44 protein-coding genes, 1 pseudogene and 1 riboswitch (2 of these 46 only partly in view) are annotated in these 57,671 nt (G+C 35.7%); of the genes and pseudogenes, 29 read left to right on the top strand and 16 right to left on the bottom strand.

Annotated features, from left to right (window positions below; translation table 11 throughout):
• The 10 genes from LG296_RS14680 to LG296_RS14635 all read left to right on the top strand — a co-directional run.
• Nucleotides 1-1,569: the 3' portion of a 3-hydroxyacyl-CoA dehydrogenase NAD-binding domain-containing protein gene (locus LG296_RS14680; protein ID WP_404427081.1), read on the top strand. It extends 816 nt beyond the left edge of the window; the window shows 1,569 of its 2,385 coding nt (coding positions 817-2,385); its start codon lies off the left edge, out of view; the stop codon is at nt 1,567-1,569.
• A gap of 68 nt (nt 1,570-1,637) precedes the next feature.
• A complete protein-coding gene (locus LG296_RS14675; protein ID WP_107935077.1) occupies nt 1,638-2,810 on the top strand; it encodes an acetyl-CoA C-acetyltransferase in 1,173 nt (390 codons plus the stop codon).
• A 162-nt stretch (nt 2,811-2,972) separates the two neighbouring features.
• Nucleotides 2,973-4,754, top strand: a complete 1,782-nt coding sequence (locus LG296_RS14670) for an acyl-CoA dehydrogenase family protein (protein ID WP_404427080.1) — start codon at nt 2,973-2,975, stop codon at nt 4,752-4,754.
• Nucleotides 4,755-4,954: 200 nt separating this feature from the next.
• Nucleotides 4,955-5,311, top strand: coding sequence for an arsenate reductase family protein (locus LG296_RS14665; protein ID WP_107935076.1), 357 nt, complete (start codon nt 4,955-4,957; stop codon nt 5,309-5,311).
• Between the two features lie 81 nt (nt 5,312-5,392).
• Nucleotides 5,393-5,773 carry a glycine cleavage system protein GcvH gene (gcvH, locus tag LG296_RS14660; RefSeq protein WP_107935075.1) on the top strand — a complete coding sequence of 127 codons (381 nt, stop codon included), beginning with the start codon at nt 5,393-5,395 and terminating at the stop codon, nt 5,771-5,773.
• A gap of 149 nt (nt 5,774-5,922) precedes the next feature.
• Nucleotides 5,923-6,366 carry a toprim domain-containing protein gene (locus LG296_RS14655; RefSeq protein ID WP_404427079.1) on the top strand — a complete coding sequence of 148 codons (444 nt, stop codon included), beginning with the start codon at nt 5,923-5,925 and terminating at the stop codon, nt 6,364-6,366.
• A gap of 43 nt (nt 6,367-6,409) precedes the next feature.
• A complete protein-coding gene (locus LG296_RS14650) occupies nt 6,410-6,715 on the top strand; it encodes a thioredoxin family protein (protein WP_107935073.1) in 306 nt (101 codons plus the stop codon).
• Between the two features lie 57 nt (nt 6,716-6,772).
• Nucleotides 6,773-6,879: riboswitch (SAM riboswitch) on the top strand.
• Between the two features lie 176 nt (nt 6,880-7,055).
• Entirely contained in the window at nt 7,056-8,081 is a 1,026-nt protein-coding gene (locus tag LG296_RS14645) for a methionine ABC transporter ATP-binding protein (protein ID WP_107935072.1), read from the top strand.
• Nucleotides 8,074-8,742 carry a methionine ABC transporter permease gene (locus tag LG296_RS14640; protein ID WP_107935071.1) on the top strand — a complete coding sequence of 223 codons (669 nt, stop codon included), beginning with the start codon at nt 8,074-8,076 and terminating at the stop codon, nt 8,740-8,742. The genes LG296_RS14645 and LG296_RS14640 overlap by 8 nt, the downstream gene beginning before the upstream one ends.
• Before the next feature lie 78 nt (nt 8,743-8,820).
• A complete protein-coding gene (locus LG296_RS14635) occupies nt 8,821-9,690 on the top strand; it encodes a MetQ/NlpA family ABC transporter substrate-binding protein (RefSeq protein WP_107935070.1) in 870 nt (289 codons plus the stop codon).
• Nucleotides 9,691-10,031: 341 nt separating this feature from the next.
• On the opposite strand, the gene LG296_RS14630 is transcribed toward LG296_RS14635, so the two are convergent.
• Entirely contained in the window at nt 10,032-10,934 is a 903-nt protein-coding gene (locus LG296_RS14630; protein WP_107935068.1) for a LysR family transcriptional regulator, read from the bottom strand.
• A 119-nt stretch (nt 10,935-11,053) separates the two neighbouring features.
• Here LG296_RS14630 and gltB point away from each other — a divergent pair, with 119 nt between their 5' ends.
• The 7 genes from gltB to sufB all read left to right on the top strand — a co-directional run bounded on the left by gltB (nt 11,054) and on the right by sufB (nt 22,736).
• Nucleotides 11,054-15,574, top strand: a complete 4,521-nt coding sequence (gene gltB, locus LG296_RS14625) for a glutamate synthase large subunit (RefSeq protein WP_107935067.1) — start codon at nt 11,054-11,056, stop codon at nt 15,572-15,574.
• A 14-nt stretch (nt 15,575-15,588) separates the two neighbouring features.
• Nucleotides 15,589-17,067, top strand: coding sequence for a glutamate synthase subunit beta (locus tag LG296_RS14620; RefSeq protein WP_107935066.1), 1,479 nt, complete (start codon nt 15,589-15,591; stop codon nt 17,065-17,067).
• A gap of 490 nt (nt 17,068-17,557) precedes the next feature.
• Nucleotides 17,558-18,340 carry a Fe-S cluster assembly ATPase SufC gene (gene sufC / locus LG296_RS14615; protein ID WP_107935065.1) on the top strand — a complete coding sequence of 261 codons (783 nt, stop codon included), beginning with the start codon at nt 17,558-17,560 and terminating at the stop codon, nt 18,338-18,340.
• Between the two features lie 16 nt (nt 18,341-18,356).
• A complete protein-coding gene (sufD, locus tag LG296_RS14610) occupies nt 18,357-19,664 on the top strand; it encodes a Fe-S cluster assembly protein SufD (RefSeq protein ID WP_107935064.1) in 1,308 nt (435 codons plus the stop codon).
• Nucleotides 19,664-20,887 (top strand): cysteine desulfurase, encoded by a 1,224-nt coding sequence (locus LG296_RS14605; RefSeq protein ID WP_107935063.1) that lies wholly within the window; start codon nt 19,664-19,666, stop codon nt 20,885-20,887. Before sufD ends, LG296_RS14605 begins: the two co-directional genes overlap by 1 nt.
• A complete protein-coding gene (sufU, locus tag LG296_RS14600; RefSeq protein ID WP_107935062.1) occupies nt 20,877-21,314 on the top strand; it encodes a Fe-S cluster assembly sulfur transfer protein SufU in 438 nt (145 codons plus the stop codon). Before LG296_RS14605 ends, sufU begins: the two co-directional genes overlap by 11 nt.
• A gap of 24 nt (nt 21,315-21,338) precedes the next feature.
• Nucleotides 21,339-22,736: a Fe-S cluster assembly protein SufB gene (gene sufB, locus LG296_RS14595; protein WP_107935061.1), complete on the top strand. Its 1,398-nt coding sequence runs from the start codon at nt 21,339-21,341 to the stop codon at nt 22,734-22,736.
• Nucleotides 22,737-22,932: 196 nt separating this feature from the next.
• Here sufB and LG296_RS14590 read toward each other — a convergent pair whose 3' ends face one another.
• On the bottom strand, nt 22,933-23,526 hold the full coding sequence (locus tag LG296_RS14590) for a YdeI family protein (RefSeq protein ID WP_107935060.1): 594 nt from the start codon (nt 23,524-23,526) through the stop codon (nt 22,933-22,935).
• A 564-nt stretch (nt 23,527-24,090) separates the two neighbouring features.
• Here LG296_RS14590 and LG296_RS14585 point away from each other — a divergent pair.
• Together LG296_RS14585 and LG296_RS14580 are read left to right on the top strand one after the other, a co-directional pair.
• On the top strand, nt 24,091-25,437 hold the full coding sequence (locus LG296_RS14585) for a 3' terminal RNA ribose 2'-O-methyltransferase Hen1 (RefSeq protein ID WP_107935059.1): 1,347 nt from the start codon (nt 24,091-24,093) through the stop codon (nt 25,435-25,437).
• A gap of 3 nt (nt 25,438-25,440) precedes the next feature.
• Nucleotides 25,441-28,026 (top strand): polynucleotide kinase-phosphatase, encoded by a 2,586-nt coding sequence (locus tag LG296_RS14580; RefSeq protein ID WP_107935058.1) that lies wholly within the window; start codon nt 25,441-25,443, stop codon nt 28,024-28,026.
• A 256-nt stretch (nt 28,027-28,282) separates the two neighbouring features.
• Here LG296_RS14580 and LG296_RS14575 read toward each other — a convergent pair whose 3' ends face one another.
• From LG296_RS14575 to LG296_RS14550, 6 genes are all read right to left on the bottom strand, one after another.
• Entirely contained in the window at nt 28,283-29,542 is a 1,260-nt protein-coding gene (locus LG296_RS14575) for a Ger(x)C family spore germination protein (protein ID WP_107935057.1), read from the bottom strand.
• A complete protein-coding gene (locus tag LG296_RS14570) occupies nt 29,535-30,626 on the bottom strand; it encodes an endospore germination permease (RefSeq protein ID WP_181418023.1) in 1,092 nt (363 codons plus the stop codon). Before LG296_RS14570 ends, LG296_RS14575 begins: the two co-directional genes overlap by 8 nt.
• A 9-nt stretch (nt 30,627-30,635) precedes the next feature.
• A complete protein-coding gene (locus LG296_RS14565) occupies nt 30,636-32,111 on the bottom strand; it encodes a spore germination protein (RefSeq protein WP_107935055.1) in 1,476 nt (491 codons plus the stop codon).
• A 166-nt stretch (nt 32,112-32,277) separates the two neighbouring features.
• Nucleotides 32,278-32,874: an adenylyl-sulfate kinase gene (cysC, locus tag LG296_RS14560; RefSeq protein ID WP_107935054.1), complete on the bottom strand. Its 597-nt coding sequence runs from the start codon at nt 32,872-32,874 to the stop codon at nt 32,278-32,280.
• A gap of 18 nt (nt 32,875-32,892) precedes the next feature.
• The gene (gene sat, locus LG296_RS14555) at nt 32,893-34,032 is read right to left on the bottom strand and encodes a sulfate adenylyltransferase (protein ID WP_107935053.1); all 1,140 of its coding nucleotides are present in this window, start codon (nt 34,030-34,032) and stop codon (nt 32,893-32,895) included.
• A gap of 29 nt (nt 34,033-34,061) precedes the next feature.
• On the bottom strand, nt 34,062-34,763 hold the full coding sequence (locus LG296_RS14550; protein WP_107935052.1) for a phosphoadenylyl-sulfate reductase: 702 nt from the start codon (nt 34,761-34,763) through the stop codon (nt 34,062-34,064).
• Between the two features lie 395 nt (nt 34,764-35,158).
• On the opposite strand from LG296_RS14550, the gene LG296_RS14545 reads away from it, so the two are divergent.
• The 9 genes and pseudogenes from LG296_RS14545 to LG296_RS14505 all read left to right on the top strand — a co-directional run bounded on the left by LG296_RS14545 (nt 35,159) and on the right by LG296_RS14505 (nt 46,695).
• On the top strand, nt 35,159-36,184 hold the full coding sequence (locus LG296_RS14545; protein WP_107935051.1) for a sulfate ABC transporter substrate-binding protein: 1,026 nt from the start codon (nt 35,159-35,161) through the stop codon (nt 36,182-36,184).
• 99 nt (nt 36,185-36,283) lie between these two features.
• A complete protein-coding gene (gene cysT, locus LG296_RS14540) occupies nt 36,284-37,120 on the top strand; it encodes a sulfate ABC transporter permease subunit CysT (protein WP_107935050.1) in 837 nt (278 codons plus the stop codon).
• Nucleotides 37,121-37,132: 12 nt separating this feature from the next.
• On the top strand, nt 37,133-38,011 hold the full coding sequence (gene cysW, locus LG296_RS14535; RefSeq protein WP_107935049.1) for a sulfate ABC transporter permease subunit CysW: 879 nt from the start codon (nt 37,133-37,135) through the stop codon (nt 38,009-38,011).
• A gap of 12 nt (nt 38,012-38,023) precedes the next feature.
• Entirely contained in the window at nt 38,024-39,094 is a 1,071-nt protein-coding gene (locus LG296_RS14530; RefSeq protein ID WP_107935048.1) for a sulfate/molybdate ABC transporter ATP-binding protein, read from the top strand.
• Between the two features lie 192 nt (nt 39,095-39,286).
• Nucleotides 39,287-39,421: pseudogene (locus LG296_RS14525) on the top strand (DUF72 domain-containing protein); the annotation flags it as partial.
• A gap of 179 nt (nt 39,422-39,600) precedes the next feature.
• Nucleotides 39,601-40,914: a site-specific integrase gene (locus tag LG296_RS14520; protein WP_251399493.1), complete on the top strand. Its 1,314-nt coding sequence runs from the start codon at nt 39,601-39,603 to the stop codon at nt 40,912-40,914.
• Entirely contained in the window at nt 40,895-44,242 is a 3,348-nt protein-coding gene (locus LG296_RS14515) for a hypothetical protein (RefSeq protein WP_107935046.1), read from the top strand. The genes LG296_RS14520 and LG296_RS14515 overlap by 20 nt, the downstream gene beginning before the upstream one ends.
• Nucleotides 44,243-44,269: 27 nt before the next feature.
• Nucleotides 44,270-45,976: a site-specific integrase gene (locus LG296_RS14510; protein ID WP_107935045.1), complete on the top strand. Its 1,707-nt coding sequence runs from the start codon at nt 44,270-44,272 to the stop codon at nt 45,974-45,976.
• Nucleotides 45,977-45,978: 2 nt separating this feature from the next.
• Nucleotides 45,979-46,695 (top strand): hypothetical protein, encoded by a 717-nt coding sequence (locus LG296_RS14505; RefSeq protein WP_107935044.1) that lies wholly within the window; start codon nt 45,979-45,981, stop codon nt 46,693-46,695.
• Nucleotides 46,696-46,795: 100 nt separating this feature from the next.
• Here the strand turns inward: LG296_RS14505 and LG296_RS14500 are convergent, their stop codons facing one another.
• From LG296_RS14500 to LG296_RS14490, 3 genes are all read right to left on the bottom strand, one after another.
• Nucleotides 46,796-47,734 carry a hypothetical protein gene (locus LG296_RS14500; RefSeq protein ID WP_107935043.1) on the bottom strand — a complete coding sequence of 313 codons (939 nt, stop codon included), beginning with the start codon at nt 47,732-47,734 and terminating at the stop codon, nt 46,796-46,798.
• A gap of 83 nt (nt 47,735-47,817) precedes the next feature.
• Nucleotides 47,818-48,237, bottom strand: a complete 420-nt coding sequence (locus tag LG296_RS14495) for a universal stress protein (RefSeq protein WP_107935042.1) — start codon at nt 48,235-48,237, stop codon at nt 47,818-47,820.
• Between the two features lie 12 nt (nt 48,238-48,249).
• The gene (locus LG296_RS14490; RefSeq protein WP_285842486.1) at nt 48,250-49,683 is read right to left on the bottom strand and encodes a SulP family inorganic anion transporter; all 1,434 of its coding nucleotides are present in this window, start codon (nt 49,681-49,683) and stop codon (nt 48,250-48,252) included.
• A gap of 91 nt (nt 49,684-49,774) precedes the next feature.
• On the opposite strand from LG296_RS14490, the gene LG296_RS14485 reads away from it, so the two are divergent.
• On the top strand, nt 49,775-50,323 hold the full coding sequence (locus tag LG296_RS14485) for a recombinase family protein (RefSeq protein WP_107935040.1): 549 nt from the start codon (nt 49,775-49,777) through the stop codon (nt 50,321-50,323).
• A 209-nt stretch (nt 50,324-50,532) separates the two neighbouring features.
• Here LG296_RS14485 and LG296_RS14480 read toward each other — a convergent pair whose 3' ends face one another.
• The 5 genes from LG296_RS14480 to LG296_RS14460 form a co-directional block, all read right to left on the bottom strand.
• Nucleotides 50,533-52,467, bottom strand: coding sequence for an LTA synthase family protein (locus LG296_RS14480; RefSeq protein WP_107935039.1), 1,935 nt, complete (start codon nt 52,465-52,467; stop codon nt 50,533-50,535).
• A 678-nt stretch (nt 52,468-53,145) separates the two neighbouring features.
• A complete protein-coding gene (locus tag LG296_RS14475) occupies nt 53,146-54,138 on the bottom strand; it encodes a D-alanyl-D-alanine carboxypeptidase family protein (protein WP_248283774.1) in 993 nt (330 codons plus the stop codon).
• A 172-nt stretch (nt 54,139-54,310) separates the two neighbouring features.
• Nucleotides 54,311-55,981 carry a ribonuclease J1 gene (gene rnjA, locus LG296_RS14470; protein ID WP_107935038.1) on the bottom strand — a complete coding sequence of 557 codons (1,671 nt, stop codon included), beginning with the start codon at nt 55,979-55,981 and terminating at the stop codon, nt 54,311-54,313.
• A 164-nt stretch (nt 55,982-56,145) separates the two neighbouring features.
• Nucleotides 56,146-56,565: a universal stress protein gene (locus LG296_RS14465; protein WP_107935037.1), complete on the bottom strand. Its 420-nt coding sequence runs from the start codon at nt 56,563-56,565 to the stop codon at nt 56,146-56,148.
• Nucleotides 56,566-56,575: 10 nt separating this feature from the next.
• Nucleotides 56,576-57,671, bottom strand: the 3' portion of a protein-coding gene (locus LG296_RS14460; protein WP_285842490.1) for a SulP family inorganic anion transporter. Its footprint extends 338 nt past the window's final position; 1,096 of the gene's 1,434 nt are visible here — the last part of the coding sequence; its start codon lies off the right edge, out of view; its stop codon occupies nt 56,576-56,578.

Raw genomic sequence — 57,671 nt, 5'->3', positions numbered from 1 at the left:
ACAACTGATGAAGAGCAAAAAGTGTTTGAAGTACCAGAGCTAATGAAGAAATTAGTAGATAATGGTTGGTTAGGTGCGAAATCTGGTCAAGGCTTCTTCTTGAAAAAGGGCAAAGAAATCCTTGAGATTGACCCTTCAACTTTTGAATATGTACCCGCAAAGAAATTACAAACACCTTCTATAGAAATGGCAAAACAAACAAAGGGACTTCCAAATAAAGTGAAGACACTTGTTTATGCCAACGATCGTACGGGTGAATTATTATGGAACATCTTTGCTCCAACATTAATTTATTCTGCTGAAATGACAGGTGTTATTGCTGACAGTATCGTTGAAATTGATAATGCCATGAAGTGGGGCTTCGGTTGGTCGCAGGGTCCATTTGAAATGTGGGATTCTATCGGTGTTCAAAAATCAGTAGAAAAAATGGAGGCTGAAGATAGAGAAGTACCTGGCTTCGTGAAAGAGTTTTTATCTCAAGGCTTTGAATCCTTCTATACAGAGCTAGATGGTGACTTAGCTTATTACAATGGTTCAGAGTATGTAAAAGTACCGGTTAACGAAAAAGTAATTGATTTAAAGCGTTATAAGAAAAAGCAAGGGGTCATTAAATCAAATTCTGGTGCTAGTTTAATAGATTTAGGGGATGGAGTTGCTTTACTTGAATTCCATTCGAAATCAAATGCAATTGGCCTTGATATTATTCAAATGCTGAATTTTGCAATCGATGAGGTTGAAGCGAATTTCAAGGGGCTAGTCATCGGAAACCAAGGTAAAAACTTCTGTGTAGGTGCAAATCTTGGCATGATTCTAATGGAAGCTCAGGATGATAACATTTTTGAATTAGACTATACAATTCGTGCATTCCAAAAAGCGATGCGACGAGTGAAATACAGTAAAAAGCCTGTTGTCGCTGCACCATTTGGCATGACACTAGGTGGCGGTTCAGAGGTGTGTTTACCAGCTGCTCATATTCAAGCATCTAGCGAAACATATATGGGCTTAGTTGAAGTAGGTGTAGGTTTGATTCCAGGTGGTGGAGGTAACCTAGCACTTTATGAGAAGTACTTAAAAGGTCTACCAAACGGAGTAGAAATTGACTATCAAGCTATTGCTAACAAAGTATTTGAAACGATTGCCATGGCTAAGGTTTCAACATCAGGTGAAGAAGCACGCGATAATAACTTCTTAAGCTTTGCTGATGGAATTTCGGTTAATCCAGATCATTTAATCCATGATGCAAAACAGGCAGTACTTGCATTATCAGAAGCTGGTTATACAGCGCCGGCTCCGAAAAAAGTGAAGGTTGTTGGAGCGCCAGGCTATGCAACGTTATTACTCGGTGCACAAGGTATGTTCCAGTCTGGCTTCATCAGTGAGCATGATTTGAAAATTGCGAAAAAGCTTGCCTATGTTATTGCAGGGGGGCTTGTACCATACGGAACTGAAGTAACAGAAGACTATTTACTAAACTTAGAGCGCGAGGCATTTTTAAGCCTTGTAGCAGATCCGAAATCACAAGCAAGAATGCAGCACATGCTTATCAAGGGGAAACCATTACGTAACTAATTTGTGTTTTCTAGGATCAGAACGAAATCTAAAAGTGTCATATGCAATGAATAAGGGGGATACACAATATGCGTGAAGCCGTAATTGTAGCAGGTGCAAGAACGCCGATTGCTAAGGCAAAAAAAGGATCACTTGCAACCGTACGTCCTGATGATTTTGGGGCTGTGGTAGTAAAGGAAACATTAAAAAGAGCGGGATATGTTGGTCCAATCGATGATTTAATAATGGGCTGTGCAATGCCAGAAGCTGAACAAGGAATGAATGTTGCGCGTAATATTGGTGCATTAGCAGGTCTACCAGATTCTACACCAGCTATTACCATTAACCGTTTCTGTTCTTCTGGTCTTCAAGCAATAGCTTATGCAGCAGAACGAGTAATGCTAGGTCATTCAAAAGCAGTTCTTGCCGGCGGAGTAGAGTCGATGAGTATGATTCCGATGACAGGAAATACTGTTCGACTTAATCCGAAGCTAGCAGAAGAAGCACCTCAATATTATATGAGCATGGGTCATACTGCTGAGGAAGTTGCAAATCGTTATGAAGTTAGTAGAGAAGACCAAGATGCTTTTGCTGTACGTTCTCATGAATTAGCGGAAAAAGCTATTAAAGAGGGTAAATTTAAAGACGAAATTGTTCCTATTGAAGTAGTTCAACACTATGTTGACGATAATAATAAGCTTCAATCGAGAACATTTACGTTTGATACAGATGAAGGTGTTCGACCAGGTACTTCTATGGAGGGGCTTGGGAAATTACGTCCAGCCTTCAATGTAAAAGGCTCTGTAACAGCGGGGAACTCTTCTCAAACATCTGACGGAGCTGCGGCGGTTCTAGTAATGGATCGTGAAGAAGCTGAAAACCAAGGATTAAAGCCTATGGCGAAGTTTTTAGGCTTTGCAGTAGGTGGCGTTCCACCAGAAGTAATGGGAATCGGCCCAATCGAAGCTGTACCAAAAGCGTTAAAAATCGCTGGTCTTTCACTAGATGATATTGATTTATGGGAATTAAATGAAGCCTTTGGTTCTCAATCGATTCAAGTGGTTCGCCATTTAGGAATCGATATGGATAAAGTAAATGTAAATGGTGGAGCAATTGCTTTAGGGCATCCACTTGGTGCAACAGGTGCCATTCTAACATTAAAGCTAATCCATGAGCTAAAACGTCAAGGCAAGAAGTATGGCGTTATTACAATGTGTATCGGTGGCGGAATGGGCGCTGCTGGAGTAATTGAAGTTTTATAATTTGTGAATTTGTTGATTAGCTTTAGGCAATCGTGCTACTACCGTTGCCTCCGGGAAACGAGTGTCTAGAGCTTTTCTATATATGGTATTTGGATGGGAACATGTAGGAATTACTTATAAATGATTTTAATAACTTTATGGGATAAAGGGGAGGAAGTAAAAATGGTTCAAACAACAAACATTATCAAGGGTGGAAGTTTTTTAATTGAAGATGTGGAATTAGATCGTGTATTCACTCCTGAGGATTTTACAGACGAGCAAAAAATGATCGCTCAAACAACTACTGACTATATTGAAAATGAAGTAAAGCCAGTTATCGAAAATTTAGAGCATCATGAATTCGATCATTCAGTACGACTACTAAAAAAAGCAGGGGAGCTTGGTTTACTAGCTGCTGATGTACCTGAAGAATATGAGGGCTTAGAGTTAGATAAAATCTCATCTGCTTTAATCGCTGAAAAAATGTCTCCAGCTGGTGGTTTCTCTATTACTCATGGTGCACACGTAGGGATCGGTTCATTACCAATCGTATTATTCGGTAACCATGAGCAAAAATCAAAATACTTACCGAAGCTTGCTTCTGGTGAGTTGATCGCAGCATACGCTTTAACTGAACCAGGCTCAGGGTCTGATGCACTTGGTGCGAAAACGGTTGCTAAGCTAAATGAAGCTGGCACTCACTATGTACTAAACGGGGAAAAACAATGGATTACAAACGCAGGCTTTGCTGATGTATTCGTTGTTTACGCGAAAATCGATGGAGATAAATTCACTGCTTTTATCGTTGAACGCAACTACCCAGGTGTATCTGTAGGGGCAGAAGAGAAGAAAATGGGGATTAAATCTTCTTCAACTCGTACATTAATCTTAGAGGATGCTGAAGTTCCTGTTGAAAACTTACTTGGTGAAGTTGGGCGCGGTCACGTTATTGCCTTCAACATTTTAAATATTGGTCGTTATAAATTAGGTGTTGGTACAGTTGGTGGTTCAAAGCGTGCTTTAGAATTAGCGATTGCTTATACAAACCAACGTCAACAATTTAAAACACCACTTTCAAGCTTTAACCTAACAAAGGAAAAAATCGCGACGATGGCTTCTCAGCTATATGCTTCAGAATCATTGAACTATCGTACAGTTGGTTACTTCGAGGATCGTTTAAGCCAGCTTTCAGCAGAAGAGCAAAAAGATGGGAAAGCGATTGCTGGGGCAATTGCAGAGTACGCTATCGAATGTTCAATCGCGAAGGTTTTCGGTTCTGAAACTTTAGATTATATTGCAGATGAAGCAGTTCAGTTACATGGTGGATATGGTTTCATGGCAGAATATGAAGTAGAACGTATTTACCGTGATTCTCGTATTAACCGTATTTTTGAAGGTACAAACGAAATCAATCGCTTAATCGTACCAGGCACATTTATGAAAAAGGCATTAAAAGGTGAATTGCCACTACTTCAAGTTGCTCAAAAGCTACAAGAAGAACTATTAATGCTAATGCCTGAAGAAATCAGTGACGAGCCATTAGCACAAGAGAAATACTTAGTGAAAAACGCTAAGAAAATTGGTGTGTTAACTGCAGGTGTAGCAGCTCAGAGGTTTGGTGCAAAGCTAGAAGCTGAGCAAGAAGTGCTTGTTAACATTGCTAATATCGCGAACCAGCTTTATGCAATGGAGTCAGCTGTTATTCGTACAGCAAAAGCAATCGAGCGTGACGGTGTAGAGAAGTCGAAGCAAAAAATTCTTTATACTGAAATCTTCTGCCAAGAAGCCTTTGCAGAGATCGAAAAAGAAGCTAAAGAAACAATCTTAGCTTCAGTAGATGGAGATGCAGGTAAAATGACACTTTCTGCACTTCGTAAACTAACACGCAGTAACCCTTACAACCTAATCTTGAAAAAACGTGAAGCTTCACAAAAACTAATCGAAGCAGAAAAATTCATCGTATAGTACGCTTGACGGGCATCCTTAACACAGGATGCCCGTTTTTTGTGTATGGGAATTGTGTATGTACCAGGTACACACACAAATCTAAAACAATTCAAATTATTCTGAATTAAATGCGTACCAGGCACACAAACAATACAGACACAATGGTTGTCTGCTATACTTTTGTTAGGTGAAATTTAATATAGTGAAGGAGTTTCTGTATGGTACTTAAATTGATTCAATATCCGCGTTGTACGACTTGTAAGAAGGCTGAGAAATGGCTGAAGGATGAAGGGATTGCTTATGAGGCGATTCATATTGTGGAGCAGACGCCAACGAAAGCTGAGTTAAAGGCGATTTGGGAGAAAAGTGAGCTTCCTTTGAAGAAGTTCTTTAATACATCTGGCATGAAGTATAAAGAATTAGGCTTAAAGGACAAGTTAAGCTCTATGTCAGAGGATGAACAGCTAGAATTACTTGCTTCTGACGGTATGCTGATTAAAAGACCAATCGTTACAGATGGTGAAAAAGTTACTTTAGGATTTAAAGAAACTGACTTCACTGAATCTTGGAAATAAAGCATTACTCTATCTTGTTTTTAATTATAAAATATGTCAAACTTATTATGTATGAATTACATATATTTGGAGGGGTTTTGAGTGAGCACACCGAAAGATTTACGTTACTCTAAAGAACACGAATGGGTTAAAGTTGAAGATGGTAAAGTTCGCATTGGAATTACGCACTTTGCACAATCTGAGCTTGGCGATATTGTTTTCGTTGAACTACCACAGGTTGGCGACGAAGTTCAGTTAAACGCACCATTCGGTAGTGTTGAATCTGTAAAAACAGTTTCAGAACTATATGCACCAGTGTCAGGTAAGGTTGTTGAAATCAATAGTGAACTTGAAGATAGTCCAGAATTTGTAAATGAATCACCTTATGATCAGGCTTGGATGATTGTTATTGAGCCAACAGATCTTTCAGAAGTGGAAGCTTTATTAACTCCTGAGCAATATGATGAATTAATTGACGCATAATATGAATATGATATAGAAAGAAAAACGCCAGAAAATCACTGGCGTTTTTTTTACAATATAAATATAATAAGTAACCATACCTTTTATTTCACTGATATTTTTAAGACTTTCTTACAAATTCAGTGGGAAAAGACATCGGATTTCGCTTTATGAAAACCGTGCTTTTCAATCATTATCCTTATGCATATTTGAAGACGTTATTTAGCTGTGTAACTACAAATCGTGGGGTGAAGCAAATGATAGTTGATAAGTGTATAATTGTTGAAGGTCGATCGGATAAGTTAAACATCGCACCAATTTTTGCTGAGGATGTTAAAATTATTTGTACAAATGGAACAATTAGTGAGGATGCTCTCCTGGATCTTCTAGAGCCATTTGAAGAATGTAAACTCTATACGTTATTCGATGCGGATAATTCAGGTGAAAAGTTGAGAAAGCTAACGAAAAGAATCTATTCTGAGGCTGTTCATCTTTTCATACCTCGAACATATATCGAAGTGGCAAATGCGCCTAAGAAAGTTTTAGCTAATTTGTTAAGCGATGCTAAATTCTCTGTGCATAAGCAGTATTTATCTTCGACACTTGAAATGTAAATAGATGTTTTTATTACCTAAACAAAGAAGTAGGATGATGATTATGAGAGAATGGACAATTGAAAATTGGAAGCAACAAAAGGAGCAAAATGGCTTAGTTGCTTTTTATTTATATACGCCTATGTGTGGAACTTGTGCTGTTGCATCGAAAATGATGGATGTGATTGAAAATCTTTTACCAGACTTGCCGTTAGGAAAAGCCAATATTAATTTCTTAGAAAACTTAGCGATGGATTATCAAATTGAAAGTGTACCATGCTTACTAATTAGCGAAAATGGGAATGTCGAAAAATTGTATGCTTTCCAATCTGTACCATTCCTATATGATAAGTTGAAAAAAAGTAGTTGACTAGAAACAATCTAACATGGTAAAGTAACATCCATAATCTAAAACTTAATATCGTAACTCTTATAAAGAGCGGTGGAGGGAAGTGCCCTATGAAGCCCGGCAACCATCACAGTAATGTGAAAAGGTGCCAAGTCACGCGAAGTGGATACTTTGGAAGATAAGAGAACGGTAACGTAAATATATATTTACGTCCCCTTCTACTTGTCTGTGTAGAAGGGGATTTTTGTTTTTTTATAAATTACTAGATTCACATCTCACACTTGCCAAATGGGGACAATTGAAGCACTTAAACTCACTAATAAGAATACATAGTTACGATTCGCTATAAGGAGTCTCGCATATGATTGAACTAAAAGATATATCGAAAATATATAAAACAAAAAATGGAGAAATAACAGCTGTTAAAGATGTTAATTTAACCATTAACAAAGGTGAAATATACGGAATTATTGGTTATAGTGGTGCCGGTAAAAGTACGATGATTCGCTTGTTAAACGGCTTGGAGAAGCCTTCTACTGGTACGGTAGAAGTAGGTGGACATCAAATTTCATCGATTTCTGGTACAAAGCTGCGTCAAGCACGCCAAAAAATCAGTATGATCTTCCAGCATTTCAACCTTTTATGGTCTCGTACAGTTGCTGATAACATTTCTTTTCCTTTAGAGATTGCAGGTGTTTCAAAGGCTGAGCGTTCAAAAAGAGTAAAGGAATTAATCGACTTAGTTGGTTTGACAGGCAGAGAAAATGCTTACCCATCTCAGCTGTCTGGCGGTCAAAAGCAGCGCGTTGGAATTGCAAGAGCACTTGCTAATAACCCAGAAGTATTACTTTGCGATGAAGCAACAAGTGCACTAGATCCTGAAACAACGGACGCTATTTTAGAATTATTGCTTGATATAAATAAGCGTTTAGGTCTGACGATTGTTCTGATTACACATGAAATGCACGTTATTCGCAAAATCTGTCATCGCGTGGCAGTTATGGAAGCAGGACGAGTTGTAGAATCTGGCGATGTGCTTCACGTATTCCAAAATCCACAGGCTGAAATTACAAAGAATTTTGTAATGCAGGTTTCTGGAACGAAAGAATCAAAAGAATCAATCGAGCAAATTCTTGTCAATTATCCTACTGGGAAGATCGTTAAGCTAACGTTTATTGGCAACAAAACAGAGCAACCGGTAATCTCCCAAATCATTAAAGAATTTGATGTTGAAGTAAATATCGTGCACGGAAATATCACACAAACTACAAGTGGCCCATATGGAACATTAATTGTACAAATAGATGGTAAACCAAATCAGGTGGAAGAAGCATTTAAGCTTTTAGAAACAAGAGAAATCCAAGCGGAGGTGATTGACCATGTTTAATCAATTATTTCCGAATGTAGATTGGGTAAAAATGTGGGAGGCCACATACGAAACAATATATATGACGGTTATCTCAACAGGAGTAACCTTTATTCTAGGACTAGTAATAGGGATTTTACTATTCCTGACAAGCCCAAACCAAATTTGGGCAAATAAAGTGGTGAATTTTTTAACAGGATCACTTGTTAATATTTTTAGATCGATTCCATTTATCGTATTGATCATACTTTTAATTCCTTTCACGAAATTCCTTGTAGGAACAATTCGTGGAGTTGAAGCGGCTTTACCGGCATTAATTATTGGCGCAGCACCGTTTTACGCTCGCTTAGTGTTAATTGCTTTAAGAGAGATTGATAAAGGTGTAATTGAAGCAGCTCGTTCAATGGGAGCGAAAACTTCAACGATTATTTGGAAGGTATTAATACCTGAATCATTACCAGCATTACTTTCAGGTATTACAGTAACTGCTGTTGCATTAGTAGGCTATACAGCGATGGCTGGGATTATCGGTGCAGGCGGCTTAGGAAACCTGGCGTTTATTGATGGCTTCCAGCGTAGCCGTGATGATGTAGTTTTAATGGCGACAATCATAATTTTAGTAATTGTGTTTATCCTACAGTTTATTGGAGACTTTATAACAACAAAGACTGACAAACGATAATTAGATTTGTTTGGTAATTGGTGCTGACGGTTTAGCCGTTCACATATAGAGAGAAATAGAGAAAAGGAGAAAGACGACATGAAGAAATTTTTATCATTCTTATTACTATCAGTAGTCGTACTTGCATTAGCTGCATGTGGAACTGCTAAAGAGGAAGAAACAACTAATTCTACAAATGGTGCTGCAGATGAAGGCGCAACTGAAACGGCAAAATCAGATAAAATCGTGATTGGTGCATCAAATGGTTTACATGATTTAATTTTAGAGCAAGCAAAACCAATTTTAGCTGAAGAAGGTATCGAGTTAGATATCCAACCTTACCAAGATTATATAATGCCTAACCAAGATTTAGAGTCTGGTGATTTAGATGCGAACTATTTCCAACACATTCCTTATCTTGAAACGGAAATTGCTGAAAAAGGCTATGATTTTGTAAATGCTGGCGGAATTCACATTGAGCCAATGGGTATTTACTCAACAAAGTATGATTCTTTAGATGAACTACCAGAAGGTGCTACTGTTATTATTTCAAATAACCCTGCTGAAGAAGGTCGTTTCTTATCTCTTTTAGAGGCTCAAGGTCTTATCAAGTTAAAAGAGGGTGTCGACAAAGCAGCTGCAACTTTAGATGATATTGTTGAAAATCCTAAAAAATTAGTAATCGATAACAAATCAGAACCAGGAATGCTAGTGACTTATTATGAAGAAGGCGAAGGCGATGTAGTTGTTATTAACTCTAACTTCGCAATCGACGCTGGCATCAACCCTCTTAAAGATTCAATTGCTATCGAAGGCTCAGAATCTCCATATGTAAATATTATTGCAGTTCGTGCAGAAGACAAAGATAACGAAGCAATCAAACGCTTAGTAGAAGTTCTACACTCTGATGCAATCCAACAATTCATCATGGATGAGTGGGGCGGCGCTGTAGTACCAGTAAACGAATAATTTGAAGTGGTGAGGGAACGAAATGTTCTCTCACCATTTTTGATTTTAAGGACAGTTGAGAGTGGAATCGGGTTCGGGGTGTGGTTCATGAGGAGGATGAAGATTGTTAGAGAGTGAAATGTGGGGCGGGATGCGGTTCATGGGGTGGATGAAGTGCATCCCAGAGTATAAAACAATCCGGGATGCAGTTCATAAAGAATGTGAAGTGCATCCGAAAGTGAAACTCAATCTACGAAGCAGTTCTCATGAGCCAATCCACCGCAAAACACCCCAGCTAATTTCAAAACAAAAGAAACGCCCAGAGCACAATCCCCTCGTGCTCCGCGCGTTTCTCGCATTCTCTATAAAAACTGATTCAATCTTGAAAAGAAATTATCGATAAATTTCAAGAAAACTTGTTCAGAAGGTCCGAGTTCGCGGTTGGTTGGATAAATGACGCCTACTGTTCGCGTAATCATAGGATTTTCGATAGCCATCTTTACGGTAAAACGTGGCGTGGAATCGTAAAGTGAGCTTTCAGGCAGTAGTGTAATCCCGATGCCGGCAGCTACTAGCCCCTTTAAAGCATCCATATCTTCACCAACCGAAGTAACGCTTGGTACAAAACCGGCAGCTTTGCATGCATCTACAACTACTTTATTTAATATAAAGCCTTCAGGAAAAAGAACGAAATTCTCATTTCTTAAATCACCAAGTACGATTTTTTCAGCATTGGCTAAATGATGGTTCGCAGGAAGTAATACATGAATTTTCTCGCTAAATAGTATTGATGAATGGATGCTTTCGTCGCTAGGTGGAACAGGACCTAAAAAGGCAAGGTTGAGTTCGCGGTTCTTTACGGCATCGATTAAATAGCGGTATGAGCCCTGACGTAAATGGAAGTGAACATCCGGGAACTCTTTTTTAAAGGCGGAAATGACAGTTGGTAATACGTAACTTGCAAGACTTGTAGGGAAGCCGATTTTGATGGTTCCCTTTGCTGGATCTAAATACTCTTCGACTTGTTTAACAGCAAAATCAATTGCCTTCAATGCGGTAATGGTGTGTTCCAAAAAGATTTTACCAATTGGTGTAAGCTTTACATTTCGACCAACACGTTCAAAAAGTGGTGTGCCAAGCTCATCCTCAAGGTTTGCGATTTGTCGACTAACAGCTGACTGGGCGACATGTAAATGTTCGGCTGCTTCAGAAATATGTTCCCTTTCGGCTACCTCAACAAAGTATCGCAATTGCCGTAATTCCAACGTTTCCACCCCATTTATCTAAATATTAGATGAATTCAATCCAAAGTATATATTGTTTATATTATTCTAAAAACTTTACAATGTAAATAAGGTATTCACGAAGATTTGGGGGGATTTACATGACTTTTCATCAGTTTCCGAAGGCGCAAGGGCTTTATTCACCAAGTTTCGAACATGACGCTTGTGGAATCGGCTTTTACGCAAATATTAAGGGACACGCTTCACATGAGATTGTAAAAAACGGACTAGAGATGTTATGTCGCTTAGATCACCGAGCAGGACGAGGTGGCGATGGTAGAACTGGCGACGGAGCTGGATTAATGGTTCAGATTCCTGATGCATTTTTTAAACTAAACTGTCCAGACTTAAACTTACCAGCAAATGGTGAGTACGGTGTAGGGCAATTGTTTTTCACAGAGGATAATAGAGAGAGAGAGTCCATCGAAAACAAAATTAACGAGCTTATCGAGCAGGAAGGTCAAACATTAATTGGCTGGAGAACTGCTCCTACAAATAAAGAGATATTAAGTGATATTGCGAAATCAACAGCACCTGTTGTTCGCCAGGTTTTTATTAAGGGAGAAAATGCTGAAGATTCTTTAGCTTTTGAACGTAAATTATATTTAATTCGCAAGCAGGCTGAATTCTGGGCAAAAGAAAATGATATGAAATTTTACTGTCCAAGTATGTCTAGCCAAAAAATGGTCTTTAAAGGGTTATTAACACCAGAAGAGGTTAGTGAATTTTACATCGACCTTCAGGATGTAAGCTTTATTTCAGCGTTTGCTATTGTTCACTCAAGATACTCAACAAATACCTTCCCAAGCTGGGAACGTGCACATCCAAACCGCTATATTGTGCACAACGGGGAAATTAACACATTACGTGGCAATATCAACTGGATGACTGCCCGTGAACAACGTTTTGTTTCTGAGGCCTTTGGAGAGGATTTAAAGAAATTATTACCTATTATTGATAACTCAGGTTCTGACTCTTCTATGTTAGATAATGCGTTTGAATTCTTTGTGCTAGCAGGTCGTACACCAGCACATACAGCAATGATGCTTATTCCAGAGCCATGGACTGAAAATCCTCATATTTCAGAGGAGAAAAAAGCATTTTATGCTTACCATGCAAGTATGATGGAGCCTTGGGATGGTCCTACAGCGATTTGTTTCACAGATGGTAAGCAAATTGGTTCAATACTAGATCGTAATGGCTTACGTCCGGCACGCTACTATGTAACGAAGGATGATATGATCGTCTTTTCTTCGGAAGTAGGGGTTGTCGATATCGAGGAAGAAAACGTTTTATATAAAGAACGTTTAAGCCCAGGCCGCATGCTGTTAATCGATTTAGAGCAAGGGAAAATTGTTTCTGATGAAGAGCTGAAAAGCGAGATGGCACAGGCGCAACCATATGCGAAATGGCTAGAAGAAAATTTGCTAACAGTTGAAGCTGATGAGGAAACTCCTAAAGAAGTTGATGTGCTAGCAGTACGTCAAAAATCCTTTGGTTATACTTTTGAGGACATTCAAAAATATATTGTTCCAGTTGCAGAGAGCGGGAAAGATCCAATTGGTTCAATGGGGAACGATACACCTTTAGCAGTTCTATCGGATCGTCCGCAGTCTTTATTTAATTACTTTAAACAGTTATTTGCCCAAGTTACAAACCCACCGATCGATTCAATTCGTGAGCATATTGTAACTTCAACGATGACTCTGCTTGGAGCTGAAGGGAATCTATTGCATCCAAATGCTGAGAATGCACGCCGTATTTTCTTAGATACTCCGATTTTAACAAATGGCGAGTTGAGCGAGATTACGAATATGAAGAATGCACATTTCCAGCATGCAGTAATCACACTTCAGTATGAAAATACATTAGAGTCAGAATTACAGCGTTTATTCAATGAGGCAGATGCAGCAATCGAAAAAGGAATTTCTTTAATAATACTGTCAGATGAATTAGACGATGTGAATTCACCAACGATCCCAGTATTACTTGCTGTAAGTAGCTTACATCAATATTTAGTCCGTACAGGTAAACGTACTCTTGTAAGCATTATTGCAAATAGTGGAGAAGCTCGTGAAGTACATCATTTTGCAGCTTTAGTTGGATTTGGTGCAGATGCTATTAACCCATATCTTGTGTTTGCTTCTATCGAAGAGGCAATCGAGGCTGGCCATTTAACAATTAGCTACCAGGATGCCGTGAAAAAGTATCGTAAGGGAATCGCTGATGGTGTAGTAAAAGTAATGTCTAAAATGGGTATTTCAACTGTTCAATCTTACCGTGGTGCTCAAATTTTTGAAGCAGTAGGAATTAGTAAGGAAGTCGTTGATCGATACTTCACTGGAACTGCATCTCAAATTGATGGGATTGATTTAAAAACGATCGGCGAGGAAGCGAAGCGTCGCCACAAATTAGCGCTAGATTCTAGAAATGCTTTACTTGAATCGGGAAGTGATTTCCAATGGCGAGCTAATGGCGAACACCATGCATTTAACCCGAAAACAATCCATACGCTGCAAACGGCTACAAGAAGAAATGATTTTGGTTTATACAGAATGTATGCAGAAATGGCAAATGAAGAACAACTTGGGTTCTTACGTAATATGTTTGAGTTCAAATCTACTAATCAATCAATACCGTTAGAGGATGTAGAATCAGTAGACTCAATCGTAAAACGATTCAAAACAGGTGCAATGTCCTTCGGTTCGATTTCTAAAGAAGCGCATGAAACTTTAGCAATTGCCATGAACCGTATCGGTGGACGCTCAAACTCAGGTGAGGGCGGGGAAGACACTGCTCGTTTTGAAATCGATGAAAATGGAGATAACCGAAATAGTGCGATTAAACAAATTGCATCTGGTCGATTTGGTGTGAAATCTCATTATCTTGTAAATGCAAAAGAGCTACAAATTAAAATGGCTCAAGGAGCTAAACCTGGTGAAGGTGGTCAATTACCAGGTAACAAAGTCTATCCATGGGTTGCGGATGTTCGTGGTTCTACTCCAGGAGTTGGGTTAATTTCACCTCCACCACACCATGACATTTATTCAATCGAGGACTTAGCCGAGCTTATTTACGATTTGAAAAATGCTAACCGTAATGCTCGTATTTCTGTAAAACTAGTAGCAAAAGCTGGTGTGGGAACGATTGCAGCAGGTGTTGCTAAAGGTGGAGCAGATGTCATTGTAATCTCTGGATATGATGGAGGAACTGGCGCATCGCCAAAAACTTCTATCAAGCACACAGGTTTACCATGGGAGCTAGGCTTAGCTGAAGCACACCAAACATTAATGTTAAACGGCCTACGCGAGCGAGTAACATTAGAAACTGATGGAAAGCTAATGACAGGTAAGGACGTTGTTATGGCGGCTTTACTTGGAGCAGAGGAATATGGCTTTGCGACAGCTCCATTAATCGTACTAGGATGTATCATGATGCGTGCATGTCATTTAGATACATGTCCAGTAGGGGTAGCTACTCAAAATCCAGAATTGCGCGCCAAATTCATGGGGAACGCAGATCACATTGTAAACTTCATGTACTTTGTGGCTGAAGAAATGCGTGAATACATGGCGAAATTAGGATTCCATACTGTTGACGAAATGGTTGGACGCACAGATGTCCTACAAATTAGTGAACGTGCTAAATCACACTGGAAAGCAGGTCAGCTTGATCTATCAGCATTACTTTACCAGGTACAAGGTGCTCGCACGAAGCAAACTGACCAGAATTTACGTATTGACGAAACCTTTGATATTCGTGAGCTTCTACCAAAAGTTGAAAAGAGCATTAACGAAAAAGAATCAATCGAACTCGATTATTCGATTAAAAATACAGATCGTGTTGTAGGTACGATAATTGGAAGTGAAATTTCGAAAAAATACGGTGAAGTTGGGTTGAAAGATGAAACTATTAAACTGAACTTTACAGGTCATGCAGGTCAAAGCTTTGGTGCATTCGTACCGAGAGGAATGACGCTTTCATGTGTAGGAGATGTTAACGACTACTTCGGTAAAGGTCTATCTGGCGGTAAATTAGTAGCTATCGCACCGATCAAGGGTGCCCAAGAGAAAAATGTTATAGCAGGGAACGTTTGTCTATATGGAGCTACAAGTGGTACTGCATATATCAATGGTCGTGCTGGGGAACGCTTTGCTGTTCGTAACAGTGGAGCCAATGTTGTAGTTGAAGGTATTGGTGATCATGGTTGTGAGTACATGACTGGTGGTCGTGTTGTCATTCTAGGTGATGTAGGGAAAAACTTTGCTGCAGGTATGAGCGGTGGTATTGCCTATGTTTTACCAACAGATGAAGAAAAGTTCAAAGAAACCTGTAACACTGAAATGATTGAATTCGAGCGTTTAGAAGATAAAAATGAAATCGAAGCTTTACGTTCTATGATTATCAAACACTTAGAACACACTGAAAGTACAATTGCTTTAGATATTCTAGCAAAATGGGATAAATTCGTAACGAAGTTTGTAAAAGTTGTACCAACGGATTATAAAGCGATGATTGATAAAATCAGCTATCACAAATTCCAAGGTTTAACGGAAGAAACGGCTGCAATGCAAGCATTTGTTGAAGCAACTGGCGCTAAAGAATTAGCGATTTCCAAATAAGAGGGGGTTCTAGAATGGGGAAACCAACAGGATTTATGGAATATAAACGAACAAAAACGAAAGAGCAGCCTCCACTAGAGCGCATTTCGAATTGGAATGAATATGCTACTAGGCTGCCAGATGAAACCTTACAAGAGCAAGGTGCAAGATGTATGGATTGTGGCACACCGTTTTGTCATATGGGAGTTGAAATTCGAGGTGCTGCTGCAGGCTGTCCGATTCAGAATGTCATTCCAGAATGGAACGACTTAGTGTACAAAGGAAAGTGGAAGGAAGCATTAGATCGTCTACATATGACGAATAACTTCCCAGAATTCACAGGGCGTGTATGTCCAGCGCCTTGTGAAAGCTCTTGTACATTAGGAATTACAGATCCAGCAGTAGCCATCAAATCAATCGAACGTTCAATTATTGATAAAGGCTTTGAAAATAACTGGGTTCTTCCACGTATACCAAGAACGCGTACAGGTAAGAAAATTGCAGTGGTTGGTTCAGGTCCAGCAGGATTAGCTGCAGCAGACGACCTAAACCAGCTTGGGCATAGTGTAACTGTCTTTGAGCGTGCTGATCGTCCAGGTGGATTACTAATGTATGGTATTCCCAACATGAAGCTTGAAAAAGAAGTTATTGAACGCCGAGTGAACCTACTTCGCCAAGAAGGAATCGATTTTGTTTTAAGTACAGAAATCGGTAAGGATATTAATGCGGATGAATTAAGAGCACAGTATGATGCAGTAATTCTATGTATCGGTGCTCAAAAACAACGTGTCCTACATTTAGAAGGCAGTGATGCTAAAGGGGTACACTTAGCCATGGATTATTTAACAGGTGTAACTCAAAGCTTACTAGATTCTAATTTGAAAGACGGAAAAGCATTAAACGTTTCAGGTAAAGACGTCATCGTTATTGGTGGTGGTGATACTGGTGCTGACTGTGTAGCAACTGCTATTCGTCAAAAAGCACGCTCAGTACATCAATTTGGTAAGCATCCTGAGCTTCCAAAAACTCGTCAGGAGGACCGACCTTGGCCTCAAGATCCCAATGTATATAAACTTGATTATGCATATGAAGAAGTTGAGGCAGCAAAGGGACATGATCCCCGTGAGTATTGTATCCAAACAAAGAAAATTGTGAAGGACAAAATGGGTCGTGTAAAAGAACTTCATACGATTCAAATGGAGAAAATTTTAGGTGACGACGGCTTCTACTTCTTTAAAGAGATGCCAGGCACTGAAAAAGTATGGCCAGCACAAGCGGTATTCGTTGCAATTGGCTTTGAAGGAGTAGAAAAATCACTACCAGAGCAATTTGGGGTGACAATCTCGAACAATAAAATCCGTGCATCGATTAAAGATTTTGAAACAAATGTACCTGGCGTATTTACAGCAGGTGATGCAAGACGCGGTCAAAGCTTAGTGGTTTGGGCTATTAAAGAAGGGCGTTCTGTAGCAGCAAGTGTGGATGAATTTTTAGCTTTAGAAGTGAAGGCATAATTAAAGTGATTCCCGAGATTTTAGGAAAATCGGGAATCGCTTTTTATTTAGTAGAAAAGAATGTATAATACTTTCTTATTGTTTAAACTACCATAAAGCTAAGTGTTGAAAAATCGGGTAAATAGCGAAGTTTTAAATAGAAAATTTTTTTAATATAACTTCTTCTCACTATGTATAAGAAGTGAATACATATTGGCAAACTATTTGCGATACTTTTAACGTATTTGAAATTATATTGTCGAACATTATCGGTGAAATGAATTCTCAATTAGACTGTTTTTATTGAAAATGGATTATCCTACTTTTCCTCTAACTTACTTTTCTCCTAAACTATAAAAATGTGTAAAACATCAAGATCTTAATGGTTTTCGTTGAAATATAAGTTTTTCGAATAAATGTTTTGCATGGTTTCATGATTTCGGTTAAGATTAGAATGATAATAAATTAGAAATGGTTCTACCATTCAATGCACAACTACGGAGGTAATATAATGTCAACTTTAGTAATTAAAGATCTTCATGTATCAATCGAAGACAAGGAGATTTTAAAAGGTCTAAATCTTACAATTAATACAAACGAAATCCACGCTATCATGGGTCCAAACGGTACAGGTAAATCTACATTAGCTTCTGCTATTATGGGTCACCCTAAATACGAGGTTACTCAAGGTACAATTGAAATAGATGGTGAAAATGTGCTTGAAATGGAAGTTGATGAGCGTGCACAAGCTGGTCTTTTCTTAGCTATGCAATATCCATCAGAAATTTCAGGTGTAACAAATGCTGACTTCATTCGTTCTGCTATCAACGCACGTCGCGAAGAAGGCGATGAAATTTCATTAATGAAATTCATCCGTGAATTAGACAAATCTATGGATTTCCTAGAAATGGACCAAGAAATGGCTCAACGTTACTTAAACGAAGGTTTCTCTGGTGGGGAAAAGAAACGTAACGAAATCCTACAATTAATGATGATCAAGCCTAAGTTTGCAATCTTAGATGAAATCGATTCTGGTTTAGATATCGATGCATTAAAAGTAGTGGCAAAAGGTATTAACGAAATGCGCGGTGAAGGATTTGGCTGTATCGCAATCACTCACTACCAACGTTTACTAAACTACATCACTCCTGATCATGTACATGTTATGATGCAAGGTCGCGTTGTAAAATCTGGTGGTCCAGAATTAGCACAACGTTTAGAAGCAGAAGGTTATGACTGGATTAAACAAGAATTAGGAATCGAAGATACAGACGCGGTAACAGAAGAAGCATAAAGAGAGGACGAATAACATGACAGTTGAAACTAAATTGGCGTTATCAGCTACAGAAGTACGCTCGTTCTCACAAAACAACAATGAACCAGCTTGGTTTGGTTCTTTGCGTGCAGAAGCAATTGAAAAAGCTACTGAGCTTCCAATGCCAACACCAGACAAAACAAATATTACAAAGTGGAACTTCACAGAGTTCCCTCAACATACAGTAGAAAGTGCTACATTTAGCTCTCTAGATGAGCTTTCTGCAGAAGTTAAAGAAATTATCGATATTGAAGGCCAAGAAAACCTTTATATCCAACGTAACAACACAGCTGCATTCCTTAAAATCTCTGATGAGCTAAAAGCACAAGGTGTTATTTTCACAGATATTTTAACTGCAGTACGTGAACATAGTGACTTAGTTCAAAAATACTACATGACAGATGCTGTTAAAGTTGATGAGCATAAGTTAACTGCTTACCACGCAGCATTAGTAAACGGTGGGGTATTCTTATACGTGCCGAAAAATGTTGTTGTAGAAAAACCATTACAAGTGGTATTCCTACACGACAACGCTGATGCTTCATTATTCAACCACGTTTTAGTTGTTGCTGATTCTAATTCAGCTGTTACATATGTACAAACTTATGTATCAACTGTTGAACAATCAAATGGACAAGCAAATTTAATCGAAGAAGTAATCGCATTAGACAATGCACAGGTTACTTTTGGTTCAGTAGATGTTCTTGCAAAAGGCTTTACTACTTATGTAAACCGCCGTGGTCATGTTAAACGCGATGCTAAGGTTGACTGGGCATTAGGTTTAATGAATGATTCAGATACAATTTCCGAAAGCATTACTCATTTAGTTGGTGATGGTTCGCTTGCAAATACGAAAATTGTAGTAGTAGGACGCGGAGAACAAAAGCAAAACTTCACTACCGAAATTCGCCATTGGGGTAAAAATTCAGAAGGCTTTATCTTAAAGCATGGTGTTATGAAAGATTCTGCTCAAACTATTTTCAATGGTATCGGTAAAATCGAGCATGGTGCTAGTAAGTCAAATGCAGTGCAAGAATCACGTGTATTAATGCTTTCTGAAGGTGCTCGTGGAGATGCAAACCCGATTCTATTAATCGATGAAGACGATGTAATGGCAGGACATGCAGCATCAGTTGGTCGTGTTGACCCATTACAACTTTTCTACTTAATGAGTCGTGGTCTTTCAAAAGCAGAAGCAGAACGTTTAGTAATTCACGGTTTCTTAGCTCCTGTAGTAACAAATCTTCCTATCGAAAGCGTTAAAAATCAATTAACGAAGGTTATTGAAGGGAAAGTTCGCTAATGAATGAAATTCGCAAACAATTTCCTGTACTAAATCAAGAAGTAAACGGGCATCCGCTCGTTTACCTTGATAGTGCTGCTACATCCCAAAAGCCAGTGCAAGTATTAGAAGCTGTAAGAAATTATTACGAGTTAGACAATTCTAACGTACATCGTGGTGTACATACACTTGGAAATCGTGCGACAGATTCATATGAAGGAGCTCGCGAAAAAATCCGCAAGTTCATCAATGCGAAATCTACAAAAGAAATTATCTACACTCGTGGTACAACAACTTCTATAAATACTGTTGCTGGTGCTTATGGACGCATGAATGTAAATGAAGGCGACGAAATTGTTATTTCACATATGGAGCATCACTCGAACTTGATTCCATGGCAACAGCTTGCAAAAGAAAAAGGTGCTGTATTAAAGTACTTTGAACTTGAGCAAGATGGTACAATTACACTTGAAACTGTACGCAATACGATTACAGATAAAACAAAAATCGTTGCTATTACAATGGCTTCAAACGTGCTAGGAACGATTAATCCAATCAAAGAAATTACGAAAATTGCCCATGAAGCAGGGGCTGTCATTGTCGTAGATGCTGCTCAAGCTGCACCACATATGCCAATTGATGTACAAGATTTAGATTGTGATTTCTTAGCTTTTTCTGGTCATAAAATGTGTGGTCCAACGGGTACAGGTGTACTATATGGGAAACAAGCCCATCTAGAAAGCATGGAGCCAATAGAATTTGGTGGCGAAATGATTGATTTTGTAGATCTACATGATTCTACTTGGAAGGAGCTGCCTTGGAAATTTGAAGGCGGTACACCTAACATTGCTGGGGCTATCGGCTTAGGAGCTGCCATTGATTTCCTAACTGAAATTGGTTTAGAAAAAATTGCAGAGCACGAGCATAACCTAGTAGAATATGCACTGAATGAAATGGACAAAATTGAAGGTGTATCTATTTATGGACCTCGTGACCCACAAAAACGTTGCGGTTTAATCACTTTCAACATTGACGGTGTACATCCTCATGATTTAGCAACTGTTTTAGATATGAATGGTATTGCTGTCCGTGCTGGTCATCACTGTGCACAGCCATTAATGAAATGGCTACAATGTACAGCTACAGCTCGTGCAAGCTTCTATATCTATAATACAAAAGAAGATGTTGATCGACTTGTTGAAGGATTGCGCATAGCGAAGGAGTATTTTAACGATGTCTTTTAATAATAATTTAGATCAGCTCTACCGCTCAGTTATTATGGATCATTATAAAAAACCACGCAACAAGGGTTCTCTTGATGGTGACAGTGTTACAATCGATATGAATAACCCTACATGTGGTGACCGTATTCATTTAACATTAAAGATTAACGATGGTTTAGTCGAAGATGCTAAATTTGATGGCGAAGGCTGTTCCATTTCAATGTCTTCTGCATCTATGATGACAGAGGTTATTAAAGGGAAGAAATTAGACGAAGCTCTTGAACTAGCTGAAATTTTCTCGAATATGATGCTAGGTGAAGACTATACAGATAAATACGATCTTGGTGATGTTGAAGCGCTGCAAGGTGTTTCAAAATTCCCAGCACGAATTAAGTGTGCAACATTGGCTTGGAAAGCAATGGAAAAGGGTGTAAACGAACAAAGATAAGTAGTTTGAACGGAGGAGAATAAAATGGCAAAAAAAATGCCTGATATCGGCGATTACAAATACGGCTTCCATGATAAAGACGTATCAGTTTTCCGTTCAAAACGTGGATTAACTGAAGAAATCGTACGTGAAATTTCAAAAATGAAAAACGAACCAGAGTGGATGTTAAACTATCGCTTAAAAGCTTTAGAAATCTTCTACTCAAAACCAATGCCACAATGGGGTGGCGACCTTGGATCTTTAAACTTCGATGAAATTACTTACTATGTAAAGCCATCTGAAGCAACTCAAAAATCTTGGGATGAAGTACCTGAAGAAATCAAAGCTACTTTTGACAAATTAGGTATTCCTGAAGCTGAACAAAAATATTTAGCTGGTGTATCTGCTCAGTATGAATCTGAAGTAGTTTACCACAACATGAAAAAAGACCTTGAAGATCTAGGTATCGTTTTCAAAGATACAGACTCTGCATTACGCGAAAACGAAGATATCTTCAAAAAATATTGGGGTACTGTAATTCCATCTTCAGACAACAAATTTGCTGCACTTAACTCAGCTGTTTGGTCTGGTGGATCTTTCATCTACGTACCACCTGGTATTAAATTAGACACACCATTACAAGCGTACTTCCGTATTAACTCTGAAAACATGGGTCAATTCGAGCGTACATTAATCATTGTTGACGAAGGTTCAAGTGTACACTATGTAGAAGGCTGTACAGCTCCTGTATACACAACAAACTCACTTCACTCAGCAGTAGTTGAAATCATTGTTAAGAAGGATGCATACTGCCGTTATACAACAATCCAAAACTGGGCGAACAACGTGTATAACCTAGTTACAAAACGTACTGTTGTTGAAGAAAACGGTACAATGGAATGGATTGATGGTAACATCGGTTCTAAATTAACAATGAAATACCCTGCATGTATCTTAAAAGGTGAAGGTGCACGTGGTATGACACTTTCTATCGCAATCGCTGGTAAAGGTCAACACCAAGATGCTGGTGCGAAAATGATTCACTTAGCACCAAACACATCTTCAACAATCGTATCGAAATCGATCTCTAAACAAGGCGGTAAAGTAACTTACCGTGGTATCGTTCGCTTTGGTAAAAAAGCAACTGGTGCTCGTTCAAACATCGAATGTGATACATTAATCTTAGATAACGAATCAACATCAGATACAATTCCTTACAACGAAATCTTAAATGATAACGTATCTTTAGAGCACGAAGCAAAAGTATCTAAAGTATCTGAAGAGCAATTATTCTACCTAATGAGCCGTGGTATCTCTGAAGGTGAAGCAACAGAAATGATCGTAATGGGCTTCATCGAACCATTCACAAAAGAATTACCAATGGAATACGCAGTAGAAATGAACCGCCTAATCAAGTTCGAGATGGAAGGTTCTATCGGTTAATAGCTTATAAACTGTTAATATAAAAGGGTTTTCGAGTCATTGTAAAATGCTCGAAAACCCTTTTTGCTTACTAAGATTATATTTAAAGGCTGAGTGTATTTTGCTCGGTTTTTTTTTGCACCAGCTTATTTAAGACAAAGTGAGGCGAGGAGCAACTAAAATTAGTTGGTAAATAAAACAAATCTGCCTCTAATATTTATCGGTCATTCAACCCTTTCCCCTCAAATATCTTTGGTATACACTTTTCAATCCTTGACTCTCGAGTTTTAGATTGTTTAGGTGTCGAGAAATGAAGAAGGTATGCTCTTTGGCGACCAGGTGTTAATGCTTCAAATGCTGTTTTTAAATCAGGGTTTTCATCTAGCTTTGTTTGAAACTCCTCAGCCATTGTGAATTCTGTCGTTTGCTTGAATACAATTTCCGCACCGGATTTTTCAATCTCAATCGCCTGGAGTACATATTCTTCCAACGCTTCTTCTAAATCATTAATTTGCTGTAGGCTAGTAAATCGAATCTGACGAGCAGCTTGTACATTCTCTGATTGCTGGATGAGTATCCCATGTGGATCCTTTAACAAAGCCCCTTTGTGAAAAAGTAGTGCACAATATTCTTTAAATCCGTGTATTAACACGACGTTCTTGTTTTCATAAGTATAACAAGGATGCATCCACTTAAATTCTTCGGCAAGCTCTTCAACATTGTGGATAATTTCTCGTAACTTCTCAAATTCCGCTTTCCATTTTGTTTCTTTACTTAAAAACTCCTCAACCTTAGGATTACTTTTTGTCACTCAGAAACACCTCACGTAATAGCATCTTTTATAATTTGAACTTTTACTTAAATATACATTAAACCTTGAATTCATTCTACTTTTCAAATGATTGAAGCACTTCTTTGCGAATTTTTTTGTTTTGAAAAGTGCATCTTGAGTGAAGTGTTTCCTGGCAATAGATTTCGTTCAAAAAGTCCCTCATCCTCTTTAAGAAAGACATTTTGTGAATTTATTTCTTTGAATGAACGCCACTATGGATGGGAGAATCTGAAAAAGTGGCAAACATACAACGTGTGAACGCCACTATAGATGGGGCAATCCGAAATAATGGCATTCATTCCAATTCGGTATATGAAAGCTTTTCGAAATAGCTACCAGTTATTTTGTCATTCACCCTTCTTACGAAAGTCATTCCTGTCTATTTTTCCTGAAACAACTTCATCCAAAGAAGTATGAACTATTTCTTTCGGAAAAGTTCACCATAAGCTTACAACAATCCAAAGCCCCCACAAATAGAACTCCAACCATTACTTATGGTATATTGTATAAAAATGGAATAGTTGAAGGTAGGTGTAATAAACGATGCAGTTAACAATACGAGGGACGGGGCAGGATATACAGGTCATTTCATATTTGTTGGCGAAAAATCCTAATAACCTTTATGAGAGAAGGGTAAGTGGCCATTTAGTACGTATGTTTTTTAGTCAATTCTCTGAGGAAGAAGTGGAAGTTACTTTTTTTGTAACGCCCGATCCGATTGAGCTTTCGAGGAATAATTCGAAGGTGTACGATATTACTTCTTATATTAATGACCGTGAATTTGTGGTGAGCAGTATCTTTTGTACTTTTTTAAGAACAGCTCTTGGCACGGCACTAAACGGAAAGCCAGTTGAGGAATATGAGCCTTGGGTGAATCATCCGTTCCCATTGGAATTTTCCTTTGGACCAGTTGCTTCACAGCTAACTGATCAAGATATCCAGAGCTTATTTCAGCCCTTAGGTTATGCGGTTGAAATTACTTATGGAGAGGCTGATTATAATATGGATTTTAAATCAAAAAGTTCGGCTAGATTCATCACCTTGAAAGGCTCGACTACTCTTCAGATGGGACTTAGACAGCTGTTTGTTTTGATTCCGGTTTTGGACAATTATAAGCATTATTATATTGATGAGCAGGAAGTCGAGAAAATTGTACGTTACGGTGAGGGGTGGTTGGACAAGCATCCTAAAAGAGAGTTCATATTGCGCCAAGCCCTACGATTTAAGGAAGTCTACGGCCAATTCGAAAATCAACATACCAAGAAAGAAAACGAATCATCACCGAAACTAAGATTAAACGACCTGCGTTACGATAAAATAGTCGGAAAAGTAAATCAATTAAAGCGTAAAGAGACCGTAGTAGACCTTGGTTCAGGAGAAGGGAAGCTATCGGAAAAATTAGGCTTTATCGATGGAGTTAAAGAAATATTAGCGGTCGAGCCATCCGAATCGGCAACGCTTAAAGCACTTAAACGCTTTGAAAAGGCAGCCCAGGATAAGAATTTTGTGAAACCAAGGCAAATTTTCGGCTCGCTCTTTTACTATGATGAGCGTTTGAAAGGTAAGGATGTACTTATTCTTTGTGAAGTAATTGAGCATATAGATGAATACCGTTTACCTAAAATCATACAGACTATTTTGCAGGATTATCGACCGAGAACGCTGATAATTACTACGCCTAACCAAGAGTATAACGAGGTATATGGAATGGGTGGGGATTACCGACATCCTGACCACCGTTTTGAGTGGACTAGAGAAGAATTTCAAACTTGGTGCAAAACCCAAAATGAGAATCATGAATATAACATCGCGTTTGATGGAATCGGTGAAGAACACGAGCTTCACGGTTATCCGACTCAGATGTGTTTGTTTACGAGAAAGGAGCTTTAAACCATGGAGATTACGCTACCCTATGCAGGTATTGTGTTACTAGTTGGTCCTTCCAATAGTGGAAAGTCCTCCTTTCTCAAGCAACAAATTGAAAAGGGGAAAATCCTTCCGTCAGAGGTAATTAGCTCAGATGATTATCGAATACGTGTTGGCGATGTGGAATTTATAGATTGGAGTCATCGGTGGAAGGATGTATCGGAAAGCTTGTTTGATGAATATCAAAGAATTTCTCAAGAAGCCTTCTCCCTGATGGAAGCAACAATCGAGGCGAGATGCCGGTTAAATAAGATGACGATTGTGGATGCTACTCATTTATATGCTGATGATCGAAAAAGATATATAGAGCTTGGGAAAAAGCATCATGTTCCGGTTATGACTCTTGTATTGGATGTAGAGCAAGAAGAGCTGCTTGAACGTGATAAACTACGAAAAAATCCGCGTGGTAGTAAACGAATTAAACAACAGTATCAGGTATTTAAAAGAGAAAAACGTTTTATAAAAAAAGAAGGCTATTTAGCGAGTTATTTCATTTCAGATGTAAGTGAAGTGGAGGTTATTAGAAAAACGCAAAATCCACTTCATCTTGAGGTAGGTAATGGCATCGATATTATTGGCGATATTCATGGCTGCTATGATGAAATGATTGAACTACTTGAAAGGCTAGGTTATGAAAAGGATCATCAAAATCTTTATATTCATCCAGAGGGACGAAGATTTTTATCTCTTGGCGATATTATGAGCCGTGGACCCGAGTCTCTAAAAACGATGGAATTTTTCATGCGTCATGTGAATGAAAATCTAGCCTATATGATTGATAGTAATCATGGCTGGAAAATTGCTCGGTGGTTAGAGGGAAAAAATGTTACCTTAAATCACGGGGATGAGCTGGTGGAAGAAGAGCTAGCTAGGTATGGAGAAACTGGCGACATCACTCAACTCAAACAAGAACTAAAGCCATTTCTCCTTAGAGCACCCTCGCATTATATTTTAACGAAAAATAACGTTCCAACATTGGTCTGCACACATGCAGGGATAAAAGATGATTTCATCGGGAAGCAATCCTATGACATTAGTGATTTTTGTCGTTACGGCGATAATGAAGGGCTTGATGAGACAGGTAAACCGATTCGGAAGGATTGGACTATCCATCATAAAACAAGTACTTTAATTGTCTGGGGGCATGACCCTAAGCCAAAGCCGCTGGTCGTGAATAATACCATTAATATTGACCAGGGAGTTGTGTTTGGTGGGGAGCTTACTGCATTCCGCTATCCAGAGCAGGAATTTGTGGCGGTTCAAGCTAAACAGGATTACTCGGGAGGTCACAATAACCCGCTAATCGAGTTGAAAAAGAAAAGGTTAAATCCGCCGAACATTGCCAAATTTATTGATGGCTTTTCCGTTTTAACAGAGCACATAGGAAGCATTAAAATACCAAAAGAATATGCGCTAGCCTCAGTCGATACTTTGTCACATTTTACTGTACCGATTGAAGAGCTGGTTTATATCCCACCTACAATGAGTCCTACGCCGAAGCCTTCTTCCATAGAAGGGTATCTGGAACACCCTCGAGAAGCGATTGAATACTACCGAAGTCTAGGCATTAACCGGATGGTTGCAGAGAAGAAGCATATGGGAAGTAGGGGAATCCTCTATTTATTTAAAGATAAAGAGGCGGGACGAAAATTTGTAGGGCGAGAAACGCTTGGAGTCATCTATACTCGAACAGGTAGAAGATTTTTTGATATTGAAATAGAAGGTGAAATTCTTTCTAGAATCAATCAAAGCCTAACAGCTAATGATTATTTTAATAAGTATGAGACAGAATTCCTTCTTGTTGATGCGGAGATTATGCCCTGGAATTTGAAGGCAAAGGAGCTTATTAGCAGTCAATATGCACATGTGGCCGAAAATGCATTTTTAGATCGCAGTCTGTTAAAAAATAAGCTCGAAGGTGCGGCTTACAATAACGAAAATCTGAATGCTTGGCTAAAGGAATACGATGAAATGCTTGTGAATTCTCAAGTTTTCAAGGATGTGTTCCAAAAATACTGCTGGGAAATTAATGATCTAGATCAAATCCAAATTGCTCCTTTCCATATTCTAGCCCATAGTAATGAAACCTTTTTTGATAAGCCACACACTTGGCATATGGAGTTGAACAAGGAATTTGCTGAAATGGACAAGCTCTTTGTTGAAACAGAATATATGGTCATTGATGATCCAGCTAGTGAGGAAGAGGTCATCAGATGGTGGGATGAGATTACAAGTGATGGGCATGAGGGAATTGTCATTAAGCCAGAGACATTTATCGCGAAGTCAAAGGGAAGGCTGATTCAACCAGCTATTAAGGTTAGAGGTAGAAAATATCTTAATATCATCTATGGCATGGATTACTTACAGCCAGGAAATCTTACTAGATTAAAGCAGCGGAATGTGGGGAAAAAGCAAAAGCTTGCATTAAAAGAATTCTCACTAGGAGTAGAGGGAATACAAAGGCTAGTAAATGGTGAATCCACTGAAAGGGTTCATGAATGTGTACTTGGAACTTTGGCAATGGAGTCAGATCCAGTAGATCCGAGATTATAAATAAAACGGTAATGATACAAGAGTCAGTTAATAACAAAGTTAAAATAGACCAGGATACACGGACCCTGGTCTATTTATATAGACATAATCATTCAACTACCTAATGTTTGAAAAGAAGGGAAGGATTATCAGGCAAATTGCTAATATGAAGGTGGCTATTGAGCCGAGTTTACTTTTATCCTTCCACAGCATTATGGAATAGCCAATTGTGTAAATAAAAATAGGTACGATTATAAACCAAATGATGATTTCCACATTAATCCCTCATTTCTTCGAGCTCAGGCACTTTGCTTTGGTTTCCAAAGTTACCAATATTAACTTTAACTGTCAGATTTACATCTATTTCTGGATAGGTTTCCATCCAGTCGAAATCTTCAAATTCTTTTATTGTTAAGAATTCCTTTCTTGCAATTAACGACCAGCCGAATGGTTCACCCTTAAACTCTTCCTGTGTTTTTTTGATTAGCTTATTATAGGTATTCGTAACTTCTTCTTCAATACTTTGTTTTAAGCGTTCTCTTTTTTCTGAATCATTTACATAGTCAACCATACTGTGCTGGCTTAATATATCGATATAAAGTGGGATTGATACATCAATAGTAGGCAGAGGACTTTTTAAATCCATTTTAATTTTTATATCTTCTTTTTGAAGTATTCTAGTTGTAACCCTATACCTATCATCAAAAGGATCCTTATAGGTTGCTATAATGGAGCCCATATTTAAACCTTCATTTATAAGAACTGCTGCTCGAGTTTCTTCTCCTGTAAGTGTTCCAATCATTTGCCCTTCTTTGAAAACCGCTGAACCCATGAATTGAACTTTATTTGATTCGCCTCCGATTTCAATTTGCCCTGCCATAAAATTATCCTCTTCTTCACTTCTTTTATATTCCGATTTTTCACTCGTACCATATATCCCTAAAAAGAGGCTAGCATCTGCTTGCGTGATCCTATAATATCTACCCAGATTTGAATGAGAATTGGGTATCATTCCTGCCTTACTAGCGTATTTTAAAATCAAATCATAGTATTTATGGATCCTCGATTCTAATTTAGGTTGATTTTGTTTGAAGAATTTCGTACTTTCTTCTTTCACTACAATAAGAGGTGTATCACGTTTAATCTCTCTTTCTTTAGTAGCATCGTACATCCATCTTATAAAATTTTTATCTTTTGCTAGTTCTTCAGAAACAATAATAACGCTTAATAAGTTAAAAGAAATCTCTTTTGCCACAACAGTATTAGCTTTATTTCTTGCAACATTTATATCGTTCGCATCAAAAGTGATTGTTTCCATAGGAGGCTCGGTAGTCATTGCTTCTTTTTTTGAAAACTCAGGATTTGCGATAATATAGGAAATTTGGATTTGATTTTCATTGTCACTTTTACTTTTATCTAATCCTATAGCGACGACATAAGCTCTTTCTTCGATAGAGGTTTGATCCCAGCATCCGCTAAGTAGAGGAATGAGGAAAATAAAGAAGAGCATTAGACTACCACGCTTAATATTATTCATTTTTAAAATCCCCCTTTAATTTAGCTGTTATCCATAAAAGACAGGGAAACAGTAAAAAAATTGGAGTAATTAAATTCAAAAAGATAACTCTGAAATCATTCATAGAGAAAACAGATGACTCGGGTATTAACCCTGCTAAAATTGTAAAGACAGCCAAAGCTGGTACAACATATTCAAACTGTTTAATTTTGAATACAGCACCGAACAGAAGAGCGCCTAAATACAAATAGAAAGCAAATCTGATAAATGAAGAAATTAACCAAAAAGGGAAAAATAGTAGCTCTACATTATTTAGAAATCCAATCTCAATATAACGAATTGTTTCGTGATAAGGGTAATCAAACATTCGTACTCCATAATAGTCAAATAACATGACATAACCAATTAAAGAAAGCACAAACGCTAGTAAGATGATAACAAAACCAATCCATATCCCTTTTTTATAAATAGTAGCGCTTTTTACATTCGATGCTATAAGAGCTAAATATAAAAAATCCATTAGAATAGATGAATTTTGATAGCTGCCTTTCACCAATTCCAAACCACCTGTACCAAGTATTGGGAATATTTGATTGAATTCTCCTTGAACAAACACAACACTTAATATAACAAGCAATGAGAGACAAATCCAAAACAGCATAACCCAAGCACTCGAACCGATATACTCTATCCCTTTCTTAGCTCCATAGGCTGCTACCCCTAACAGTAAGAGATAAATAACAACTGTAGGTGTCTTGCTAAAGTACATTGTTCCAATTATGTCAGTATATATGGATGTATTGTTGATATTTGTAAATATTTGCAAAATGCATAAAGTAAAGAGAAGAACAAAACCGATGTGTTTTCCAAATAAATGTAAGATAATATCTATTAAATTTTTATCTTGATATAGTGTAATAAGCTTAGTTATAAGTAAAATAGGTATCAATGATATGAGGCCAATAATAAGAATGCCGATCCAAGCAGCTGTTCCAAAAGCCTCATAAAAAATAGTGGGTGTATTGTCGGCAACCTTTGTTCCTACATTTAGTATAATTATAGCTACAAGTTCTTTTAGCCCGATTTTTCCCTTTGTACTATCCATACTATTCATCTATTGACTTTCCTTCTTTTTCACAATATCTTTTGGTTTTAAGTAACCAGGTCTATATTGTTCTGTTTTTAAGATTTTTCTAAAAAAAGTATCCTTTGACGAGATATATTTTGGCGTCATAGGGGCTAAATAGGGTACACCGAAAGAATAGAACGAAACTAAATAGAATATCCCAATTGTTAACACGGCAGTCATTCCATAAAACCCAAAAATAGCTGCAGAAGCAATAAAGAGAAATCTTGATAATCGAACAGAAAAATTCAATTTCATGTCACCTATTGCAAACGAACACAACCCACTAAGGGCAACGATAATAACTACTAGAGGACTGACAATATTAGCTTCGACCGCAGCTTGTCCTAGTATTAGAGCACCTACAATCCCTATAGTTGGCCCAATTGGATTAGGGACACGTAGACCACCCTCTCTAATTAGCTCAAAGGCTATTTCCATCATGAGTATCTCGATAATTGTCGGGAAAGGTACTACTTCACGAGTTGCCGAAATAGCGAGAAGTAAATCGGTGGGTACCATTTCCACATGATAATTCGTTATCGCGATATACAGTGCAGAGATAAATAAGGTGATAAGTAGAGCTAAAAGTCGTAATAAACGAATAAAATTCCCGAATATAAAGCGTAAATAATGGTCCTCAGAATTATGGAAAAATGACCAAAAAGTAGCTGGTAATACTAAAGAATCTGGGGAATTATCCATTAATAAAACAATATATCCATCCTCTAAAAAGGAAGTTGCACGGTCTGGTCGTTCTGTACTTAATATAGTCGGAAAAATAGATTTCACTTTATCTTCAATGTACTGCTCAAGTAACGAAAGGTTTTGTATAGAATTAATGTCCAGGGAGTTAATTCTATCTTTAATATTTTGGAGCAATTTTTCGTCTGCTAAATCTTTCATATATACAATATATAAAACGTTGTTTGAGTTTTTGGAGATAGTGATGGATTCAAAAATAAGATTCTCATTTCTTATTTTTTTTCTTAATAATGAAATATTGTCAATCACATTCTCATTAAAGGCTTCTTTAGGTCCATTTACGACAACTTCATTTAAAGGTTTTTCAACACTTCTTCCTTGAAATTTACTGCTACTAAAAATGTAGGCTTTAGGTTCACCGTCGATAAGAAGTGCTGTATTTCCGTTATTTATGTCTTGTAATATATTTGAGAAATTTTCATGTGTGTTTAATAATTGTGCAGGGCTTATGTTTTCAAGCTTTTTTTCAGTGCTATTATTTGTTAGCAACGGTCTAATGATATGTTCTTCTATCTTCTCGCTATCAGTAATACTGTTGATATAGATGACTGTAGCTTTTTTATCTAATCCACTAATCGAAAAATTTCGGATGACTATATCCTGATTTAATGGTACTGAATAGAATTTTTTTAAAATCTCAATTGTATCTTCTAAATTGGAGTCAATCGCTTTATTCTTTAAAGTTGTAAGATCTTCCATATTCCTCTCAACTCCACTTTTTAGCTTAGAATTTCACTGGAATGAGGAATTTATACGTAAATTACAAAAATGGCTAAAGAGTTTAGTTTTTTGTTTTATTGGATATTAAAGGTCAAAAAAAGCTGTTCAATTTGTCTAATTTCTAGACAGCTGAACAGCTTATTTTTTAATCGATATATTGTTTTTCTACTAAAATTTCGATCAATTGTTGTGCACATTCCTCAATAGAGAAGTTCTCACTATCGACAATGATTTCAGGATTTACTGGTGCTTCATAAGGTGCACTAATTCCAGTAAAGTTTTTGATTTCTTCATTGCGTGCTTTTTTATAAAGCCCCTTTGGATCACGTCGTTCGCATTCCTCAACAGAGCATTTTACGAAGACCTCTATAAACTCTCCCTCTTCAACTAAAGCACGAACCACATCACGATCCTCTTGGTAAGGTGAGATGAAGGCAGTAAGGACAATTTGACCGCTCTCAACGAAAAGCTTGGAAACCTCACCGATTCGACGGATGTTTTCCTTACGTGATTCTTCATCAAATCCTAAGTCTTTGTTTAAGCCATGACGAATATTATCGCCATCAAGCACAAAGGTTTGGTTGCCTCTTTCAAATAATTCTCTTGCTAATGCATTTGCAATTGAGGATTTTCCTGAAGCGGAAAGTCCAGTGAACCATAGGATAAAGCTTTGATGTTTGTTTTTTTCTCTTCTTTCAGTTTTGCCGATGGAGGCATCATGCCATACAATGTTTGAGCTCATACTTTACACCTCTTTTGTTTATGAATGTACTTCTTTACGAAGACCGTTAATTAAAACTTCGATAACTTCTTTTCTACTGAATGTGCTTGGAGGAATTTCACCATTTCTAAGCATTTCACGAACCTTTGTACCCGATAAAATGATGCGAGCAGAGGCATCATGAGGGCATGTTTTTGTTGTTGCCATACCTTCGCAAGCAGTGCAATAGAAGCTATGCTCGAATTTCAAAGGTGTAATGCCAATCTCTTCAGGTGTGAAGTTTTCGAAGATGATCTGTGCATCATATGTGCCATAGTAATCGCCAACTCCTGCATGGTCACGCCCAACGATAAAGTGTGTGCACCCATAATTTTTACGAACGAGCGCATGGAAAATCGCTTCTCTTGGACCTGCATAGCGCATCGCAGCAAGGAATACACCCAATTGAACACGTTCCCTTGGATAGTATTGGTCTAGTAATACCTCATAGCTTTCCATACGGATTTCAGCTGAAATATCATCAGACTTAGTTTCGCCAACTAATGGATTCAGGAAAAGACCGTCCACTGTTTCTAGTGCAACCTTTTGGATATACTCATGAGCACGGTGGACAGGATTTCTTGTTTGGAAGCCAACGATTGTTTCCCAGCCTTTTTTAGCAAAGATTGCTCTCGTTTCACTTGGTTCAAAGCTATAAGCAGGGAATTGCTTCTCTGATTTTTTGATTAAAGTAGTTTTCCCGCCTACATAAACGGCTGGGCGATCAAATAGCTTTTTAACGCCAGGATGATTTAAATCATCTGTACCATAAACTAAGCGAGCTTCAACCTGTTTGTCAGGTGTGTAAATTTCACTAACCTCGATTAGACCATATACTTCACCATTGAAAGTTAGCTTTACTTTTTCGCCAATTTCTAAAGTAGCTGCAATCACTTCTGATACTGGTAAAGCAATTGGAATACTCCAAACTGTTCCAGAAGCAAGACGCATATTATGAACAACATTCTCATAATCAGCCTTTGTTAAGAAACCTTCAATCGGGCTATATGCTCCAATGCCGATTAACTCAAGATCACTTAATGCGATAGCATCAAGTTGAATTTCTTTTGTTAGATTTTCAATTGATTCGTTTGGATTGAAATTTTGTACTAACTTTCCTCCGTGTGGTTGTAAGCTCATTAGTTATTCCTCCTAAATCTAGTTTTCAATTATTCATGTAAACCACATTCTGTTTTATTTGAACCAGACCATCTACCTGAACGTAAATCGTCCATAGTGAAGGCAGGTTTTGTACAGTGAGAGCAGCCGATACTTGGGTAGCCTTGGTCATGTAGTGGGTTATAAGTTAAATTGTGTTTACTTACATAACGCCAGACATCCTTCCATGTCCAGTGGATTAAAGGACAGATCTTGACTGATTCAAATTTATTATCTTTATTGATAAACTCGGTATTTTTTCGAGTATCAGATTGTTCACGACGCAAGCCAGAAATCCATGCCTTAGAACCACTTAAAGTTTCTTTTAGTGGTGTAAGCTTTCGAATCTCACAGCATTTGTTCGGATTTGTTTTCCAAAGCTCCTCGCCAAATTGCTGTGCTTGCTCTTCTAAAGTAATAGCAGGCTTTTTCAGTTCAATTTGCAGAAGAGGATATTTTTCTTTTACTTTTTCGATTGTTTCGTAGGTTTCTTTAAAATGTACGTCTGTATCTAAAAAGATAATTTTTGCATCAGGCTTCACCTTGGCGATTAAATCGATAAGTACAATTCCTTCAATACCAAAGCTACATGCATACACAACTTCATCGCCATAGTGAGAGTAAGCCCATTCTAAAACGTTTAATGCACCCTTATAGACTTCATCTACTTCAAATTGAAACGTAGAAACGTCCCAACTAGTGTAAGTTAGCATAAAGTACCTCCTTAAAAATAAAAATAAGGCGTTTTAATACAACCCAAAAGAAAAGCTGGGGTGATATTAAAACGCCTCTAGTGTGTCTAGTCAGCATTATTATTCATATTGTATGCCAAAAAATTTCCAAAGACTGTGTATCTTTGTTTAAAGTATACTATTTTTATAGAAATAGTCAAATTAAATTTTCAAATATTAAAATTTTGAAAAAACTTCTAATTCCTTGTTGACTTATCGGATAAATTGGATTATTGTAAATTTCAAATACAACAGCAGTTTTTAAAGGGCACACAAAAAAATAAGTACCGATCAGACACACTGAAGGTTGCACCGTTTCCTATTTTTTAATAGGGGATGTATGCAGCCTTTTTACTATTTAAAGGGGGAAAGAGAACATGAGAAAAAAGAAGAAATCTGTTTTACTAGCAGGAGTTATTTCAAGTGCATTGTTTTTAGCAGCTTGTGGTGGTGACAAACAGGTAAGTAGTGATGGAAAATTTGAAATTTTAAATGTCTCATATGATCCAACGCGTGAGCTATATGTTGAGTTTAACCAAGCTTTTGCAGAGTCTTGGAAGGAACAGACAGGGCAGGATGTAACATTCCAGCAATCCCATGGAGGCTCAGGTAAGCAAGGTCGTGCTGTGATTGATGGACTTGAAGCTGATGTTGTGACTCTAGCGCTAGCCTACGATATTGATGAGATTGCTCAATCACGCCAATTATTAAATGAGGACTGGCAAACAGAGTTTGAACACAATTCGTCTCCATACACTTCGACAATGGTCTTTCTAGTTCGTAAAGGAAATCCGAAGGGCATTAAAGACTGGGACGATTTAGTACGAGATGATGTATCAGTTATTACACCAAACCCAAAAACAAGTGGTGGGGCTCGCTGGAATTACCTTGCAGCTTGGGGCTATGCAGAGAAAAAGTTTAATGGTGATGAAAAGCAAACACAGGAGTTTATGAAGCAACTATTTGGAAATGTAGAGGTTCTAGATTCAGGTGCCCGTGGCTCAACTACAACATTTGTTGAACGAGAGATTGGGGATGTCTTAATCGCATGGGAAAATGAAGCTTATTTATCTATTAATGAGTTAGGTGTAGATGAGTTTGAAATTATTACACCTTCTTTAAGTATATTAGCTGAACCACCTGTAGCGATTGTTGACAAAGTTGTAGATAAAAAAGGTACTCGTGAGGTAGCACAAGCTTATTTAGAATACTTGTATTCTGAGGAAGGTCAGGAAATTGCAGCTAAAAATTACTACCGTCCACGAAATGAAGAAGTACTTGAAAAGTATAAAGATCAATTCCAATCATTAGAATTAATCACAATTGAGGATTTTGGAGGCTGGCAAGAAGCTCAAAAAACACATTTTGCTGATGGCGGTACCTTTGACGAAATCTATCAATAACTAAGTAGAATATTGGTGTAGAAGGAGGCTGCTAAATTGGAAGCTTCCTTACACTCTTTTTAACTAGCATTAAACTAATAAGGGCTAGAGGAGGTACATATGGAGTTAACATTAAAAAAACGTAAAAGGAACACAATCATACCAGGCTTCAGCTTAACTCTTGGATATACAATGCTGTATTTAAGTGTTATTGTGCTGCTTCCATTATCAATGGTTTTCTTTAATACATTATCCTTGAGCTGGAGTGAATTGTGGGAAACGATAGCACATCCTCGAGCAGTTGCTTCCTATAAGTTAAGCTTTGGCACAGCATTAGCGGCAGGATTAATAAATGTGGTGTTTGGAACGATTATTGCATGGGTGTTGGTTCGTTATCAGTTTCCTGGAAAGAGAATCGTTGATGGATTAGTAGATTTACCATTTGCTTTACCAACAGCAGTTGCTGGTATTGCGCTTGCAACCTTATATTCACCAAATGGTTGGATTGGTCAGTTCTTTGATTTTAAGATTGCCTTTACACCCATTGGAATCGTTATTGCACTTATTTTTATAGGCTTACCTTTTGTCGTGCGAACTGTACAGCCGGTGCTGCAAAACCTTAGTAGAGAAATTGAGGAAGCTTCAGCGAGTCTAGGTGCCACTCGGCTTCAAACCTTTACAAAAGTAATTTTTCCGGAGCTACTTCCTGCGATTATAACTGGATTTTCATTAGCCTTTGCACGTTCTTTAGGAGAGTATGGTTCTGTCGTATTCATAGCTGGCAATATGCCGATGAAAACTGAAATTACACCACTTATCATTATGACGAAGCTGGAGCAGTACGATTATGTTGGAGCAACAGCCATTGCAACAGTGATGCTTGTTACCTCGTTTGCTCTACTATTGCTTATCAATATAATCCAATGGTATACAAACCGTAAATTTAATGTGCAGTAAGGGGGGATAGGAATGACAAAACCTTTAGAAGTGAAGCAGGAATCTTCTATATCAATACGCTCTGGAGCTACGAAGTCTTATGCTCTACAGGAGTCAGCATTTGTTAAATGGTCGTTAATTACGATTTCACTAGTTTTTCTATCATTATTTTTAATCTTGCCATTGGTTTCAATCTTTGTTACAGCCTTAGAGAAGGGATGGGCAACCTATGTAGCCTCCATTACAAATCCTGATGCTCTTGCAGCTATTAAACTTACATTGACAGTAGTTTTAATTGTTGTGCCTCTAAATGCAATTTTTGGAATCGTAGCAGCATGGGCAATAACGAAATTCTCCTTCAAGGGAAAGAACGTATTAATTACATTAATCGATTTACCCTTTGCTGTATCTCCGGTTATTGCCGGGTTAGTCTTTATCTTATTATTTGGTGCTCAAGGCGTATTTGGTGATTGGCTATTTCAAAATGATATAAAAATAGTTTTTGCATTGCCAGGTATTGTCATAGCAACGATGTTTGTCACATTCCCATTTGTAGCAAGAGAGCTTATTCCTTTAATGCAAATGCAGGGGATTACCGAGGAGGAAGCATCCATTTCCCTAGGTGCAAGTGGGTGGAAGACGTTCTTCTTAGTGACGCTGCCAAATATTAAATGGGGATTATTATATGGATTGATATTATGTAACGCGCGGACAATTGGAGAATTTGGAGCGGTGTCTGTTGTATCTGGCCATATTCGAGGGATGACAAATACGATGCCACTGCATATTGAGATTTTGTATAACGAATATCAATTTACATCAGCATTTGCAGTTGCTTCACTCATGTCGATTCTAGCAATTATTACGATTATTATAAAAAATATTATTGAGTGGAAAGTAAAAGACGTATAGGGAGGTTAAAAAATGAGTATTCATATTCAAAATGTTTCAAAGGCATTCGGTTCATTTCAAGCGTTAGAGGATATTTCAATTGATATCGAATCGGGGGAGCTGATTGCACTTTTAGGGCCATCAGGTTCAGGAAAAACAACCCTATTACGAATCTTAGCTGGCTTGGAAGGATTGGATGAAGGGGCGATATTGTTCGATGGACAAAATATTACAAATGTAAGCCCAAAGGAAAGAGAAGTTGGATTTGTTTTCCAGCATTATGCCCTATTCCGACATATGACTGTATTTGATAATGTCGCATATGGTTTAAAGGTACGTCCACGTAAAACGCGCCCTTCAAAGGAAGAAATCAAAAAGAAGGTGACAGAGCTTTTGGCACTTGTGAAGCTGGATAATTTCGCAGATCGCTATCCTTCGCAGCTTTCTGGTGGTCAGCGTCAACGCGTTGCATTAGCTCGAGCACTAGCAGTAGAACCAAAGGTATTGTTATTAGATGAACCGTTTGGCGCCTTAGATGCAAAGGTACGAAAAGAGCTTCGTCGCTGGCTACGTAAACTTCACAATGAATTCCATGTAACAAGTATTTTTGTAACACACGATCAAGAGGAAGCACTTGATGTTGCTAATCGAATCATTGTGATGAATAACGGAAAAATTGAACAGGTTGGTACACCGGAAGAAGTGTATGAGCATCCCAATAGTCCCTTTGTTTATGATTTCTTAGGGAACGTAAATCTATTTAGAGGTCGATTGCATAAAGGAAAGCTAACTCAAGGGGAATTTGAAATAGATGTACCAACTTACTTAGATTCTCATGACGATGCTGTAGGCTATGTTCGACCACATGATATTCAAATTGAAAAAGAGCAGCTTAATAATGAATCAGTGGCTGCTAAAATTGTGCATATCCATATGGTAGGCCCAATTGTACAAATCGAACTAAAGCGTGAGGATGTCGATGAATATCTAGAAGCTGAAATACCAAAGGAACACTATAAACAATTACACATAAAAAATGGAGACACTGTCTATATCAGACCAAAACAGCTGAGAGTGTTTATTCCTGAGGATTATTCAATCTAAGCTGTATTAAACAGTTCGATTTACGCCATAAGCGTAATCGAGCTTTTTTTATCTTTAGAAGTAAAAATCCCATCCTTAATCTCTAGATGTAGAGCTGTGATTTTCTAAGTTAAATCGTTTATAATTTTACTTAGAGAATTTATGGGGAATACATAAAGAAAATGAAAATAAGGTAAAATAGAGGAATAAAATATGATAAAAATTGGATTAACTGGATGGGGGGATCATCCCTCGATATATAGTACAACTTCAACTCGAAGAGATAAGCTTTTTGACTATAGTGGCCATTTTCCGATAGTGGAATTAGATACATCGTTTTACGCTTTATAGGTATTGAAATGGGCAATATGTTATCTTTAATTCGATTTATACTCAACCCCTTGAAAACAAGGGGTTTTTTAATTGCCCAATTAGAAGAAATGTGGGTAAAATGGTATTGTTCGGAATATTCTTTTAAATGAGGGAGATCCTTGGAGAAATTTACTTGTGGTAGGTATAAATATGTAGTGAAAGAAACAGAAACCAAAGAAGTGTTTAATAATAATGTAACAACTATTAGAACTGTGAATATAGGTATTAAAGATTTGATAAATGATATAGTGTTCCCGCACCCAATAACTGATTTTATAAGAGTCAAATATGAGTATTCAGGAAAGTCAGTCAACTCTCAAATAGCACCTGCTAGAGTAATATGTAGATTTTTAAACTATATATTAGAAAGGGTTTCAAATGAAGATCTAAATTTTATAACACTTAAAGAAGGTGGATTGAAGGAGTTAAAGTACATACATGGAAGCAAATATATTACTTTTTTAACAAAGTCGGGCAAGACAAGAAATACAGTACAGTACAGTGAAAACTACTTGAAAGTTTTTTATCAATATTTATTTGAAAAAGAGATTATCTCGCCCGAGTTTGAAATGAGGACTTTTCTTGATAATAATAAGAATCTAGTTATACAATCCCCCTTTCGTCACTCTGCGTTTTCAACGAGATTTCCTAGTAATAAAATGAAAAGCCATAATTTAATGTCAAAATTAAAGGATTTTGGGGACAATAGATATTCATTGGTTAATGAGTTTATATTAAAAGCAAAAGAGATTGCGCCGGAAATAGCATTTGGAATAGCTCTACAATTCTATGGGGGAATACGACGTGGAGAAGCAGTAAATTTGATAAAAGATAATTTAAAAGCAAAATACAGGGAATCTCTTTATGTTGAAATAAGAGATAATAGGAACATTTTATTTGGTCACCTAAAAGATACTACTAAAGAAAACCCTAAAAGATTAAATTATCTTAAAGTAAATATGGCTCAACAGACTATTTTAGATAATGATTTATTATGGGATTTATACGATTTTCATATGAAACAGTGGTATAAATACCAAGAAAAAGCACAAACACAAGCCTTATTTATTAATAATGATGGTAATGCGATATCTGGTTCAAGTTGGGACAAAAAATTTAATAAGATTAAAAAGGTATTTCTTAAAGAACTAAAATCGACTCCTGGAAGATTTGATGATTGGCAATTACTTAGTAACAATTACTGGTCATCTCATATTGGTCGAGGTAATTTTACAAACTTTTTATTGGATATGGGATTGTCTATAACACAGGTTGCAATTGCACGTGGTGATACGAGTACAGATACAGTTATTAAATATGTTGACGAAAAAGTAACTTCAAAGGCTCTAATAGATGCTCTAAATGAACTGAAAAATACTCCTAAAGAAATGTTTGGAGTTGTTGATAGAGATTTAATTAAAACGCATTGGAAGGATGGTGTTTTAAAACGTGAAAAAAAATGGAAATAGATATAGATATTTAACCCCCTTTCAAGCGGGCAATCTTTCAGAAATTCCTTATTCTCAAAGTAAGATACTAAACCTCGTTAAGGAAGGTCTAATTGAAATTAATGATCAAGGCTTAATAAATATTAATTCATTAAACAAATTTATAGAAAAAGAAAAATTATTAAATGAAAAGTACATATTTATTAGAGATTTTGTGGGCGAAATTGGAATGTCTCGCGATGCTTCAATTAAACCATTTAGAGAAGGGATAATAAAACTATCTAAAGAAGGTATTGTGAAAACGGAAAATTGGAGAGAAAAATTATATGTCGAAAGAAAATTTTTAAATATTATTAATGGAAAATACAAGAAAAGAATTGAGGCTCTAAAGGACTTAAATCTTTCTTTATTTCACTATTCTAAATTTAAAGAGTATTTTAATTTAGAAGATGATATTTACTTAACTGATATACAAATTTATATGCCTATTAACTCTTATGATATTATCGAGAAATTCTTAAGGGAACATATTTCTATAAAGAAGATAAAAGAAATTAAAGGAATACCAAATAGAGTTATATTTGCTATTGCAAAACGAGAAAATGTAAAGGCTGTTAATATTGGACGGTCTTCTTTAACATACTTTCCAACTGATTGGGTAGCAAATTTAATATCTAAAAAATCCTTATTAGCTAATGGAGATTACATTACTTTAGGTAAAGCTGAAAGCTTAGATTTTCACAATAAAAATCAAAATGTAATAAGAGCATGGGCACTTAAAGGAAATATTGAATATATTAATGGTACAGATGGATATATGTATATTTCTTTAAAGTCTTTTAGAGAATACTTTACATATATAACAAAATTATTTGAAGTGAATATGCCTTTTCATGACGCAGCTGAAAAAATTATAGGTTATAGACCTGGGAATATAAGTAAATTTAGGTCGAAAATATATGAATATAATACATTATTTAGAGTAGTAAATTTAAATAAACCTGTACATGGCTATACAGATTTAATAAATAAAAGCGATGTTTACCGTTTTCTAGAAGATCATGTATCTCTTAATGACCTTACAGAGACACACAATTTATCATATTCAATAGTTGTAAGATTAGCAAAAGAATATGGTATTGAAAATATTACATTTAGTCAATCTAGGAATCATCAATTTTATCGTAAAAGAAAAATAGAGAATATAATTAAAAAATATTTAAATATTGATAACTATTATTCAAAGCAACAAGTTATAAAATTACTAAATTTAACGGTGAGTACCTATTACAAGTTGTTAGATGAAGAAAATCTTAAGCCGGTTATTACAAATAAAATGGTTGCTTATTTTGATAAAGACAAAATACATGATTTAAAAGTACGGCAATTAGAATACAGAGAGAAGTATTATTCTAATAGAGAGATAAGGAAAATGTTTGGGACTTTTTATTATAAACATCAAATGCGAGAATTTATTTTAAAAGGAAACACACTAATTAGAACAGCATTCGATGATGCATTATCAGTTGAAAACTTTTATTTAAAAGAACCTGTTAATCAAATTTATAAAGAATATATATTAAGAAAACAAATCTCACAAATTGATTATTCAGACCCAGTCGAGGCCTTTAAAAGATACCAAGTAATTCTAGAAATAAATTTTTCGGAAAATATCTTGTATACCAAACAGCAATGGTACAACTTTTGCGTAGATAAATTACAATTAACTACTGGCAGTATTAAAACAACGACTAGAATGGTGTCAGAGTTTGTTAAATGTACTTCTCATTTGGTTAGTATTACTCAAGAAAAGGAGCTTTATGAATTAACGGCAAACTCGATTAATTTGAAATTGTTTAATATAAATAAAGTTACTGTTAGTCAACAAAGGTACTTACATACATTCTTGAAAGAATATTATGCTGTTCTGAAAATGAACAATAAACCTGTATTTAGATTTGATTGGATTACTAACCCTTATAATTATTCAAGCGAACAAATTGAAAAAGGAATATATGATTTTGCTGAATATCAAGAACTATTTAATTATGTTAATAATGTCGAATTACATAAAATGAAAGCTATCTCAGATGTTAGCAATGTAAATGATAGAGAATACTCTAATTATTCATCTTCTTGGTTATATGTATTAGTACATATGAACAATGCATGGAGACATTCAGATGTTATTCATAATATACCACGTATAAATTTAGAGGAATTACACGATTTGAATTTTGATGAGAAGTGGTTTATAGATAATAATCTATCGGATTCGCAAGCTAATTTAGTAGTTAATCAAATAATTCGTAAAGATATAAAAGTATCCAAAACTCAAGCTACTTCACATTTCTTTTGCTCAGATGACTTAAGAGTTTCTTTTGCTACTGCTGCAATTTTATGTGAAATAAGAACAAGAAAAATTGAAATGGGGCTATTATCAAATTCTAAGGAAAAGAAAATTAATCACATTATAAACTTTTCAAATAAGAACCAGGTATTTAACGAAATAAAACATAGAGAATTTTTTGCTGAATTTTATGATACTGAATTTGTTTTTAGAAGTAGAAAAATGAATAGATCTCTATTGTCTTATTTATATGTGTTATTAGTGAAAAAAGGAAAAAGTAGTGCTGCACTTGAAATAGCTCAGAGACTAAGGTCACATGAAGATTTTGAAACTACAAATATTTATATTGATATACCTCAAGTGGAAATTGATCATCTATCACGTCAGTTATTTCAAAGAAAAGAATTTGGATTCATACCTAATCTAATTGCAGAAGTCATATTTGGAGAGTTAACTAATAGAGAACAAAGAACATCGGAAATTGAGGTACTAAGTAATAAACTGGGTGACGTACTAAAAATTGAAGCAACTTCTGGGTATGTTAACTCTATTACTGCTGATAAAAAATTAGTTGCTAATAGAATTCTATCTATGGGATTCGAAGAAGCAACAAACTTTTTATTTAGTATTCAAAATAATTTACTTCCAAGTAAAGAAGAACATTATCAATGCTTATATTCAGAGGATGGTTGTAAGAAAAGAGGATTGTCATGTAAGAATTGCCCATTTTCTATACCAAATTTTTATGCTCTTTCTTCCTTAACAAGCAGTATTGAAGAATTAATAATTAATTTCAAAGAGGATTTTGAAAATTCCGCTTTATCAGCAGAGAAAAAAAGAATTTCAAATATACTTTCTTTTCAGTTAGATCTATTAGATGAAGCAATAGATAAATTTGGAAAAATAGAAGTATTTAAGTTTTTTGATGGTGAAATGAAGGGATTCTTTGATTTATTACTTCAATTAGATGAAATACCAGGGATTGAAGGTTACTTATAAAATATATAGTTTAGGTTGTGATTTAAATTGGGAAATTTAAATTTGGAAGATTACACCAAATTTCACCTGGATGAAGAAATACCCTCCTTGCCTGAGGAGTTGTTTTCGTTAGACTTAGCAGTATCAAGGGCAATGGAACAATTAGATATTCTTAAAAAAAACACTGGATTCTATTTATTTTCAATAGAAGAGGATTTTTGGGAGTTGGAGAGCCATCTTCAAAAAGGAGTTAAAATCTATTTAGACTTTTCATTGATAGAAAAATATAAAGAGTTTCCAGATATTCCTAAGGATATTAAGTTAATTACAAAATGTTGGATTATTGAACTATTAACTAAAGTCTATCCAATTACTGCTAAAAAGGGATATTCTGATTTATTAAGAGCATTAGAATTAAGTAATGGATTTCAAGAAAATAAAGTAGATTTTTTAATTAGGAGTATAAAAAACTTTAAAACGACTACTGGGGATAAAGTAATGGAAGAAACAAAGAAGAGCTTTATTAGAAGCTTAATAAATTTTTTTATTTATACAGATATACCAGTAAGCGATAGCTATTCTCCTAAATTAAATGAAATGTATAGTAAAATTAGAGAAAAGACAAGAGCTAGAATCCTTCCACCTGCAAAAGAAATATTAATTTTTTCACATTACATTGAAGAATATTATGGTTATTTAAGGCTTATGCAAGCTTCATTAGATGAAAAAATTTTTTATTACCCCATTATCATTTGGTGGAAGTTGACAACAATAATACCATTAAGGGCATCTGAATTTTGCTTAATAACTAGGGATTGCCTAATATATGAGGATAATAAATATAAAATTAGATTACCTAGGAGTAAAGAAGATTTTAACCCAAACAGGATACAAATAATTGATATAGTTGAGGTAACAAAAGAGATATATTTTTTAATAAAGGATTATATTGATTTAACGGATCCATATGGCCATTCTGAAACTTTAATCTCTTATAGAGCATTAATTTTTGCAGATAAAAGAGGTAATCGTAGTAGCTTAAAAGCAGATACTACATACTTTCATAATGGAATATTATCACAGTTATTAAGAAGATTCTATAAGAATATAATTGAAGAAAAGTATAATCAATATGTTCCATATGAAAATAGACTCACACCTAATTTAACTAGACATATAGCATTTAGTTCTCTAATGATGCAGGGTATATCCCCTATTGAAATAGCTCGTTTAGGTGGTCATAAAACAATCACGGCACAATATCACTATTCATTTCATACTGAGTATTGGGTAGATTCAGAGGTTTTCAATTTAATGAAAAAGTTTAAGTATTCTGTGGGAATTTCAAAATCCGATAATGTAAATTATATCCCTGATACAATAAAATTAGTGGCTTATCTTGGTATACCTAATGGAAAAAAGAAAGAACATGATTTAGACATAGGTTTTTGTATTGATAAGGATCAAACTTGTGAAACAAATGAATGTATTTATGGATGTAGTCATTGGCGTATAACTCCAAAAGAAATTCTAGAAAAAGAACATTTAATAAAAGAAAAATTAAGAAAAAAAAGAAGCAATATTAATGAGTTACAGACATTTTTGATAAATATTCACAAGCAAATCTTATCTGATGAAATTACAAGGAGAAATCCAAGCACGTTTAATTTGATGAAAACAAAAGCTGAACAATTAAAAGAAGAGATATATGAGCTTGCAAGTATTGAAATGTTAAATATTGGTGGTGAATTTTAAAAATGGCTAGAAAGCTTACTCTCTCTGAAAAAGAAGTAGAAGAAATTATTGGTCTGTATAAAACAGAGAAGAATCAAATGGGTAGAATAGAATATCTAGAAGTATTTCGTTTTAACAAGGAATTATATGAAGAAGGAAGAGTTAAAAGTTCAATGAGTGATGACTTTTGGAGAAAAAAAGGTCGCTTAGGGAAAATAAAGATTGACGAGGCAAATGAAATCTTTAGACATAAGCTTGATACTTCAGAAGATAGTAAAATACTTATACCAAGTGTAAGTGATGTCATTTATAAAAATAATGGAGATATAAATACTCTACTGAATGAACTAATACCTATTGAAAAAGAACTTTTTAATAGCATTCAACGAGAAAACAAGTTTAAGATAGCAAATAAAAAACTAGAAGAACAAATGATGAAGCTTAAACAAAATAATCATACGTTAAATAAACGTGTAGAAATTTTAGAGGACACTCTTTTTAAAATATTTCGATTTAGTAGTTTTGAGAATGTGCCAATCATAAATTTTTTAGAAATAGGAGAAGAAGAATCAGAATTAGTTAAAGAAGCATTAAATGGAATGTTCGAAAGACCCACTGAATTTATTAATTGGTACAGTGAACAGAGTTTGCAAAATGAAAAAAAACAGAATAGTAAAATTGTGGAGATAACTGAAGGGAATAAGATATCAAATAAGATTAAAAGTAGATATAGAACGTAATATTTAGGAACAAAACAAGTGAATTGATAAAAAAGGATAAAACAGCTTGATGTTTAAATTACAAGCTGTTTTATTCCTCAAAAATCAACCAATTTTTAATTCAGCTATTTTTGTGGATTTTTATTCCTCTTTTCTCAGGATAAATACCATAGACATTCCATGTTTCCAAAATACAATCTTTTAAAGGTTCTATTTCTTCGACTTTTTTCCAATTTGGATATGTTTCATTTAAACCTCTTAGTGCTGACTTTAAAGAGAGCCAGCAATGGTTTAAATTATAATTACTTATTAGACTATCTAACTGTTTTTCTATAATTAATGCAGTTTCTATTTCAATCCCATCTAGTTCTCCTAAAGTGGTAGAAAGAACTTTTAATAAATGACTTGTTTTGAGTTGCACTTCACCAAAAAGTTTATATATGATTAACTCTTCATTCTCATGACTTTCAATTACACGATCTATTTCTTCTTGTGTATAGTTTAATATATCTTCTATGAATTCCGGTTTTATAATGTTATCTATTCCCTTAGTAGAAACAGCCATTTTCGGAACAATATATTCGCTAAATATATTCATCGCATGAGCATTTAAAACACTATCTAAAGTTGGAGATTCAACGTCTAATTCCTCTTGGAATTCTACCATATTTGCTAAGTCATAATGTTCTTGTACATGGCATAGTTCATGATGTATGGTATTAAGTGAAATTGACTTGGTATTGTCTTCTCCAAAAAACAGGTGTAATAAAATTTCTTTTCGAAGGAACACTCTATCTTTTAATTGTCCATTAACATCAACTTCCATTGTCTTTCCAAAAGCTGTTCCCATTTCATTGTTAGTGGAACCTCTTTCTGCCATATTTTGTTCTACTTGAAAATCTATTACAGCTTTGTCAAAATCATTAGGAAAATATAAATAGTCCAACCTGGATAGATTTAAAACCTTTGCAAAGCTTTCAATAATTAACTTTTCTAACCCTTCTTTCATTTGTTCTATTATGGATTCATCAATTCCGTCGAGCTTATCAATTACAATCATTGCAAACCTCCTATAAAAATATTTTATAATAAAGAAAAACCGAAATTTATTAAATTTCGGTTTTTTGTTTTACAAACTATTTATTATTTCACAATCAATGCTGGACAATTAACGCGTTTCATTACTTTATGACTCACACTACCTAGTACCATTTCTTGTAATGCATTAAGTCCTCGACTACCGATTATAACAAGGTCTACCTTTTTATCATTGGCATATTTTACAATTTCCGGTCCTGGTTTACCATGTAGTATAGTCGTCTTATAGTTAACATTTGCATCATTAAGGAACTGTATAACTTTTGAATTTTTTTTACGGCGTTCAATATCTATTGCCTCGCTTGAACCAGAATGTAATACGTCTGATTTTGATTTATCAAAATCTACGACATATATTACATCTATAACTGAATCTTGCGTACATGAAGCAATTTTAACGGCCTCTTTTGCTGCACGAACTGCGTTCTCTGATCCGTCAGAAGCCAGTAAAATATGTTTATACATAAAAATCCTCCTTTAATGGGATGTTAAAATACCATCCAATTTGTCCATTATTTTTTTACTTGAAGCATCTATGTCTACGATTTCAACGTTAATACCTTTTTCTTTTAATGAGTCCATTACTTTAAGTAAAGCACCTACTCCAGAATCGTCCCAAATTCGACTATTAGAGAAATCAATTTGTATGTTTTTTTCTTGAATTTCTGCTTTCTTAAAGTAATCGACAAATCCGTCTGTAGAAGCGAAGAAAAGTTGCCCATTAACGATAAAACGATTTCCATCCTTGGTAATTTTCACTGTTGAAATTTTTACAACGAAGAAAATTGCACTTAAAAGTACCCCTGCAAGAACACCTTTTGATAAGTCATGAGTAAAGACTACTATGATTACAGTAGCTAACATAACAATTGCGTCAGTACGTGGAGCCTTTACTAAATATTTAAACGAACTCCAATCGAAAGTACCGATACTTACCATAATCATAATACCTACTAAAACGGGCATCGGAATTTGAACAACTAAATCACCAAGTACTAAAATCAAGAACATTAAAAATATACCTGCAATTAGAGTTGATAATCTGCCACGGCCACCAGATTTCACATTAATCACAGATTGACCGATCATCGCACATCCTGCCATTCCACCAAAGAAACCTGTAATAAAGTTAGCTATACCTTGTCCACGAGCTTCTTGGTTTTTTTTACTTTCTGTTCCAGTCATATCATCTACAATCTGTGCAGTAAGTAATGATTCTAATAAACCAACAATCGCAAGTGAAAGTGAATATGGGAAAATAATTTGTAACGTTTCAAAGCTAAAAGGAACATCTGGGATAAAGAATGACGGCAATGATTGAGTAATTGAACCCAAATCTCCTACAGTTCTTAAATCAAATCCACTATAAATTGCTACCCCTGTTAATACAACAATTGCAATTAATGGGGCTGGAATTATTTTAATGAAGCGTGGTAATGTGTATAATAGAATTAATGTAATTGCTACAAACACATATGTCATGGTTGAAATACCAATAAAATGTTCTATTTGGGCCATGAAAATTAAAATTGCTAATGCATTGACAAACCCAATCATTACAGCATTAGGGACAAACTTCATAACCTTAGCAACTTTAAATACTCCAAATAATATTTGGATAACACCCGTTAAAATTGTTGCAGCTAATAAGTAGTCTAATCCGTAATCTCGAATTAACGGAACCATTAATAAAGCCATTGCACCTGTAGCAGCTGAAATCATCCCTGGTCTTCCACCAGCGAACGCAATTACAACAGCGATTATAAAGGATGCATATAAACCGACCATTGGGTCAACGCCAGCAATAATGGAGAAGGCGATTGCCTCTGGAATTAAAGCAAGGGCAACTACAATCCCTGAGAGGATATCTCCACGAATATTACCGAACCATTGTTGTTTTAAATTTTGCATGATAAACTCCTTTTCTAAAATTCTTTAATTAGTATAACACCCATATTCCCAAAAAGGAACCCTTCCGGATACTTTGTTAGGAGCGATTAAAATGATCTACGGATATATAAGACCATTGTACGATGATAAAAAAATAGAAAAACAACATACAACTTTAAATAAAAAGTGTGATGAAATTTACTATGAGGAACATGGTTCTCCTAAGAAAAGAACACAATTAGAAGCATTACTCATGAAAATCGAACCAGGAGATATGATTTTCGTCGAAAGAATGATTGTTTTAGCTGATTCGTCAAGACATCTCTCTGAACTATTAAAAGTGTGTGAAAAAGATGATGTAACCATTCGTTTTATAAATGAAGATATTAAAAGTAATGAGTTATTGAACATTCGCTTAAATGATTTAATGGTTCATATACTGCAATTCCAGACAGATATAGTGAAACAATCAACAACAATAGGTATGGATCAAGCAAAAAGAAATGGTAAATCATTTGGTAGACCTAAAAAATCAGATGATAGCATCCAAAAAGCAATTTCAATGTATCATGCAGGATTTAAACTGCATGATATAAAAAATGAAACAGGAATAAGTAAATCCACTTTGTATCGTTACCTAGAATCTGCTGACAATAAATAACAAGTAAAAACCACACTACCCAATGGAATTTTTGTAAGTTCATGTGGAAAGTGTGGTTTTTATTATTCGCTTTCACTTACTATAATTATAATCCTGTTAATCTATAATTAAATTATTTTAAAATGGATACTATCCAACAATACTGTATAAGATAAAAAAGCCTTCAATTGAAGGCTTTTTTATCTATCATTATTCTACGTATTAGGTTCTTATTTCACTTTATAGTCAAATTGAGAACGCTCAACAGGCATGAAGCTTTCAGGAGTATAAAAACGCAGTAGATCTCCATTGATGACTCGGTCCGAGAGTTCTAATTTACGATGCACCATTTCCTGATATGCCTTTGCTTTTTCTAATTGTTCTTCTGCTAATAATAAGCCTGTTTTCGAGTCATAAAATTTCCCATCAACAAATGTAATGGTTGGACTTACAAAGTCACCATTTCGGAATGGAACAAGTTCATCATGACTTTTGGATAATAAGTCTGTTCCAAAATGTACGTAGTCCTTTGTTTCAACTCCTAATAAATGAAGAATTGTCGGTAGAATATCGATTTGTCCACCATATTGATGGCTCACTCCAGCTTCTATACCTGGCACCCGAATAAACAATGGTACTCGCTGTAACTCAGCCTTGCTAACAAACGGTGTTACTTCTTTGCCAAGCACCTGTTCCATAGCTGCATCATGATTTTGAGATATACCGTAATGGTCACCATACATAATGATAATGGATTTATCATATAAACCAGATTCCTTCAAGTAAGTAAAAAATTGCTCCAAAGCTTCATCAGCATATCGAGCTGTCTGGAAATAATTATTCACTGATTTACTACCAGTTGTATGCGGTCCAATGGTTGCCTCTTCTTGATTCATCTTATATGGATAATGATGTGATACAGTGATGAACTTCGAATAAAATGGTTGGGGCAAGGACTCCAATTTTTGAATTGATTGCTCATAGAATGGCTTATCCATTAGTCCGTAATCAGCTAATTGTTCAGGAATCATATTATAGTAGCTTGAATCAAAGAAATTATCATATCCAAAAGATTTATATATTTCATCTCTATTCCAAAAACTTCCTTTGTTTGGATGAAATACTGCCGAAGTATAACCCAGCGGTCCTAAAATAGCCGGAGCAGCATGGTATTTGTTTAAGCCTTTTATTGTAAAGGCTGAACCTTGTGGCAGACCATATAATGAATTAGACAGGATAAATTCAGCATCAGCAGTTTTCCCTTGTGCTGTTTGATGGAAAAAATTATCAAAATAAATCGTATGTTCTTCTCTTGTTAATGAATTTAAAAATGGAGTAACTTCTTCATCATGCAACTTATAGTCAATTAAAAATTCTTGTATAGATTCAAGATGCACTAGAATCACGTTCATTCCTTTACCGACTCCAAAATATTCCGGATTAGATTCAGCATAATTAGCCTGCGTAAAGTTAATCACTTCTGTAATATCATCACTATCTGCCAAAACTCTTTGCGTAGATGCTTTAGTAGTTTGAACGGCATCATAAATCGTATAATTGTACATCCCCAGATACTTCACAATATAATTACGATCGAAACCTCTTGTTAATAATTGAGGACGATCTACTTCTGCTAAGGTCAAATTTAAAATTGAAATACCTAAACCAACAACTATTATTGCCACTACGTTTCGACGCTTCATGTTAATTGCTTCGATTTTAACAAATTTAACAGTAAGTAAGAGAATTAACACAACTATATCAATAAAGAATAAAAAGTCATATGGTCTAAAAAGTGATGATATACTACTGCTTACATCTCCAAAGTTTTGTGTTTGAAATATAGTTGGTAATGTAAGGAAATCGTTAAAAAATCGATAATATAGAACATTAGCGTATAAAAGAAAGGATAGGAGAAAATCAATAACAATTAACCAAATGTATTTTTTTCTTTTTTTAAATATGCATGCCACTCCTAAAATCAGGATAGAGGAGCCTAAAGGATTTAGAAATAATAGAAACTCTTGGATTGAGTTTTCTACTCCTAAATTAAATTGCTTTAATTGAACTATATATGTCTTCATCCATAGAAAAATAACGGCCGTAATGAAAAAGACAATATATTTACTGAACATACTCTGACTTTTTTGAATTATTGTATTCATATATACCTCCATTGCAACTATAGCTATCATACTAGTAAAGTTTTGCTATTTTTCCTTACTAAAAATTTCTTCAATCATACATAATTATCAGCTTTGGTAAACTCTAAAAAAACTAACTTATCGATCTATTAGTTTACTTGTAAATTTCATTTCATTTTTTCAGTGCATTACCAAAATTACATCCATCTTACGTAGATTTACTTTTCATCCTCATAAAAGCTTGAGTCTAAAAAACTCAATAGAAAGAGTGTAACATGATTAGTCCCAAAAAAGAACCTTTTTGAGCCTCTTATTAACTATTAAATGTATGGTATTATAAAGAAAAATAGGAGCAGATAGGATAGTATGAGAAGTTAATAGGTTATACCATGCCATTTCAATCAACCTCTTTAAAACAAGATAGTCCTCCATGTGATTTATCTTTTCCTCAATAGCAATAACTATCAAAGATGATTAATCAAGAGTAAGTCTTAAAAATATAAAATAAGCGCACCTTTTCGGTACGCTCTAAATATGCCATATTTTTTTCTGTTCGGATTGAAAATAGGCCCACCTAAAAGACTGGATGGGCCTATCGTTAATATGTTTACTGTGTTAAATTGCCAGAGTTAAAAGTATTTATTTTCCTCGACTCACAAAGTTATCTTTATAGGTATTCTTCACAGCCTTATCAACAGCTTATTTCAATGGTACTTGTGTTGAATAAATGCTTTCATTATTTAAAAGCACGTGCCATATTCCATACTTATTTTCTTTATTATTTGAAAGATGTATCACATTTCTTAGTCCAGCTTCTTCTTGCTTATTCAATAGTAGCTCAATTGGCTTATTTAACGAAACAGATATGTCTTCTGTCACTTTATAAACCCCTTTTTTCGCTACTGTGACGATATCATATTGAGAGAAGACATGATTTGCAAGTTGTTTATGCACTTGCCAATCATTAGATTCTCTTAATGTGACCACAATGACCTTTTTATCTTCCCGTTCAAAATAAGTAGCAAGTGTTCGTCCAGCGGCTTTGGTAAAACCAGTCTTACCTGCAACTGCGCCATTTTGTTCCTGAACCAATCGATGTTTGTTTTGCCATGTTACACCATTCTTTTCTGAACTTTTATAATTAACGGTTGAAGTAATTTTACGAAATGAATCATTCTCTAATGCAATTTTTAACATCATCGCTGTATCATATGCGGAAGATAAATGTAGATCGTGATGTAATCCAGAAGGATTCATAAAGTAAGTGTTTTTTAATCCGTAAAGAACGGCTTTTTCATTCATTAAATCGATAAAACCTTCAAATGAACCTCCTGTATGTTCGGCTAATGCATACGCTGAGTCATTTCCTGAACGCAACATTAATCCATACAATAAAGTTTCAACCTTTATTTTCTCTCCTGGTTCTAAATAAATGGAAGATCCTTCACTTAATGCTGCTTGTCTTGATATTTTTACTTCATCGTCTAAGTTACTATTCTCAATTGCTACTAAAGCAGTCCACATTTTCGTTAAACTAGCAATTGGCATTTGAGCATGTGCATTACTTCCTGATAGAAGTCGACCTGTTTCAGCATCAATAACTGCATATGAGGCATCTGCAGATTTAGCTACTGATAAATAAACAGCCGATGAACAAATTAGAAGAAACAACAATTTAACTATAGATTTCAAAAAGTCACTCCTTTTATAGTTAATGTCCTCTGTAAATTTTTTAAAAGTGAGGCGCTCTTAGTATGTGACTGTTTAGATTTTCTACAAGTATTTTCTTTATATCTGAAAGAAAAGGAAAGTTATGTTGTTACTTGTATTCTAGCTATTTTGCATGTTCATCAGCGTACTCAGTTTACTCTTCTTTATTAACATCCATAACAACGGGTAAAATCATTGGACGGCGCTTTGTTTTTTCAAATAAATAAGGTCCTAATAGTTTTGATATAACGTTTTTCAAGCTAGACCAATTAGTTGGTTCATTTTTAATGGATTCCGTTAAATGATTTTTTAACATCTTTTGTGCTTCAGTGAGTAGTTCTCCTGATTCTCGCATATAAATAAAACCACGTGAGATAAAATCAGGACCAGATACAATGATTTTTCGTTCTGTATCGATACTTACCGCAACAATCATGATACCATCTTCAGAAAGAACACGACGGTCACGTAATACGATATTGCCAATGTCACCGATGCCATTGCCATCAATATATATATCACCTGAAGGTATTTTTCCAACTACATTTGCTTGATTAGAACTAAGGGCAAGTACATCCCCATTCTCCATAATATAAGTGTTTTCTTCTTGTACATCACATTCAACTGCTAATTGTGAATGCATTTTCAACATACGATATTCACCGTGTATTGGCATAAAGAATTTGGGCCTCATTAAACGTAACATCAACTTTTGCTCTTCCTGTGAACCATGACCAGAAGTATGGATGTTATTAATCTGACCATGAATTACTTCTGCACCTGCACGGTGTAATAAGTCGATGATCCTGTTCACACTTTTTGTATTTCCCGGTATGGGTGATGAAGAGAATATAACTGTATCGGCTGGTTGAATGCGAATTTGTCTATGTGTACCGTTTGCAATTCGAGAGAGAGCAGCTAAAGGCTCACCTTGAGATCCGGTACACAAAATCATCACTTTATTTGCAGGATAATGTTTTATACTATGAGCATCAATAAAGCTTTCTTTTGGTGCATTTATATAACCCAGCTCTTGACCAATTCTAATAGCGTTTTCCATTGAACGTCCAAAAACTGCTATCTTACGGCCATATTTAACAGCGGCATCAGTTGCTTGTTGTACTCTGTAGATGTTTGATGCAAACGTTGCAAAAATAATCCGTCCCTCTAAGTTACGAAAAATCTCATCAATACTTTGACTTACTATTCGCTCAGACATACTAAAATTTGGTTTTTCAGAATTAGTACTGTCAGACAATAGGCAAAGCACACCCGAACTTCCTATTTCCGCCATCTTTGTAATGTTAGCTGGTTGCCCAACGGGGGTAAAATCAAACTTAAAGTCTCCCGTATGAACAATGTTTCCCGGTGGTGTTTTTACAACAATACCAAATGCGTCGGGAATGCTGTGTGTTGTTCTAAAAAAGCTTACAGATGTTTTATTGAATTTGATTATATCTTCTTCACATATTTCAATCATTTTTGTGCTACGTAATAGTCCATGTTCTTTTAATTTATTTTGAAGAAGTCCTAATGCTAGTTTTCCACCGTATACTGGCACATTCACTTGACGCAATAAATAGGGAATACCCCCAATATGATCCTCATGCCCATGCGTAATAAATAGTCCTTTGATTTTTTCTATATTTCGTGTTAAATAGGTATAATCAGGTATGACTAAATCAATTCCTAATAGATCATCTTGTGGAAACTTTATACCGGCATCAATAAGAATAATTTCATCTTGAAATTGAACACCGTACGTATTTTTCCCTATTTCACCTAGTCCACCGAGTGCAAACACAGCTACTTGATCATTTTTTATAAGATTCTTTTTTATGGTAGTTCACCTCTATTATTTGTAATCATATTTGTTGCTAATATGGAAAAAGTTTTACATATTTCTTTTGTTTTATTATTACTATTTATATAATTAAAAAACCGAAATATAAGATTTCGGTTTAATTATATAAAGATTTTAATCACATATTACTTCACAATCAATACTGGACAATAAACGCGCTTCATTACTTTGTGACTGACACTTCCTATCACCATTTCCTGTAGACTGTTTAAACCACGGCTACCAATGACGACTATATCCATTTTTCTTTCGTTAGCGTACTTGATAATCTCTGGTCCTGGTAAACCATGTAAAATTGTTACCTTATAGGAAACATTATTGTCCTTTAACGCTTTCTCTACATTTTGTATTTTTTTTCGACGTTCAATCATAAGTTCATCTGCAGAAGAAGCATGTAAAACATCTTCCTTAGTCTTTTCATAGTCTGCTACATAAACTATATCAATAACAGATTCATTGGATAGACTTGCTATTTTAATTGCTTCATTGGCAGCACGTAGGGCATTATTAGAACCGTCTGCTGCTAGTAAAATGTTTTTATACATATTTTCCTCCTTAATGTGATGATGATATACCATCTAGTTGTTGAACAACCTTTTGACTAGATGTATCTAATCCTATTACTTTAGCTTCGATTCCTTCATCTCTCAACATATCTTTTACTTTAGATAATGCTGCCACTCCTGAATCATCCCAAATACGACTATTTGAGAAGTCAATTGTAATTTCTTTCTCATTAATATCTGTTGATTTAAAGTAGTCGATGAATCCATCAGTAGATGCGAAGAATAATTGACCTTTCACGATATAATGTGAATTTTTCCTTTCCACTTTTAAAGTAGATATTTTTACAACGAAGAAAATTGCACTTAAAAGCACCCCTGCAAGAACTCCTATTGATAGGTCATGCGTATACACGACAATGATGACAGTAGCTAGCATAACTATTGCATCTGTACGTGGTGCTTTCGCCAAATATTTAAATGAACTCCAGTCAAACGTACCTATACTTACCATAATCATAATCCCTACTAGCACAGACATTGGAATTTTTACAACTAGGTCTCCTAATACGATTATTAAAAACATTAGGAATGAACCAGCTACAAGTGAAGATAAACGTCCACGACCACCAGATTTTATATTAATTACTGATTGGCCAATCATCGCACATGCAGCCATTCCGCCAAAGAAACCTGTAACAACATTCGCAATTCCTTGACCACGAGCCTCTTTGTTTTTATTACTTGCTGTCCCTGTCATATCATCAACAATTTGTGCTGTTAATAGTGACTCTAGTAATCCGACAATCGCTAATGCCAATGAATATGGGAGGATAATTTGTAATGTCTCAAAATTAAATGGAACATTTGGAATTAAGAATGAAGGTAATGATTGTGTAATATTTCCTAAGTCCCCAATAGTTCGCAATTCAAAGCCACTAAACATTGCGACAGCTGTTAAAATGACAAGTGCCACAAGTGGAGCTGGAATTGCTTTTACAAAACGTGGTAAGGTATAGACAATAACTAACGTAATCGCTACAAAAACATATGTCATATTAGATATACCGATGAAATGTGGTACTTGTGCCATGAATATAAGAATAGCTAGTGCATTTACGAAGCCAATCATAACTGCATTTGGAATA

Origin of the sequence: Ureibacillus chungkukjangi (assembly GCF_044795995.1) — a bacterium.
Classification (GTDB): Bacteria; Bacillota; Bacilli; order Bacillales_A; family Planococcaceae; genus Ureibacillus; species Ureibacillus chungkukjangi.
Note: the sequence above shows the minus strand (reverse complement) of the source record. Positions and strands in the feature narration are given on the sequence as shown.

Coding starts and splice junctions, on each gene's coding strand:
- LG296_RS14675 (WP_107935077.1), top strand. CDS start 1,638: ATGCGTGAAGCCGTAATTGTAGCAGGTGCAAGAACGCCGATTGCTAAG.
- LG296_RS14670 (WP_404427080.1), top strand. CDS start 2,973: ATGGTTCAAACAACAAACATTATCAAGGGTGGAAGTTTTTTAATTGAA.
- LG296_RS14665 (WP_107935076.1), top strand. CDS start 4,955: ATGGTACTTAAATTGATTCAATATCCGCGTTGTACGACTTGTAAGAAG.
- LG296_RS14655 (WP_404427079.1), top strand. CDS start 5,923: ATGAAAACCGTGCTTTTCAATCATTATCCTTATGCATATTTGAAGACG.
- LG296_RS14650 (WP_107935073.1), top strand. CDS start 6,410: ATGAGAGAATGGACAATTGAAAATTGGAAGCAACAAAAGGAGCAAAAT.
- LG296_RS14645 (WP_107935072.1), top strand. CDS start 7,056: ATGATTGAACTAAAAGATATATCGAAAATATATAAAACAAAAAATGGA.
- LG296_RS14640 (WP_107935071.1), top strand. CDS start 8,074: ATGTTTAATCAATTATTTCCGAATGTAGATTGGGTAAAAATGTGGGAG.
- LG296_RS14635 (WP_107935070.1), top strand. CDS start 8,821: ATGAAGAAATTTTTATCATTCTTATTACTATCAGTAGTCGTACTTGCA.
- gltB (WP_107935067.1), top strand. CDS start 11,054: ATGACTTTTCATCAGTTTCCGAAGGCGCAAGGGCTTTATTCACCAAGT.
- LG296_RS14620 (WP_107935066.1), top strand. CDS start 15,589: ATGGGGAAACCAACAGGATTTATGGAATATAAACGAACAAAAACGAAA.
- sufC (WP_107935065.1), top strand. CDS start 17,558: ATGTCAACTTTAGTAATTAAAGATCTTCATGTATCAATCGAAGACAAG.
- sufD (WP_107935064.1), top strand. CDS start 18,357: ATGACAGTTGAAACTAAATTGGCGTTATCAGCTACAGAAGTACGCTCG.
- LG296_RS14605 (WP_107935063.1), top strand. CDS start 19,664: ATGAATGAAATTCGCAAACAATTTCCTGTACTAAATCAAGAAGTAAAC.
- sufU (WP_107935062.1), top strand. CDS start 20,877: ATGTCTTTTAATAATAATTTAGATCAGCTCTACCGCTCAGTTATTATG.
- sufB (WP_107935061.1), top strand. CDS start 21,339: ATGGCAAAAAAAATGCCTGATATCGGCGATTACAAATACGGCTTCCAT.
- LG296_RS14585 (WP_107935059.1), top strand. CDS start 24,091: ATGCAGTTAACAATACGAGGGACGGGGCAGGATATACAGGTCATTTCA.
- LG296_RS14580 (WP_107935058.1), top strand. CDS start 25,441: ATGGAGATTACGCTACCCTATGCAGGTATTGTGTTACTAGTTGGTCCT.
- LG296_RS14575 (WP_107935057.1), bottom strand. CDS start 29,542: ATGAATAATATTAAGCGTGGTAGTCTAATGCTCTTCTTTATTTTCCTC.
- LG296_RS14570 (WP_181418023.1), bottom strand. CDS start 30,626: ATGGATAGTACAAAGGGAAAAATCGGGCTAAAAGAACTTGTAGCTATA.
- LG296_RS14565 (WP_107935055.1), bottom strand. CDS start 32,111: ATGGAAGATCTTACAACTTTAAAGAATAAAGCGATTGACTCCAATTTA.
- cysC (WP_107935054.1), bottom strand. CDS start 32,874: ATGAGCTCAAACATTGTATGGCATGATGCCTCCATCGGCAAAACTGAA.
- sat (WP_107935053.1), bottom strand. CDS start 34,032: ATGAGCTTACAACCACACGGAGGAAAGTTAGTACAAAATTTCAATCCA.
- LG296_RS14550 (WP_107935052.1), bottom strand. CDS start 34,763: ATGCTAACTTACACTAGTTGGGACGTTTCTACGTTTCAATTTGAAGTA.
- LG296_RS14545 (WP_107935051.1), top strand. CDS start 35,159: ATGAGAAAAAAGAAGAAATCTGTTTTACTAGCAGGAGTTATTTCAAGT.
- cysT (WP_107935050.1), top strand. CDS start 36,284: ATGGAGTTAACATTAAAAAAACGTAAAAGGAACACAATCATACCAGGC.
- cysW (WP_107935049.1), top strand. CDS start 37,133: ATGACAAAACCTTTAGAAGTGAAGCAGGAATCTTCTATATCAATACGC.
- LG296_RS14530 (WP_107935048.1), top strand. CDS start 38,024: ATGAGTATTCATATTCAAAATGTTTCAAAGGCATTCGGTTCATTTCAA.
- LG296_RS14505 (WP_107935044.1), top strand. CDS start 45,979: ATGGCTAGAAAGCTTACTCTCTCTGAAAAAGAAGTAGAAGAAATTATT.
- LG296_RS14500 (WP_107935043.1), bottom strand. CDS start 47,734: ATGATTGTAATTGATAAGCTCGACGGAATTGATGAATCCATAATAGAA.
- LG296_RS14495 (WP_107935042.1), bottom strand. CDS start 48,237: ATGTATAAACATATTTTACTGGCTTCTGACGGATCAGAGAACGCAGTT.
- LG296_RS14490 (WP_285842486.1), bottom strand. CDS start 49,683: ATGCAAAATTTAAAACAACAATGGTTCGGTAATATTCGTGGAGATATC.
- LG296_RS14485 (WP_107935040.1), top strand. CDS start 49,775: ATGATCTACGGATATATAAGACCATTGTACGATGATAAAAAAATAGAA.
- LG296_RS14480 (WP_107935039.1), bottom strand. CDS start 52,467: ATGAATACAATAATTCAAAAAAGTCAGAGTATGTTCAGTAAATATATT.
- LG296_RS14465 (WP_107935037.1), bottom strand. CDS start 56,565: ATGTATAAAAACATTTTACTAGCAGCAGACGGTTCTAATAATGCCCTA.